Here is a 52321-nt window from a genome sequence, read left to right on the forward strand (position 1 = left end):
ACCACGGCATCAGCGGCGACGCCGGCGTGATCGCCAACAACTACATCGACTACGCGATCGCCGCTCTGGTCTGATTTTCAGATCGAAGCGCAACCGCGAGTTGCCCCGAGCCCCCCGCAACGGGGGCTTTTTTTGTTGCATCCGTGCGCCGTGGGGCCGGCGGCGATGGCAGCATCAGCAGCGCCATCGTTTTGGGCCATGGCCGCCGGCGACGCCGACCCATCGATCCCGGGCAACGGAGATCCGATCAGTGAAGAGGAGGCGCTGCGCCGCCTGCGCCTCACCGACGACCCCTCCGCGCAGTACTACGCGGCCTGGTGGCTGGGCCGGAACCGCAGCAGCCATCCCGATGCGGTGCCCCTGCTGCAGGAGGCGTTGCGCCAGCGCCGCCCCCGTGACCCCGGCGCGGGGGTGGAAGAAAACGCCGTTGCGCGCAACGCGGCCCGGGCCCTCGGCAAGCTCGGCCTCCCGGCCCAGGCGGCGATTCCCGATCTGCTGGCCACCCTCGAGGACGACGATCACGGCCTGCGCGAAGCAGCGGCCCGCGCCCTCGGTGACCTGCGCGCTCAAGCGGCGGTGGACCCCCTGCGCCGGCGTTTGGCCAGTGGCCCGGCGGTGGCCGGAGCCCAGCAACCCGGCACCCCCCGCTTGCAGGAACCCTGTGAAGCCCTCCTGGAAGCCCTCGGGGAGATCGGTGTGGCGGAGCCGCCGGTGTTGGCGGTGATCGAACCGTTTGTGGCCCATGAGCGGCCGTTGATCCGTAGCGCCGCCTGCCGGGCCCTGCTCCAGCTCACCCAGGAGCGCCGCTGGGGTGAGCAGCTGGTGCAACTCCTGCAACATCAACAGCTGCAGGTGCGGCGCGCAGCTCTGATGGATCTGGGGGCGGCTGGTTGGCGGGAGGCTCTTGAACCCATTGCTGCCACCCTGGCGGAGAACAGCCTCAAGTTGATTGCCCTGCGGGGTTTGGTGGAGCAAGGCGGTGGTTGGGCCGCTGCCGGCGGCCCATCGCCCAGGGCTGTGCCCGATGCAGCCACCGTGGCTGTACTCGATGCGATGGATGCCTTGCTGTGAGCCTGTCTGTTGTGACCCCATCGGATGTAACGGCCCTGGTGGCGGCCGTGCAGAGCGCCGACAGTGCTCTGGGCCTGCTGCAGGCCACGCAAGCCCTGGCGGCCTCAGCGCACCCGGACGGCGCCGCCTGCCTGGTGGAGGTGCTCGGCTTCAACAATCCAGGCGCCGCCGTGGCGGCCGTGGATGGCCTGATCGCCATCGGCGTGCCCGCGGTTGACACGATCCTCACCAACATCGACGGCTACAACTACGGCGCTCGTGCCTGGGCCGTGCGTGCCCTGGCTGGCATTGGTGACGTGCGGGGCCTGGAGGTGCTCGAGGATGCCCTCGGCAAGGACATCGGCCCCAGCGTGCGCCGCGCTGCTGCGCGGGGACTGGGCCAACTGCGCCTCGATGATTTGGCGCTCCCGCAGCGCCGTGCCGTGGCTGAGCGCTGCCTGCAGGCGCTGGTGGAGGGCTGCCGCGATGGCGAGTGGGTGGTGCGTTACGCCGTGGTGGTGGGGCTGGAATCGCTGGCGCCCGCCGTGCATCCCGCGCTGGCGGAGGGGCCTGCTGCCCAGCAGCGACTGCATGAGGCCCTGATCGGTTTGTGCCGCAACGCCACAGAGGAGGCGCCTGTGGTGCAGCTCAGAGCCGCGCTGGCCCTGCAGCGCCTGGGGGTGAGCCATGGCTGAGCAGCGCATCTTGTTTGTGTGCCTCGGCAACATCTGCCGTTCACCGGCCGCCGAGGGGGTGTTTCTGCACCTGATCGCCAGCGAAGGCCTGGAGGATCGCTTTGTGGTGGATAGCGCCGGCACCGGTGGCTGGCACGTGGGCAACCCCGCTGATCGGCGCATGCGCGCCGCCGCCGAGCGCCGCGGCATTCACCTGCCCAGCCGCGCTCGCCAGATCGAGCTGGCGGATTTCAGGGCGTTTGATCGCATCCTCACCATGGATGACGACAACCTGCGCAACGTGCGCTCCCTGGCCCGTGAACTCGGGGATCGGCCCGGTCTGGCGCGGATCGAGCCGATGACCAGCCACTGCCGCCAGCACCGGGCCAGCGAGGTGCCCGATCCTTACTACGGGGGCGAGCAGGGCTTCGAGCATGTGCTCGATCTGCTGGAAGATGCCTGCGGGGGCTTGCTGGAGAGCCTGTTGCGCGAGCAGCGCTAGGCCACCGGCTCCGGCCAGGCGTCGTGGGGCACCCGCTGGCGGAACAGCTGAACCAGCTGCTCGATCACCGCATCAATGCTCAGGCCATCGGTGATCAGCTCCAGTGCATCGTCGGCCTGGGTGAGCGGCGCCACCTCCCGGGTGGAATCGAGGTGGTCGCGTTCGGCGATCTGGGCTTCGAGCTCCGCCAGGGCCGGTACGGCGAAGCCGCGCTGCTCCAGATCGAGGGCGCGGCGGCGGGCTCGTTCGGCCACGGTGGCGGTGAGGAACACCTTCAGTTCGGCATCGGGGAACACGGCGGTGCCGATGTCGCGTCCTTCGGCCACCAGGCCGCCCCGCTCCCCCATGGCTTGCTGCTGGCGGGTGAGCGCTTCGCGCACGCAGCCATGGGCCGCCACCACCGACACCTGGGCAGTCACCTCCGGTGATCGGATGGCCTCGGTCACGTCGTGACCGTTCACGCTCACGCGCTGGCTGCCGGCGGCTGCGGTGCTCAACTGCAGATCGAGGCCGTCTAGCAGCGGTGCCACGGCGGCCGCATCGCTGACGTCCGCGCCGCTTTGCTGCACCAGCCAAGTCACCGCCCGGTACATGGCGCCGGTATCGAGATAGATCAGCCCAAGCCGCTCGGCAAAGGCGCGGGTCACGGTGCTTTTGCCGGCTCCGGCAGGGCCATCGATGGCAACAATCGCGGCTCGGCTCATCAGAAACACGTGGTCGATTAGGCGGCTGGGGCCGCAGTGGGCGGCGGCGGCCAGCAGGGTGAGGCCCGTGAGCGTGCTGCGGGGCTGCAGGCTGCGGGGGCACACCGCTTCTACATAGTCGAGCACCAGGCCGGCCTGCTCGAGCTGTTGCCGCACCTGCTTCAGTTTGGGGGCGAGCGCACTGCCAGGGGGCATGGCGTCGGCGGCAGCAGCCCGCAGGGCCAGGGGCAACGCGCTGGCCTGCTGGCGCTGCTCCGGGCTGAGGTAGCTGTTGCGCGAGCTCAGGGCCAGGCCGTCGGGCTCCCGCAGGGTGGGGCAGCCCACCACCTGCACCGGCAGCCCCAGATCGGCAGCCACACGCTGCAGGATCACCAGCTGTTGCCAGTCTTTCTCGCCAAGGAGCAGCTGATCCGGCCGGATCAGCCCCAAGAGGCGGCCCACCACCGTGGCGACGCCATCGAAGTGGCCGGGGCGATGGCGGCCGCACAGGCCCGCCTGCAGGGATTGCGGTGGCTGGATGCGGGTGAGCTCAGCCTCACCGGCGGGATAGAGCTCCTCCACACTCGGGGCGAACAGCGCATCGGCGCCAGCGGCTTCGGCCAGCTCGGCATCGCGCTCGAGCTGGCGGGGGTAGCGGCCGAAGTCTTCGTTGGCTCCGAACTGCAGCGGGTTGACAAACACGCTCACCAGCACCAGCGGCTGCCGGCCCGCCTGCGGGCGCCCAGCCCGGGCGATCAGGCTCTGGTGCCCTGCATGCAGGGCGCCCATGGTGGGCACGAAATGGATCGGTGCCGCACCGATGCTGCGGCGCCAGGCCTCCAGATCGGTGCAGCGGCGCAGCAGGCGCACGGGCTCTTGCGGCTGAAAGCGACCCTACCGGGCCAGCAAAAAGCCCACCGGCGTGGGGCCAGTGGGCTGAAGGAATGCCGGGGAAGCGTTCAGGGCTGGAGCACTTCCAGCTTCACGTTGGCGATGCCGCTGGAGATCAACCCCAGGCTGTTGGCGGCGCCATGGGCCAGGTCGATCACGCGGTTGCCATGGAAGGGGCCGCGGTCGTTGATGCGCACGATGGCGCTGCGGCCGTTGCCGAGGTTGGTCACCCGCACCTTCGTGCCGAACGGCAGGGTGCGGTGGGCCGCGGTGAGGGTGCCGGGGCGAAACACTTCACCATTGGCAGTGCGGTTTCCAAAGAAGCCGGGTCCATACCAGCTGGCCTGGCCCTGACTCACCGACTTCACCCGTGGCTGCTGTGGGGGTGTCGCGATCGGGAGTGTGGGTGCGGCGGGTTTGATCGGAAGCTCGTCTGAAGGCTCGGCCGACTCGAGGCTGGGCTCCACGCTGCGGATAGCCAGGTCGATGGAGGGGCTGCCAGCTTCAGCAGCAACGCGGCCGGTGGTGGCGAAGGCCGGGGGCAGACCAGTGCTGCCGGAGAGCAACAGGGCCGAACCACCAAGGAGACAGAGGCGACGCATAACAAGCGAAACTCGCCGCGATCAACGCAGCAGCCACGAAGAAGGGATGTGGCCCATCAACCTCGGAGCAATTCGGATTAGGCATCGCAGCAATTGCAAGCCTTTTCTGAACTGAAGGGATGACGGAGTTCCTATCGGCAATTAACGACGCAGCAAAGTTACTGGTCGTTCTCGGATGATTTGGTCTGCAATCGCACAGCTTGGATTGATCAGCATTTGCGATCAAATCTCGAACTAACGGCCATCGCAGGGATCTGCGGGGTTGACAAGAGGGTGGATGGATCACGGCCGCTGATTACCTCGATAAGCGGGGCTGATCGAAGTGCGTGCCAATTGGGCGGCCGGCTGCGGAATTGGCGTTCGCGGCGGCCCCTTGGCGGGGCAGGATCGAAGAACCCGTGAGTGGTTGCAGGGATGGACTACCGCACAGCCGGCGTTGATGTGGAGGCGGGGCGCGCGTTCGTCGAGCGCATTCGCTCGAGTGTTGAGTCCACGCGCCGGCCTGAGGTGTTGGGCGGCTTGGGTGGTTTCGGTGGCCTCTGTCGCCTGCCCCAGGGCATGCGCAAGCCGCTGTTGGTGTCAGGCACCGACGGTGTGGGCACCAAGTTGGAGCTGGCTCAGGCCCATGGCCGTCACCACGGTGTGGGCATTGATCTGGTGGCGATGTGCGTCAACGACGTGATCACCAGTGGAGCCCAGCCCCTGTTCTTCCTCGACTACATCGCCACTGGCAAGCTCACCCCCGAGGCGATGGCCCAGGTGGTGGAAGGCATTGCCGATGGTTGCCGCCAGAGCGGTTGTGCCCTGCTGGGGGGTGAAACCGCTGAGATGCCTGGCTTCTATGGCCCTGGTCGCTACGACCTGGCGGGCTTCTGTGTGGCTGTGGTGGAAGAAGACGAGCTGATCGACCCGGCGCGGGTGCAGGCCGGCGATCGCATCGTGGCGGTGGCCAGCAGCGGCGTGCACAGCAATGGCTTCAGCCTGGTGCGCCGCATCCTGGAGATGCGCGGGGTCACGCCCGACACCTGCCTGAGCCCCGGCGGTCCGGCTGTGCTCGATGCGCTTCTGGCGCCCACTGTGTTGTACGCCTCGCTGGTGCAGGCCCTGCTGGCGGATGGCGTGGAGCTGCACGGCATGGCCCACATCACCGGTGGCGGTCTGCCGGAAAACCTGCCGCGCTCCTTGCCTGCCGGTCTGCATGCCCGCCTTGATGCCGGTAGCTGGGAGCGTCCGGCCCTGTTCCGTTGGTTGCAGGAGAACGGGGAGGTGCCGGAGGCCGACCTCTGGAACACCTTCAATCTTGGTGTGGGCTTCTGTTTGGTGCTGCCCGAGTCGGCCGTGGAGGGGGCCCTGCAGGTTTGCCTGCGCCAGGGCCATCAGGCCTGGGTGCTGGGCCAGGTGGAGCCTGGTTCAGCTGGATCGGCGCCCCTGGCTGGATTGCCGTACTGATTCAGGGGCTCCAGCTGCCAAATTGCATCAGCCTGGCGTTTGCACCAGGTGAAGTGGCTTCAGCCCATTAGGGTCTGGGCACTACGGCGCGGTTTCGATTTTTGGCCGCGCCGGGCCTGATTGTTCGGCAACGCAGAACTCAGTGCATAGGTTTTGTTCTTCATAGGTTTGAGATGTCGTTAAACGGCTCGCTTTTAAACGCTTCAACCCGGATCACCCGCCGCCGCAGCTCTGCAGGCCCGATCCCGCCTAATCGCCCGCTCCGCCCGCGCGACGCCTACCCCAGCCGCAGCAGCGTGCGGCCCACCTTCCTCACCTTGCGCGACCACGGCAAGGTGTTCGTGGCGGATCTGCCCCGCCTCTCCGATGGCCAGCTGGCTCATGTGGGTAAGGAAGCCCGAGAAGTGCTCGAGAGCATCAGCCGCCGCCTCGAGGAGCTGGATCAGCAGCTGCAGCTCTCCCCTCAGGAGCAGGAAACCCGCATCCGCGCCGCCACCAAGCGCGACGTCACCGAGCGCTTCATTCGCGCTGTGGAAGAAGAGCAGGAGCAGCGCCGCACCAACCCCGCTCTGAAGGCGGCAGCTGGTGAATCCCTGGCCCGGGCCTTTTTGGAGATCGCCCGCCACCGCTTGCCCGGCGCCACTTTCGACTCCCTGCTACAGGAAGCGCTCACCGCCTGCGATGAGGGCCCAGCTTCGGCGGACGAGCCCGCCGCTCCGGCCCCGCTGGAAGCGCCTCGCCCCCGCTTGGTGTCGTTGAGCCGGCCGGCTGAGGCGGCGGAAGCCCCGGAGCGCGAGCGCATGCCCGTGGTGCTCACCCCGGACCCCTCGCCCCAAATGGGCCAGGCCTGATCAGGCGCTCTGGAAGGGATTGGCTGGCATCCGCGGGGCATCTGCCGCCAACGCCACTTGATCGAGGCTGCGGCGCTCCTCGCTGCTGAGCTCCCAGCTGAGCGCTGCGGCGGTGGCCTCCACCTGTGCAACGCTGCGTAGCCCTGGGATCGGCATGGCGCCGTGGGCGCGGCACCAGTTGAGGGCTACGGCGGCCAGGCCGCCGGGCCGGCCTGCGCTGATCTCCTGCAGGCGCTGCCGCAGCGGCTGCATCTGCGGCTCAAGCCGCAGGAACAGACTGCGGCGCGTACCGGTGAGTGGCCGGCTCGCGGCTGGTTCCCTGCGGCTCAGCAATCCCAGGGCCAGGGGGCTGTAGGCGATCAGCTCAATCTCGAGCTCACGGCATACCTCGGCCACGCCACCCGGCTGGATCGGTTGCGGTGCCAGCAGTGAGAGTTGCACCTGCAGACTGCGTAGGGGCACGCCCTGGTCCGCCAGGCGCCGGTGCAGCAGGCGCAGCCGCTTGGGCCCCACATTGGAGATGCCGAGGCTTTCCACGGCCCCGTTGCGCACCAGCTCGGCCAGGCCATCGAGCAAGGGCCCTTCCTGCCAGGGGGCATAGCGGGCCGTACTCCAGTGCAACTGCACCCGTTTCATTTGGCCCTGCAGCCGTTCCTGGGAGGCGGCGAAGGCGCGGCGGTAGCCCTGGCGGCCCAGGCGCCAGGGGAAGGGGGCCAGCTTGGTGGCAATGCACAGCTGGCGGCGCTGCTCGGCCGGCGCGGCCAGGGCGAAGCGCCCCAGCAGCGCTTCGCTGCGCCCGTTCAGCCGGCCTGTGCCATAGGAATCAGCCGTGTCGAAAAAGAGGAGCCCCCGCTCCAGGCAGCGTTGGAAGGTGGCGGCCAAAGCGTCGTCGTCGCGCTTGGGGTCGTAGCCCCACAGGAATTGGTTGCCCCAGGCCCAGGTTCCCACCCCAATCCCGGGTTGTCCGCTGCCGCTTGCCATGATCGAGCCAGTCGGGGCCATCTCTGCGGTGAATTCTCTGCCCAGTTCTGCCGCGGCCGCGGGCGCTGCTCAGCTCGCCACCGGTGCGGCTGATGCCCCGCAGTCCGGCGAGGTTGCGCCCCACGCGGTGGCCGATCCAGTGCTTTGCGGTCATTGCGGCCGCACCGCCAGCAATGGACTGGTGTGCATTGGCGCCTGTGTGGCCGATTCCGGCTACTGATGCGGCCAAGAGTCTTCCGCTGCACCGCCTTGGCGGTCGCCGCATTGCTGGCCAGTCCGGCGGGCCCAGCACCGGCGGCCGATGCCTTTGGGCGTTGGCGCACCCGGCCCAACAGCTGTGTGGTGGAGCACGGGGCGGCCCCCAGGCTGCGCTGCCAGGAATTGCAGTTGGATCAGCGCAGCCCTGAGGTGCTGCGCCTCAGCGTGCAAGCCGAGGCCAAGGAGCCCGGTGTACTGATCCGGTTGACGCTGGTGGGTGCGCTGGCGGAAGGCAGCGAGCCCATGGCCTGCCGCAACGGCAGTTGTTCGCTGAAACGCGGGCTCAGCATCAGCTTGGTGAGCTTCAGCCTGGCCCGTTTCGATGGGCGTGGATTGGTCCAGGGCCTGCCGCGCACCTGGTCGGCCCAGGGGAGTTGTCAGATCGACCCCAGCGAACTGCGCTGCGAAGCCCTGAATGTCGCCCTCGCGGAGGCTGGTGAGCCGCCATGGACGATCTCAGCGCAACTGCGCTGAGGTGTAACGAGAGGCGGCACCCAGATTCGAACTGGGGGTAAAGGATTTGCAATCCTCTGCCTTACCACTTGGCCATGCCGCCGGGCGGGAGCAAACTCCCAGGGCGGATCGTATCAGTCACGGGATGCCCGGCCGTTTGCTGGTGCTGAGCAACGGCCATGGGGAAGACCTCATCGCGTTGCGGGTGCTCCAGGCCCTTCACCGCCGCCGGCCGGAGCTGGAGATCGCGGTGATGCCCTTGGTGGGAGAGGGCGGCGCCTTCGCTGCCGCGGAGGCTGCCGGGGTGCTCCGCCGGGTGGGCCCGCGCCGCCACCTGCCCAGTGGCGGCTTTAGCAACCAGAGCCTGCGGGGCCTGGTGGCTGATCTCTGGGCTGGCGTGCTCGCGCTGAGCTGGCGCCAATGGCGCCTGGTGCGCCGCTGGGGGCGCCGCGGTGAACCTGTGCTGGCTGTGGGGGATCTGCTGCCGCTGCTGCTCGCCTGGGGCAGCGGGGCTCCCTACGGCTTCATCGGCACCCCTAAGAGCGACTACACCTGGGCCAGTGGTCCGGGCTCTGCGGGGCTGGCGGCCCTGTATCACCGCTGCAAGGGCAGCGAGTGGGACCCCTGGGAATGGGCGCTGATGGCGGCGCGGCGCTGCCGTCTGGTCGCGATGCGTGACGCCCTCACCGCCCGCGGCCTGCGGCGGCATGGCGTGCGGGCCCTGGCGCCCGGCAACCCGATGATGGATGGTCTGCGGGCTGAACCCCTCCCGGCAGAGCTCAGCAGCTATCGCCGCCTGCTGCTCCTGGGGGGAAGCCGCATGCCCGAGGCCCTGGGCAATCTGCGCCGGTTGCTGGAGGCCTTGGCGTTGCTTGAAAACCCCGATCCCCTGTTGGTGTTAGCCCCCTGCGGCTCCAGGCCGGCCCCAGGTGACTGGGCGCCGCTGCTGGGCGGCCTGGGCTTCGAGCCGGCGGCTGCACCACCGCAGTTGCATGCGGCAGCGGCCTGGCGGCGTGGACGTGTGCTGCTGGTGGTGGGCCCTGGGCGATTCGCGGCCTGGGCCGGCTGCGCTGAGCTGGGCTTGGCGGCGGCGGGCACGGCCACCGAGCAGCTGGTGGGCCTGGGGGTGCCGGCCCTGTCGCTGCCGGGGCCCGGCCCCCAGTTCAAGGTGGGGTTTGCCCAGCGCCAGAGCCGCCTGCTTGGGGGCTCGGTGGCGGTGTGCCGTACGCCGGAGGTGTTGGCCAGGCGCCTGGAGCTGTTGCTGCACGATCCGCAGCGGCGGGATGCCCTGGGGCGGATCGGCCGGCGCCGCATGGGAGCCGCCGGCGGTAGTGAAGCGTTGGCGCGGCTGCTGGAGCAGCGCCTGCTCGAGCCGGTTGCAGGTCAGGCGGGATGATGGCGCTACGCCTTCAGCAGCCCGCATGGCAGCGCCCCAGGACAAGGACTACGTGATTGCCTGCGGAAAGCTGGCCAGCGCTTTGAGCATCAGCATTGCCGCCGCCCGCCGCAAGGTGGATCTGGTGGCGGCCCGTGAGGATGTGCGTGACAACGCCGGGCGCCTGCTCATCGCGCAGCGGCTGCTGGTGGAGAGCGAAGGCGTAGGCCAGGAATCCAGGCAGTTGCTCGACGTGCTCCTGGAAGCGGTGAAGGAAGAGGAGAACTACCTGGGCGACGACTGAGCCCGGCTCAGCTGCGGTGCTCAAAGATGGCGCCGAAGCGGCCGCGATCGAGCTCGGCGATCACTGGGATGCACTGGAAGCTGCGCTGCGCCAGATCCAGGCGTTCTTCGCGCTCGAGCATCTGGATCAGTCGCTCGCGGGCCGGCAGCAGATAGCGCACATCGTTGGCGGCATAGGCCAGCTGCGCCTCGCTGAGTTCTTCCACCCGCCCCCAGTCGCTGCTCTGGGCACCCTTGTCGAGCTCCACGCCGCAGAGCTCATTCACCAGCTCCTTGAGGCCATGGCGGTTGGTGTAGGTGCGCGCCAGGCGGCTGGCCACCTTGGTGCAGAACAGAGGCTGCACGGCGATGCCGAGGCCTTCGCCCAGGGCTGCCACATCGAAGCGGGCGAAGTGGAACACCTTCACGATGGCCGGGTGCTCCATCAGTTGTTTGAGCAGCGGGGCTTCGCTCTGGCCCCGCAGGATGCGGATGCAGCACACGTTGTCCTGGTCGTCGCTGATCTGCACCAGGCAGAGGCGATCGCGGCCATGCACCAGGCCCATCGCTTCGGTGTCCACCGCTAGGGCGCTGGAGCGGCCCAGGAGCTCATGCCATTCCGGTGTGAGATCGCCATCGAGCACGGCGAAGCGGGCCGGGCTGGAGCCGGCGGCCGGTGCAGCGGGACCGCTGGATTGGGAGCTGGTCAAGGTGAGGGCGGGAGCTGGAGCCATCGTCGCGGACCGCCGGCCGCGCACCGGCAAAACCCAAGATCATCTTTCGCTCTTGAAAATCGAAATGAGACTGCGCTAGCAGGTGGGTGTGCCGCTGGGTTGTTGTGATGCGATCCCCCTGCTCCCCGGGGCTTTCGGGTCTTGGAGCGATTCGAGCCTTTTTTGAGCAGCCGCCCATTCAGCATCTGGGTCTCGAGCTGGCTGTCTGCTGGATTCTCGAGTGCTTGCTCGAGCACGACAGCTACCCCACCGCGCTGATGCACGACCTGTGCGATGCGCACCCGAAGCTGCGGTTGTCGGAAACGGTGCTGCAGCAGTCGATCCATTTCCTCGATCACGAGGGGGCGATCAGCACCTACAGCCAGCGCTGCCCCAGTCGAGGTCGGCCTCGGCGGATGCTGCACCTGCTGGATGAGCACCGCGCCGCCGCCCAGGAGCTGATGACGCCGTGGCGGCACTGGCTTGAGGAGAATGAAGCGCATCTGCACGGCGGCGCGCATGCCCCCAGCCCTGGGTTCCACCCTGCTGCTCACCCTGCTCCTGGCTGTCGGCCTGGTGTTCTTCCTGCGGGCCGCCAGTAAAGACCGCACCACCGTGGTGGAGGTGCGCTCGTCCCGTCCACCCCTCGAAGTGCTGCCGGTGATGGCCGACTGGCTCAAGCAGCGCGGTTGGCTCGAGCAGGAGAGCAATCCTGAGCGGCGTCTGCTGCGCTTCCGCGGCCAGGTGCAGGCCAGCGGCGGCTTGGCGGTGTTGCTGTCGCTGCTGGGTGGCGTGGGGGCCGGCTGCCTGGGGCTGGTGCTACGTCAGCTGATGCCGCCGTTGCAGTGGTGGCCGCTGCTCTTGATCGGCTTGGGGCCCCTCGCCGGGGTGCTGTATCGCCGCCGCGCCGCCCGCGCTGAAGTGGTGGAGCTGCGCCTGATCAGCCACGACCAGGCCACCGGCAGTGCCCTGCGCCTCCGTGCCCACCGCGATGAGCTGATTGCGCTGGAGCAGGAATTGGGGCCCCAGCTGGGGCTGTTCAGCGATGGGAATCTGCTGAGCTCCCCGATCTGAGCCAGAGTGATCAGCTGACATCGCCGCCGTCACGCATGGCCTGCCCGACTGGCCTTCGCCGCAGTGTGTTGTTGGCAGGGTTGCTTCTGGGCACCCTGGGCCTGGCGGCAGCGGCCGAGGCCCCCGCACCCCGCAGTGGCGGCACGGATCCGCTCACCGGCGTGCGCAGCCGCCTCCAGCGTGATTGGGTCGGGCGCCGCGCCGTCGGGCGTGAGGTGGAGATTCTGGTGATGGCCGGCCATGCGGATTCCCAGGGCATTCCCGGTGCCGGAACCTCCGGTGCTGCGGTGGATCTGGCCGGTGCCCGGCCCATGCAGCCCGGCATCCGCGACGAGCTCTATTGGAATCTCGAGGTGGCCCGGCGGGTGGTGGAGCTGGGCCGGCAGCGCGGGCTCAACATCCGCTTCTACGACCCGCAAGTGCGCACGATCCACAACGGCGACGACCCCCGCACCAATTGGAGTGTGGGCAAGGCCCATGCCGCCGCCGGGGGCTATGCCCTCGAGATTCACTTCGACGCCTACGGCCCGGATGGGGTGGGATCCGGTGTGATCCCGGCGCTGCATCGCCCCCACAGCAGCCTTGACGAAAGCCTGGCCCAGGCATTCGGCGGCTACCCACGCCAGTTCCGCGGCGGCCTCGGCGGCCCCCGCCGCGGCATCACGATCCTGGAAATCGGCAAGCTCGAGGCCCCGCTGGAGCCGGCGCTGCGCAATCCAGCCAGCCGCGAGCAGGCCCTCGCTGCGATCACTGCACGGGTGGTGAATGCCCTGGAGTTGGGGGTGGGCGGCGTGGCTGAACCCACCGCCGCCGCCGCTCCAACGCCTGCTTCAGTTCACAGCCCCGTGGGGCTGGCAACGGCCGATCAATGAGGCGTCGCCCAGCCAGTTCTGGGGCTTGGTGAACAGCTCGGTGAGCAGCGCTTCGCGGCTGCCGGCCTCGGGCTGATAGCCGTATTCCCAGCGCACCAGCGGCGGCAGCGACATCAGGATCGATTCGGTGCGGCCGTTGGTTTGCAGACCAAAGATGGTGCCGCGGTCGAACACGAGGTTGAACTCCACATAGCGGCCGCGGCGGTAGAGCTGGAACTGGCGTTCACGCTCGCCGTAGGGGGTGTGCTGCCGCTTTTCAGCGATCGGCACATAGCTCGGCAGGAAGGCGTTGCCGCAGGCGCTGGCCAGAGCGAACAGCTGCTCCCAGCTTTGGGGTTGGGCGCCCACCCGCTGGCCGGCCGCGGCGGCGGGACCGGCGGGGTTCTGGCCTTTGTAGAGCACGCCGCGGGGGTCTTGGTAGTCGTAGAAGATGCCGCCCACGCCGCGGGTTTCATCGCGGTGCTTCAGATAGAAGTATTCGTCGCACCAGGGTTTGAAAACCTCATAAAACGAGGGGTTCACGCAGTCGCAGGCGCTTTTGAGGGTGCTGTGGAAATGCTTGGCGTCGTCGAGGAAGGGGTAGTAAGGGGTGAGGTCGGCGCCGCCGCCGAACCACCACACCGGGCCCGCCTCGAAATAGCGGTAGTTGAGGTGAACGGTGGGGATGTAGGGGTTGCGCGGGTGCAGCACCATCGAGGTGCCGGTGGCGAACCAGCGATGGCCCTTGGCCTCCGGGCGCTGGTTCAGGATCGATGGGGGCAGTTCGCTGCCCTCCACCTCCGAGAAGTTCACACCGCCCTGCTCAAACACGCGGCCGCCCTTCATCACGCGCGAGCGTCCGCCGCCGCCCTCAGGCCGCACCCAGCTTTCTTCGGCAAAGCGGCCGGTGCCGTCGAGTTGCTCGAGGCCGGAGCAGATCGAATCCTGCAGGCCCATCAGCAGCGCCTTGGCCCGCTCCCGCGAATCCGCTGGCGGTGCCTCCAGCGCCGGGGCAGCCGCGGCAGGGGTGCTGCCCAGCTTGGCTTTGGCTCGCGACAGCAGGCCCTTCAACATTCAGTGCAACCCCAGCGGGGCTCCGGCAAACCGCCTCACCTTTTCAGCTCAACCAGCCGGCGCACAAGCTTTCGAGAGAGTTCGTGATCACGATGGCGGGATGCCGTTGGCCGGGCGTTGCTGGCCGCTAAGGCTTCTGGCCATCGCTTCTAGGATCCGGGTTCTTTCCTCCCGCCCGATGGCCAGCGCTGATCAGGCCTTAGCCCAGGCCCTCGCCGCCCTCGAGCCCCTCACCGATGCCGGCAGCGGTCGCAGCCTGCTGGAGCTGCAGTGGATTCAGCAGGTGCGCGTGCAGAACAACCGGGTGGTGTTCCGCTTGGCTCTGCCCGGCTATGCCAATGCCCAGCGCGAGCGCATCGCGGCTGATGCCCGCGGTGCCCTGCTGCAGGTGGGCGGTATCGAGGATGTGCAGATTGAGCTGGCACCTCCGCCGGCTCCGGCGGCCGCCCATCAGCAGGCGCCGATCGGTGCGGCCGGCCATGGCGGCGGCGGCCCTGAGAAGCAGTCGATCCCAGGCGTGAAGCAGGTGATTGCCGTGAGCAGCGGCAAAGGCGGTGTGGGCAAGAGCACCGTGGCCGTGAACCTCGCCTGTGCCCTGGCGGCCTCCGGCCTGAAGGTGGGCCTGCTCGATGCGGATATCTACGGCCCCAATGCCCCCACGATGCTCGGGGTGGCGGATCAAACGCCCGAGGTGCAGGGCAGCGGCAACACCCAGATCCTCACGCCGCTGGAGAGCTGCGGCATCGCCATGGTGTCGATGGGGCTGTTGATCGATGCCCATCAGCCGGTGATCTGGCGTGGGCCGATGCTCAACGGCATCATTCGCCAGTTCCTGTATCAGGTGGAGTGGGGTGAGCGCGACGTGCTCGTGGTGGATCTGCCCCCGGGAACCGGCGACGCCCAGCTCAGCCTCGCCCAGGCGGTGCCCATGGCGGGCGTGATCATCGTGACCACGCCGCAGATGGTGTCGCTGCAGGATGCACGCCGTGGCTTGGCGATGTTCCAGCAGCTTGGGGTGCCGGTGCTGGGGGTGGTGGAAAACATGACCGCCTTCATCCCGCCCGATGCGCCTGAGAAGCGCTACGAGCTGTTCGGCTCCGGTGGCGGCGCTCAGTTGGCTCAGGAGAGCGGGGTGCCGCTGCTGGCGCAGTTGCCGATGGAGCTGGCGGTGGTGCAGGGCGGAGATGGCGGCCGCCCGGCGGTGCTCAGTGCACCCGAATCGGCTACAGCCCAGGCTTTTCGTGATCTGGCAGCACGCCTGCTGCCACTGGCGGCCCCCGCATGACCCTGCTGGGGCTCTGGGGCCGGCGCCGCAGCGCCCTGTTCGCCGCCGGTGGCTCCCGCCGTCGCCGCTGGGTGGATCGCGTCGACAAGCTGCTGTGGTGGATTCCCCTGGCGATGATCTTCGTGTCGGGGATCCTGATCGCCAGCACCCAGCGCCAGGCGGATTACGCCGATTGGTATCAGCACTGGGTGACGGCGGCAGTGGGGTTGGTAATTGCCCTGGGCCTGGCGCGGGTGCCCGTGGAGAGCATCACCCGCTGGCCCTGGGTGATCTATGGCGTCACCGTGGCCAGCTTGGTTGCGGTGCGGGTGGTGGGGGTGAGTGCCCTCGGCGCCCAGAGCTGGATCAACATCGCCGGCTTCAATGTCCAGCCCTCGGAATTCGCCAAGATCGGCGCGATCCTGCTGCTGGCGCGCGTGCTCTCACGCCATCCGGTGGAGCGCCCGGTGGATCTGGTGCGCCCGGTGGCGATCATCAGCTTCCCCTGGCTGCTGGTGCTGGTGCAGCCCGATCTGGGCACCTCACTGGTGTTCGGTGCATTGCTGTTGGTGATGATGTTCTGGTCGGGGATGCCCGGCAGCTGGGTGGTGCTCTTTCTCTCCCCGGTGATCACCGCGATCGTGGCCGGGGTGTTCCCCTGGTTGCTGCTGGCCTGGATTCCGGCGATGGGGCTCGTGGCTTGGAAGAGTCTTCCTTGGAAGCGGGTTGGGCTTTCGCTCGTGCTGGCGGTGCAAGGGGTGTTTGCGGTGGCCACCCCCTGGCTGTGGAACAACTTCCTGCAGCCCCACCAGCGCGACCGCCTCACGCTCTTCCTCGATCCCAACAAAGACCCCCTCGGCGGCGGCTATCACCTGTTGCAAAGCACCGTGGGCATCGGATCCGGTGGTGTGTTCGGCACTGGGCTGTTGCAGGGTCATCTCACCCTGTTGCGCTTCATCCCGGAGCAGCACACCGATTTCATCTTCAGCGCCCTGGGTGAGGAGCTCGGCTTTGTGGGCTCGGTGCTGGCGGTGCTCGGGTTTGTGTTCTGGATCTGGCGCCTGCTGCAGATCGCCGGCAAAGCCCGTACGGATGTGGAGTCGCTGGTGGTGGTCGGCGTGGGGGCGATGGTGATGTTTCAGGTGGTGGTGAACATCAACATGACCATTGGCCTCGGTCCGATCACCGGCATCCCCCTGCCCTGGTTGAGCTACGGCCGCTCGGCGATGTTGGTGAACTTCATCGCCCTGGGCCTGTGTGCCTCGGCGGCTCGCCGCGGCGCCCAGAGGCTGCCCCGCTGGTGAGCGCCTCAGGGCCCGCGAGTTTGGAGCAGCTGCGGCAGCGGCTGGCGGAGGGGGTGCCGCCCGGTTGCAGCGACGACGACAGCGTGCGCCGCCAGTGGTGGGCGGCCCTCGCCACCTTGCAAGAGGATTTTTTGCTGCCCCTTGGGGCGCAGCAGGGGGTGTGGCTCGCGGCACCATTGCCGGCCTTGCACGAGCCGGATCTGTTGCAGCAGTTGCAGGGTTGGGTGTGGGCGCCGGCGGAGCTGGGTGATTTGCTGCAGGCCGGCTCTCCCCTGTTGCCGCCTGGGCTCAGCAGTGCACCGGCCCGAGCGGCGGGCGGCTTCCAGCGCCAGCCGCTCCTGGAGGCCGATGGCACGGATCCGCTGCTGCTGGTGCTCACCCCGCGCCTGCAGGTAGCCATGGCGCTCCTGGGCGAGAGCGGCCAGCGGCGGCTGGTGGTGCGCTTTGACCCGCCCACGCTCTCAGCGGCCCTGAGCCTGCTGGATGAGCGCTTGCAGCACACCGATCCCCAGCAGGGGCAGCGGCTGCGCCAGGCGATTCAGGCGCTGGGGCCGTTACAGAGCGATGAGCAGCTGGCCCAGCGCTTCTGGCCGCGGCTGGCGGAACGGCTGGCGGCCATGGCCCCAAGCCTCACCCTCCAGCCTCTCGTGCACCGCAGCAGCACCACTGATGCCAGCGCCAGCACGGGCCCGAGCAGTGAGCTGGCGCTGCTGGAGGCCCTTACCCATGAGGTGCGCACACCGCTGGCCACGATCCGCACCCTGATCCGCTCGCTGCTGCGCCGCAGCGATTTGCCGGCTCTGGTGCGCCAGCGTTTGCAGCAGATCGATGGTGAATGCAGCGAACAGATCGATCGCTTTGGCCTGATCTTTCTGGCGGCGGAGCTGCAGCGCCAGCCGGGCAGCGCTGAGCCCCCGCAAGCGCTGGCCCGCACCGATCTGGCCCGGCTGCTGGAGCAGCTGGAGCCGGTGTGGCGTCAGCAGTTGCTGCGCCGCAGCCTTGCGATCGAATTGAGCTGCAGCCCGGAGTTGCCGCCCGTGCTCAGCGATCCGGCGCGGCTTGAAACCGTGCTCGGCGGCCTGGTGGATCGCTTTAGCCGCGGGCTACCTGCCGGGGCGGTAGTGCGCCTGAGCCTGCAGCCCGCCGGCGCCCGTTTGAAGCTGCGCTTCAGCGCCAGCGAGGCGGTGCTCGTGGAGCTGGCTGAGCCGGCGGCCGCGGAGCGGGTGGGGCCGGTGTTGAGCTGGAATCCGGGCACCGGCAGCCTGCAGCTCAGCCGTCAGGCCACCCAGCGGTTGTTCCATAGCCTCGGGGGGCGGTTGGCGGAGCGGGCCGGCAACGATCTCACTGTGTTTTTCCCGGTGGCACAGGCCTGAACCCGAGCGGTTTGTTGACGGGTGTGAAGACCCCGCAGCGCCGGGCTGTTGGCCCCAAAACACGGTGCTAGCTTCCGGTCGAAACGGTCTGCGGTCCGCCGACTCCCCTCTCCGGAACAGCCATGGCATTGAGCGGTCAACTCCCGAAGTACATCGGCAGCACGGGCGGTCTGCTCAACGCCGCTGAAACCGAAGAGAAGTACGCCATCACCTGGACCAGCAGCAAGGTTCAGGCGTTCGAGCTCCCCACCGGTGGTGCCGCCCACATGAACGAGGGCGAAAACATCATGTATTTCGCTCGTAAGGAACAGTGCCTGGCCCTGGGCACCCAGCTGCGCACCAAGTTCAAGCCCCGCATCGAGGACTACAAGATCTACCGGATCTTCCCCGGCGGCGACACTGAATTCCTGCACCCCAAAGATGGTGTGTTCCCCGAGAAGGTGAACGAGGGCCGTCCGATGGTGGGTCACAACGCTCGCCGCATCGGTCAGAACGGCAACCCCGCCAGCATCAAGTTCACCGGCAAGAACACCTTCGATTCCTGAGGCTGGCTCAGCCCGCCCCAGCGTCCTGCGGCGGGGCGATCAACCTCTATAAAGGCGGGGCCAGGCGCCCCGTTTTTTTTGCCTGCACGCCCCGTGATGCCTTCTCCCGACCGCGCCACTGTTCTGGCCCAGGCTGAGGCGGGCAGCAGCTTTATTCCGATCTGGCGCACCTGGCCGGCGGATCTGGAAACACCGCTCACCACCTGGCTGAAGGTGGGTGCCGGCAGCGACCACGGCGTGCTGCTGGAGAGCGTGGAGGGCGGTGAGCGCATCGGCCGCTGGAGCTTTGTGGTGAGCGATCCGCTCTGGACCCTCACCGTGCGCGGCGATCAGGCGGAGCAGTGCTGGCGTGATGGCCGCGGCCATACCCTCCAGGGCAATCCCTTTGATCTGCTGCGCGAGGCGCTGCAGCCTTACACCCCCTCCACCATTCCCGGGCTGCCGCCGGTGGGGCAGTTGTTTGGCTTCTGGGGCTATGAGCTGATCCGCTGGATCGAGCCCAGCGTGCCCGTGCATCCCACCAACCCCGCAGGCCCTCCGGATGGTTGCTGGATGTTGGCCGACAGCCTGTTGGTGTTCGATCAGGTGAAGCGGCAGATCACGGCCGTGGCCTATGTGGATTGCAGCGCTGGCGCTGATCCGGCCGCCGCGTACGACGCGGCCATGCAACGCCTCGACGGCCTGGAGCAGCGCATGCATGCGCCCCTGCCGCCCGGTCTCACGCCCCTGGACTGGCGCGAGTCGCCCACGGCGGAGCTGCCCACCACCAGCAACCGCACCCGGGAGGATTTTGAGGCGGCGGTGCTCAGCGCCAAGGAGCACATTGCCGCTGGAGATGTGTTCCAGCTGGTGATCAGCCAGCGGCTGGAAACCGAGGTGCAGCGCGAGCCCTTCGAGCTCTATCGCAGCCTGCGGATGGTGAACCCATCTCCCTATATGGCGTTCTTCAACTTCGGCGGCTGGCACCTGATCGGCTCCAGCCCCGAGGTGATGGTGAAGGCTGAGCCCATGGCCGATGGCAGCGGCCGGGTGAAGGCTTCCCTGCGGCCGATTGCCGGCACCCGCCCCCGCGGTGTGGATGAGGCGGAAGACCAGGTCCTGGAAGCGGATCTGCTGGCCGACCCCAAGGAGCGGGCGGAGCACGTGATGCTGGTGGATCTGGGCCGCAACGACCTCGGCCGCGTCTGCCAGCCCGGCAGCGTGAGTGTGAGTGAACTGATGGTGATCGAGCGCTACTCCCATGTGATGCACATCGTGAGTGAAGTGGAAGGGCTGCTGGATCCCTCTCGCGACGTGTGGGATCTGCTGATGGCCTCCTTCCCGGCGGGCACGGTGAGCGGCGCCCCCAAGATCCGCGCCATGCAGCTGATTCATGCCCTGGAGCACGATGCGCGCGGGCCCTATTCCGGCGTCTACGGCGCCATGGATCTCAGCGGTGCCCTCAACACCGCCATCACCATCCGCACGATGGTGGTGCTGCCGGCCCAGAACGGGGGCTGGCGGGTGCAGGTGCAGGCGGGCGCCGGGCTGGTGGCGGATTCGGTGCCGGCATCGGAGTTTCAAGAAACCCTCAACAAGGCCCGCGGCATGCTCAAAGCTCTGGCCTGCCTGGCATGAGCTACCCCCTGTTGCTCAAGGGCTTCGAGGTGGAGCTCTACACCGGCCGCGCCGACGGCACGGTGGTGGGTTGCTCAGCCGAGGCGGCTGAGGCCTTGGAGGGGTTTGTGACCGAACCCGATTGCCGCAATCTCGAATACACCACACCGCCGGAGGCCGGCTACGCCGCCCAGCTGGAGCTGCTGCTGGAGCCGCGCCGGCGCCTGCGCTGCTGGTTGGCCGATCGGGAGCTCACGCTGCTGCCCGGCAGCACCCTGAGCACGGGCGATAGCCGCCGCTTCGAGCGCTCCGATCCAGCCAACCCGTATCACGCCTACATCGAGGCCACCTACGGCACCCGGGTGGTGACGGCCAGCGTGCACATCAACCTGGGCCTCACCGAGATGGAGGCCCTGTTTGCCGCCTGCCGACTGGTGCGCTGTGAGGCGGCGCTGCTGCTGGCCCTCAGTGCCAGTTCACCATTCCTCGATGGGGTCGCCACCGGCGCCCATTCCCAGCGGTGGCTGCAGTTCCCGCTCACCCCAGAGCAGGTGCCGCTGTTTGAGAGCCATCAGCACTACGTGCGCTGGGTGGAGGAGCAGCTGCAGCTGGGCACCATGCAAAACGTGCGCCATCTCTGGACGTCCGTTCGCCCCAATGGCGATAACCGGCCCCACGATCTCAACCGGCTGGAGATCCGCATCTGCGATCTGATCGCCGATCCGCTCCAGCTTCTGGCTATCACGGCCTTCGCCGAGCTGCGCATTCAGCAGTTGCTGCGTGATCCCCAGGCTCACGACCCACTGCACGCCAGCGCCCTGAGCCTCGAGCAGCTGGCTGAGCTGGCCGATGCCAATGATCGGGCTGCGGCCCGCAGCAGCCTCGATGCAGAGCTGCGGCATTGGCGCCATGGGGAACCGCTGCTGGCCCGCCAGTGGTTGGCTACGGAGCTGCAGGCGTTGGCCCCCCTGGCCCAGCAGCTGGAGCTGGAGCGCTGGCTGGCGCCCTTGCACAGCCTGCTTCAGGATGGAAACCAGGCGCAGCAGTGGCTCTCAGCTCATGCCGCTGGTGCGGCCGTGGCGCCCTTAATCGCGGCTGGCGCTGCCGCGATGGCCCAGCGGGAAGGCGAGCTCACGGCCGTGCTTGCGACAGACGGCGCAGCCGCTTTGGGATGATCATGGCCAACGTCTCTGCCTCGCACAGTTCCATGGGGCTCACCCTCACCGCCAACGAAGCCTCTGCTGTCGCGGTTGAGCCCCGGGTCACGCGTCTGCTCGATGAGCGCCTCGAGCTGGTGGAAGACCTTTGGCAGACGGTGCTGCGTAGTGAATGTCCGGCGCAGCAGGCGGAGCGGCTGCTGCGCATGAAGGAGTTGAGCTGTGAGGTGGATGGGGTGCCCGGCGACGCCTCCAGCTCAGAAGCCGCCGAGCGCTCCACCGCCGAAATCATCGAACTGATCCGCGCTATGGATCTGGCGGAGGCCATTGCCGCCGCCCGAGCGTTTTCGCTCTATTTCCAGCTGGTGAACATCCTCGAGCAACACATCGAGGAAGACAGCTACCTGGCGAGCCTGCGGGCCCACCACCCTGAGGATCTCAATGATCCCTTTGTGCCGCCCCTCGCCAGCCAGAGCGAGCCAGCCACCTTCCGCGAGTTGTTCACGCGCCTGCGGGCCCTGGGGGTTCCTCCTGCCCAGATCGAACAGCTGCTGGTGGAGCTCGACATCCGCCTGGTGTTCACAGCCCACCCCACCGAGATCGTGCGCCACACGGTGCGCCACAAGCAGCGGCGGGTGGCCACGCTGATTCAGCAGCTGCAGCAAAGCCAGCCCACCAACCTCAACGATCATCAGAATCTGCGCCTGCAGCTTGAGGAGGAAATCCGGCTGTGGTGGCGCACCGATGAGCTGCATCAGTTCAAGCCATCGGTGCTGGATGAAGTGGATTACGCCCTCCACTACTTCCAACAGGTGCTCTTCGGCGCCATGCCGCAGCTCCGGCAGCGCATCCGGAATGCCCTCACCGCCACCTACCCCGATGTGGCGCCCCCCAGCGATGCCTTCTGCACCTTCGGCTCCTGGGTGGGCTCCGATCGCGATGGAAACCCCTCGGTGACGCCTGACATCACCTGGCGCACCGCTTGCTACCAGCGCCAGCTGATGCTCGAGCGCTACGTGGCGGCTGTGGGTGATCTGCGCGATCAGCTCAGCATCTCGATGCAGTGGAGCCAGGTGAGCGCACCGCTGCTCGAATCGCTGGAGATGGACCGGCTGCGCTTCCCCGAGATTTACGAGGAGCGCGCCGCCCGCTACCGGCTCGAGCCCTACCGCCTGAAGCTCAGCTATGTGCTTGAGCGGCTGCGGCTCACCCATCAACGCAACCAGCAGCTGGCCAGCGCCGGCTGGGAAGCTCCCGGTGAAACCCGTCCGCCGCTGCCGGAATTCGGCCAGGGCGTGCTGGCGGCAGCACCGGCGCCGGAGCTCCACTACGCCACGGTGACTGAATTCCGCACCGATCTGGAGCTGATCAACGACAGCCTTCAGGGCACCGGCCTCACGTGTGAGCCCCTGGAAAACCTGATCGCCCAGGTGCATACCTTTGCTTTCTGCCTGGCCAGCCTCGATATCCGCCAGGAGAGCACCCGCCACAGCGATGCTCTTGATGAGCTCAGCCGCTACCTGCAGCTGCCGGTGCCCTACGGCGAGATGGAGGAGGCGCAGCGGGTGGAGTGGTTGCTCACCGAACTGCAGACCCGCCGGCCGCTGATCCCGCCGGCGGTGCAGTGGAGCCCGGCCACCGCCGAAACCTTCGACGTGCTGCGGGTGGTGCATCGCCTCCAGCAGGAATTCGGCAGCCGCATCTGCCGCACCTATGTGATCTCGATGAGTCACACGGTGTCGGATCTGCTGGAGGTGTTGCTGCTGGCTAAAGAGGCCGGCCTGGTGGATCCGATGGCCCAGCGCTCCGATCTGCTGGTGGTGCCGTTGTTTGAAACGGTGGAAGACCTCAAGGCTGCTCCGGCGGTGATGGAGCGGCTGTTCAGCGAACCCTTCTACCGGCAGCTGATTGCCAGCACCAGCCCCACCGGCAAGCCGCTGCAGGAGCTGATGCTCGGCTATTCCGACAGCAACAAGGATTCCGGCTTCCTCTCCAGCAACTGGGAGATCCATCAAGCCCAGATAGCGCTGCAGCAGCTGGCCACCCGCCACAGCGTGGCCTTGCGCATCTTCCACGGCCGCGGCGGCTCCGTGGGCCGGGGCGGGGGTCCGGCTTATCAGGCGATCCTGGCCCAGCCCAGCGGCACCCTCAACGGCCGTATCAAGATCACCGAGCAGGGGGAAGTGCTCGCCTCCAAATACTCCCTGCCCGAGCTGGCGCTCTACAACCTCGAAACCGTGTCGACGGCGGTGATTCAGAACAGCCTGATCACCAGCCATGTGGATGAAACCCCCGACTGGAACGAGCTGATGGCCCGGCTGGCGGCCTCCTCTCGCAGCCATTACCGCGCCCTGGTGCACGAGAACCCTGATCTGGTGGCCTTCTTCCAGCAGGTCACCCCGATCGAGGAGATCAGCAAGCTGCAGATCTCCAGCCGCCCGGCCCGCCGCAAGAGCGGCGCCAAAGACCTCTCCAGCCTGCGGGCGATCCCCTGGGTGTTTGGTTGGACCCAGAGCCGTTTCCTGCTGCCCAGTTGGTTTGGCGTGGGCGCCGCCCTGCAGGAGGAGCTCGACAGCGACCCCGGGCAGCTGGAGCTGTTCCAGCAGCTGTATCAGCGCTGGCCCTTCTTCCGGATGTTGATCTCCAAGGTGGAGATGACTCTCTCCAAGGTGGATTTGGATCTGGCCCATCACTACGTGCGCTCCCTGGGGCGGCCGGAGCTGCGGGAGGCCTTCGAGCAGATCTTTGGCGTGATCGCCAAGGAATTTGCGCTCACCCGCGATCTGGTGCTGGCGATCACCGGCCATCAGCGGTTGCTGGACGGAGACCCGGCCCTGCAGCTCTCGGTGGAGCTGCGCAACCGCACGATCATTCCCCTGGGCTATCTGCAGGTGGCGCTGCTGCGGCGCCTGCGCGATCAGAACCGCCAACCCCCCATGAGTGAAGCCGCCGCCAGCGACGACGGCCGCACCTACAGCCGCAGCGAGCTGCTGCGGGGTGCCCTGCTCACCATCAATGGCATCGCCGCCGGCATGCGCAACACCGGTTGAGGACGCGCGGTGCTCGACTCCCTGTTGATCCCCTTCCGGTCGCAGCCTCAGGCTCCGGCGCTACCACCGGGCTACAGCCTCTCCAGTGAGTTGCCGCCCCTGGCGGAGGAGCTCAATGCCCTGCTCGTGGCCTGTGGGGATCCCAGCCGCCCCCTCCCTCGCTTGGAGGCGGCGCTGCAGCGCAGCACCTGGCAGCTGAGCGTGCGTGATGCCTCCGGTGCGCTGGTGGGCTTTGTGCGCGTCACCAGCGACCTGGCCCTCAACGCCAACCTCTGGGATCTCAGTGCCCATCCCGGCGATGCTCAGCAGGAGCAGCTGATGACCGTGTTGGTGTACACCGCTCTGAGCCGGCTGCGGCGGGAGCTGCCGGGCTGCAGCATTTCGGTGGCGGCGGCGCCGATGGCCCAGGAGGCCCTCAAACGCCACGGCTTTGTGGTAGATCCCGGCGGCATCCGCGCCATGGGGCTCAGCCTCTGAGCAGGCACAAAAAAAACCCCGCCGGAGCAGGGCTGAGTGGTGAGTGGGCTACTCCGAACCTCACGAGCATGGAGGGACTCGAACCCCCGACACTCAGAACCGGAATCTGATGCTCTATCCAACTGAGCTACATGCCCTCGCGGGAGCAGCACCTCACGGGCTTTACCTTAGCCGTCAGAGCGCCCCAGACCCATTCGGCTGCATCGCCTGGAGCTGCGCCAGTTCCGCAACTACAGCGGCCTGAGCCTCGCCTTCGAGGCGCCGCGGTTGCTGGTGATCGGCCGCAATGGCGAGGGCAAATCCAACCTGCTTGAAGCGGTGGAGCTGCTCGGCAGCCTGCGCTCCCATCGCTGCAGCAGCGATCGTGATCTGATCCGTCAGGGAGAGCGCCAGGCGTTGATCAGCGCCAGCTGTGAAGGTGGTGATCTGCTGGAGCTTGAGCTGCGCCGCCAGGGGGGGCGGCAGGCGCGGCGCAACGGCAAGGTGCTCGAGCGCCAGCATGAGCTGATCGGTCCATTGCGCTGCGTGGGGTTCAGTGCCCTCGACCTGGAGCTCGTGCGGGGGGAGCCGGCCTTGCGGCGCCAGTGGCTCGATCGGGTGGTGCTGCAGCTGGAGCCGGTGTATGCCGAACTGCTCAGCCGCTATGGCCGCCTGTTGCGCCAGCGCTCGCAGCTGCTGCGCCGCGGTTTGGGGGCGGGGATGCAACCGGAGTTGCTGGAGGCCTTCGATCAGCAGATGGCCCTGATCGGCACCCGCCTGCATCGCCGCCGCCTACGGGCGCTGCGGCGGCTGCAGCCACTGGCGGCTGCCTGGCAGGAGCGCCTCAGCGGTGGCCGCGAGCAGCTGCAGCTGCGTTATCAGCCAGGCAGCCAGCTCGACGGGGAGGAGGCGGAGGGCCCGTGGCGCGATGCACTGCTGGAGCAACTGCGGCAGCAGCGGCCCGAGGAGCTGCGGCTGGGCCAGTGCAGTGTGGGGCCCCATCGCGATGAAGTGGCCCTGGAGCTGGGGGAGCAGCCGGCCCGCCGCTATGGATCAGCGGGGCAGCAGCGCACCCTGGTGCTGGCCCTGAAGCTGGCGGAGCTGGAGCTGGTGCACCAGCTCTGGGGCGAGCCGCCCCTGCTGCTGCTCGACGACGTGTTGGCGGAGCTGGATCCGGGCCGGCAGCAGCTGTTGCTGGAGGCTGTGGGAGAGGGCCATCAGTGCCTGGTGAGCGCTACGCACCTGGGGGCGTTCAGCGGCGGCTGGCACCAGCGTTCTCAAGTGGTGACCGTTGAGGCTGGGTCGCTGCAGCCTGGCCAGTAAGGTGATTTGCTGTTTTGCCTGGATCTGATGACCCAAGCGGCCTGCCTCCACCCCAACCCGGGATGGACCGGAGCTGAGACTTTCTCCGCAAGCCCCCAAGCACCCAGTGCCACCGAGATGGTGGGTAAACACTGCATTCTCGAGCTCTACAACTGCGATCCCGCCAAGCTCGACGACGAGGCTTTCCTCAGGAACGCCATCACCACCGCTGCGAAGCGTGCTGGCGCCACTCTCCTGAACCTGATCACCCACCGGTTTGACCCCCAGGGTGTGACGGGGCTGGCTCTACTGGCTGAATCCCATATCTCCATCCACACCTGGCCTGAATCGGGCTACGCGGCTGTGGACGTGTTCACCTGCGGTGACCACACCATGCCCGAACGGGCTTGCATCGTGCTCAGCGAAGAGCTCGACGCCGGCAACTACAAGCTCAAGAGCTTCCGCCGCGAAACCCCCGGTTGCGTGGCTGGTGCAGAGCGGGAACCGGCTCTGGCTGCCGCCTGAAGCCCCCACGGCCCCACCGCAGCCCCTCCCTCGGGAGGGGCTTTTGATTGGCATGGAGCGCGCCGGTTGCTCAACGCCGCAGCTCAGTGCCGCAGCTCCGTCGGCGATTTCAGCAGCCGGGTTGCAGCGGCTGGGAACACCATCACCGTGAGCATGGCGCCGGCCACCAGCAGGGTGGATTGGCTGGCCGTGAGCACCTGGCGCTGCAGCGCCAGCACAGCGATCGCGACCACCAGCGGCAGCTGCGTGCCGCAGTCGAGGGCGAGGGCCAGGCGCGCCCGCTGCGGCAGCCAGGGGCGATCCAGCCACCACATGGGGCCGCCGCGCACCAGCAGCATCAGCGCAGCCACCACCGGAATCCAGGCGATGGCCAGGGGATCGTTGCCCAGGGCGCTGAAATCGAGGAGCATCCCGGAATGGATGAAAAAGAGCGGAATCAGAAAGCCGCTCCCCAGCCCATCGAGGCGATCAGCCAGGGCTTGCTGATGGGATGGATTGGTGCCGAAGCGCAGCAGCACCCCAGTGACCAACGCCCCCAGCACCAGGTTGATCTGCACCAGGTTGCTGATCACCACCATCAACACCAGCAACCCCATCACCAGGCGGATCGGCAGCTGGGCTGAATCGTGCATGGTGCGCTCGACAAAGCCTTCCCAGCGGTGCCGGTGGCGGATCACCAGCCACAGCAGCAGGGCGCAGAGTCCGCTGAAGCCGAGGATGGCCAGCACCTGATCCGCCAGGCGATCAGCCCGGGCCACCACCAGGCTGAGCAGCAGGGTGGGCATCACCTCGCCGAAGCCTGCCGCTACCACGAGGGTTTGGCCGTAGCCATCTGGGAGCGAGCCGCGATCGCGCAGCAGGGGCTGCACCACGCCCAGGGCCGTGGTGCAGAGCGCCAAGGCCACCCACGGCCAAGCAGCACCGGGAAATGCCCCCACCGCCACCAGCCCAGCAGCGGCCACCACGGCCAAGCCCGCCGAAGCCAGCCAGCCCTTCCAGGCGAGCTTCAGGGCCCGGCCTCGCACCATCTCCGGCTCCACTTCAAAGCCGGCCCGCAGGAACAGCACGGCCATCCCCAGCGTGGAGATCATCGAGATCACCGGGCCGTTGCTGTCGAGGTTGAAGCCATGGGGGCCGATGGCGATGCCGAGCAGCAGCTCCAGCACCGGTGCTGGCAGGGCGAGCCAGGGCAGCAGGGACGGCAGCCAGGCCGCCAGCGCCACAGCCACAAACAACGTGGCGATCTGGACCTCGTGGCCTTGCATCTCAGAGCTGCGGCAGGGCTCGGTTGAGCTTGCCGCTCACCAGACCCTCCAGATCGAGGCTCACGGCGGTGAAGCCCAGCTCGAGGAAGGCCGCCACCAGCGTTGGCCGCAGCTGCGCGTCGAGCAGGGCTGGTAACTGATCGGTCGGGAGTTCGATGCGAGCAGCCTCCCCTTGGCTGCGGACCCGCAGCTCCGTAAAGCCGCGCTGGCGCAGCCAGGCTTCGGCGCGGGCCACCCGCTGCAGGCGTTCGGCGCTGATCGCTTCGCCGTAGGGAAAGCGTGAAGCCAGGCAGGGCTGCGCTGGCTTGTCCCACCAGGGGAAGCCCAGGGCCTTGGAGATGGCGCGCACCCCCGCTTTGCTGATGCCCAGCTCCGCCAGGGGGGAGATCACGCCGCGCTCCTGGGCGGCGCGGATGCCGGGCCTGTGATCGCCCAGATCGTCGTGGTTCACCCCATCGAGCACCACGGCGGCCTGGAATCCTTCAGCGGTCGCCGACTCGCGCATCTGGGCCAGCAGGGTGTGGAGCTCTCGTTTACAGGCGTAGCAACGATCGGCCGGATTGCTGCTGTAAGCCGGATCATTCAGCTCTGAGGTGGCGATCTCGCGGTGGGCGATGCCCATCCATTGCGCCTGCAGCTGGGCCTCCTGCCGCAGGTGGGGCGCCAGCGCCGGGGACACGCCTGTGATCGCCAGGGCACGAGCCCCCAATTGTTCTGCCGCGATCGCCGCCACCAGGGCGCTATCCACCCCGCCGGAATAGGCCACCAAGGCGGCCGGCTGGCGAGCGATGCTGGCGCGCAGCTCCGCCAGGGCTTGCTGCCAAGCGGGCTCGAGCCCGTCCACGGTGGGGTGCTGTGCCGGCATCAGCGCTGCAAACCGTTGGCGATGGCGCTCCAGACGCCGTCGTTAGAGTCCGACGGTAAGTGGCTTGGCCATGGCCCCGCAGGCAACTTCCGCCACCACAACCAGCCGCGGCACCGGGCGTGGCATCGGCATTCGCACCGCCGCCGGCAGCAGCGAGCGCAGCCACGGCCAGCTGCATGTGTACGACGGTGAGGGCAAGGGCAAGAGCCAGGCGGCGCTTGGCGTGGTGCTGCGCACGATCGGCCTGGGCATCTGCGAGCAGAAGCAAACCCGCGTGCTGCTGCTGCGCTTCCTCAAGGGGCCTGGCCGCGCCTACGACGAAGACGCCGCCATCGAGGCCCTGCAGCAGGGTTTCCCCCATCTGATCGATCAGGTGCGCACCGGCCGCGGCGAGTTTTTCGGGGCCGATGAGATCACCCGTATTGATCTTCAGGAGGCCGAGCGCGGCTGGACCATCGCCAAGGGCGCCATCGCCAGCGACCTCTATTCGGTGGTGGTGCTCGATGAGCTCAACCCGGTGCTCGATCTGGGGCTGCTCGATGCCGACGACGTGGTGCGCACCCTGGCGGCCAAGCCCCCGGGCATGGAAGTGATCGTGACGGGCCGCGGCGCCCCGCGTTCGCTGGTGCAGATCGCCGATCTCCACTCGGAGATGCGCGCCCATCGCCGCCAAGACACCCCGCCCGCCGACGCTGCGGCCGGCATCGATGGCATTGAGGTGTACACCGGTGAGGGCAAGGGCAAATCCACCAGTGCCCTGGGCAAGGCCCTGCAAGCGATCGGCCGCGGCATCTCCCAAGACAAAAGCCATCGGGTGTTGATCCTGCAGTGGCTCAAGGGCGGCAGCGGCTACACCGAAGACGCAGCGATTGCGGCTCTGCGCGAGAGCTATCCCCACCTGGTGGATCACCTGCGCTCTGGTCGCGACGCGATTGTGTGGCGCGGTCAGCAGCAGCCGATCGATTACGTGGAAGCGGAGCGCGCCTGGGAGATCGCCCGCGCCGCGATCTCCAGTGGCCTCTACAAAACGGTGATCCTTGATGAGATCAACCCCACGGTGGACCTCGAGCTGCTGCCGGTGGAGCCGATCGTGCAAACGCTGCTGCGCAAGCCCTCGGAAACCGAGGTGATCCTCACGGGCCGTTGCAAGCACCCGCCGGCCTATTTCGATCTGGCCTCAGTGCACTCCGAGATGGTGTGCCACAAGCATTACGCCGAGCGGGGCGTTGATCTCAAGCGCGGGGTGGATTACTGAGGGCCGTAGCCCTCAGTAGCGCGGCACGCTCGGATCCACCTCTTGGCTCCAGGCGTCGATGCCGCCGGCCACGTTGATGCCCTCGATGCCGTGGCGCTTGAGGGCGATTAGGGCCTTGGCGCTGCGGCCGCCCAGTTTGCAGTGCACGTAGAGGGTCTTGCCGGCGGCGAGTTCCTTCACGCGATCAACAGCGGTGCCGTTTTCGATCTGATCGAGCGGGATCAAGGTGGCGCCGGGGATCACGCCGATTTCGGCTTCGGGTGGGTTGCGCACGTCGATCAGCACCATCCCCGAGGTGTCGCCATCGAGCAGGGTCTTCAATTCGCTGACGCTGATGCTCTCCACCGCGCCGGCCTCTTCCTGCCCGGGGGCGGTGCCGCCCACGCCGCAGAACTCCTGATAGTCGATCAGTTTCTCGATCACCGGGCGCTCGGGGTTGGGCCGCAGCTTCAGCTCGCGGAACTTCATGCCCAGGGCATCGAACAGCAGCAGGCGGCCGCTGAGGGTGGTGCCGATGCCGGTGATGATCTTCACGGCCTCGGTGGCCTGGATCACGCCAATGATTCCGGGCAGCACGCCCACCACGCCGCCTTCAGCGCAGGAGGGCACCATGCCCGGCGGCGGCGGCTCGGGGAACAGGTCGCGGTAGTTGGGGCTTTCGGCATCCAGGTTGAACACCGTGGCCTGGCCTTCAAAGCGGAAGATCGAGCCGTACACGTTGGGCTTGCCCAGCAGCACGCAGGCGTCGTTCACCAGGTAGCGGGTGGGGAAGTTGTCCGTGCCGTCGCAGACGATGTCGTACGGGCGGATGATCTCCAGGGCGTTCTCACTGGTGAGCGCCGTTTCGTAGAGATCCACCTGGCAGTGGGGGTTGATCTCGAGGATGCGCGCTTTGGCCGATTCGATCTTGGGCTTGCCTACCCAGCTGGTGCCGTGGATCACCTGCCGCTGCAGGTTGGAGTGATCCACTACATCGAAATCCACGATGCCGATCCGGCCCACGCCGGCAGCCGCCAGATAGAGCAGCAGCGGTGAACCCAGGCCGCCGGTGCCCACGCACAGCACCGAGGAGGCCTTGAGGCGCTTCTGCCCCTCCATGCCCACTTCCGGCAGGATCAGGTGGCGCGCAAAGCGGGCCACCTCATCGGGGCTGAGCTCGATGCCGGTGGTGTCGGGGGGAAGCATGGGGCGAGCGAAACGCTGTCCAGCTCCCTACTCTCCCAAATGCTCGGCCCCTGGCGCCGCCGGTTGCGGCTCAATCGCGAGTTCCTTGGGATCTGCAAGGTGTGGGGGAGCGCCTCCCACCTCCGGCATCCACCAAGCCCGCAGGTGCGCAGGGGGCGGTTCCAGGCCGCTGCGGATCACCATCAAGGTGGGGCCGACGCAGCGTTGTCGGTCGGTGGCCGATGGCACGGCGGCACTGGTGGGATGGCTGTGGGCAGCCCCGAGCACCGTGAGGGCGCGGTTGCGGCACCAGCGCTGGGCCAGCAGCTGCTCGCGTGGGTCGAGGCTGAAGCGCTGCCGCCGTTCCTCGGCCGGCGTCCACACGTTGCGGCAAGGCCAGATCCATTGCACCCGCAGCGTTGTGTGGCTGTGGGTCCCCAGCAGCAGCGCGCAGCCCTCCTCAGGCTCTGCGGCCCGCAGCGTGCGTTCGAGAACGATCAGGCAATGCCCACCGAACTGCAGGCGCTCTGGCGTTAGTGCACGCACCCGGATACCTTATGGCGAAGTAATAATTCATGACCTGGCCGATGACCGTCGAGACCCCCGACCTCAAGGACCAGGCCAGCCCTGACGCAGAGGAGTCCGGCGCCAGCTTCACCGAGCGCTACAGCGAGGTGCTCAGCAAGGTGAACGAGACCCTCGACAAGGTGGATTGGAGCCAGATGGGCCGCATCGGCAAGGGTGTGGGCGTTCTGGTGGTGGTGATCGTTGCCCAGGTGCTGATTAAAGGCGTGATCGACACCATCAACCTTCTGCCCGTGGTGCCCGGCCTGCTGGAACTGCTGGGCCTGGTGGTGGTGGGCCAGTGGAGCTGGCAGAACCTCACCACCAGCGACAAGCGCTCGGCGGTGATCACCAAGGTGCAGACCCTCCGCAAGGAATACCTCGGCTAAGCCAGGTTCGTTCCACCCATCGTCGTCAGCTCCAGGTGCGCAGTAGTGCCTGGATGCTGGCGGCGCTTTGCTGCCAGTAGCCACCACCAAACAGGTTGGCGTGGTTGAGCATGTGATACAGGTTGTATAGCTCCACGCGCTGGAGGTGGCCTGCCGGTAGGGGCCATTCCTGGCTGTAGCCCTCAAAGAAGGCGGCCGGAAAGCCGCCGAATAGGCGTGCCATCGCCAGATCCACCTCGCGATCCGCGCGGTAGACCGCTGGATCAAACACGGCGCTGCCGCCGCCGCGGAGCAAGCCAGCATTGCCGCTCCAAAGATCGCCGTGCACCAGGCAGGCCTCCGGCTGATGGCCTGCCAGCCAGTGGGGCACCTGCTCCAGCAAGGCCTCCGCCTGGGGCAGGGCGCGGCCCGCGTTGGCCGCCAGCTGCAGCTGCACGCCTAAGCGCTGCTCGCTGAAAAAGCTTGCCCAGCTGCTGCGCCAGCTGTTGTGTTGCGGGCCAGAGCCGATGAAGTTGCTCTGATGCCAGCCGAAGCGTCCATCGCTGCTGGCCAGGCCGGCGCGGTGCAGCCGGGCGAGGCCTTGGCCCAGCTCCTGCCAGCCCTGCTGACTGCCGCCGCCCAGCTCCAGCCAGCTCAGCAGCAACACGGCCTCACCCTCCAGTTCCGCAAGGGCCAGGGGTTCAGGAATCGAGGGACCTGGCGCCGCCGTTGGCTCCAGCGCCGCGGCCGCGCTCAAGGCGGCCAGACCATCAGCCTCGGCCTCAAGCACGGGCAGAAGTGCGGCGCGGTTGGTTTTGGCAAAGCGCCGGCTGCCATCTCGGAGATCCAGCTGCCAGGCGCGATGGATGCAGCCGCCACCCACCGGCTGCATGGCCGCCAGCTCGAGCCCCTGCTGCGCCAGCCAGCGCGCCATCACCTGCTGCTGCATGGCCACTCCCGACGCGCGCGCTGCCAGCATGCCGCGATGGTGAGCCGTTGTGATGTGGCGGTGGTGGGGGGCGGCATTGCCGGTCTCACCGCCGCAGCGGTGTTGGCCGCTGAGGGGCTGCAGGTGGAGCTGCTGGAGGCCCATAGCCAGAGCGGCGGCTGCGCGGGCACGTTCCGCCGTGGCCCGTACACCTTTGATGCCGGCGCCACCCAGGTGGCGGGGTTTGAGCCGGGCGGGATCCACGAGCGCCTGTTTCGCCACTTCAACCTGCCGTTGCCAGCGGCTACTCCGCTGGATCCCGGCTGCAGCGTGCAGCTGGCTGGGGAGCACCAGCCCATCGCCCTGTGGCGCGATCCCCAGCGCTGGCAGCAGGAGCGGCAGCGCGAGTTCCCCGGCAGTGAGCGTTTCTGGCAGCTCTGTGGCTGGTTGCACCGCAGCAACTGGGCGTTTGCGGGCCGGGATCCGGTGCTTCCTCCCCGCAGCCTCTGGGATCTGCGCCAGCTGCTGGGTGCTGTTGGCCCCGGCAGCCTCGCCAGTGGGGTGCTGGTGGGCGCCACGGTGGCCGATCTGCTGGTGCTTTGCGGTTGCGGCCGCGATCAGCGCTTGCGGCGCTTCCTCGATCTGCAGCTGAAGCTCTATTCCCAGGAGCCCGCCGATCGCACCGCTGCCCTCTACGGGGCCACTGTGTTGGCCATGGCCCAGGCACCGCTGGGCCTTTGGCATCTGCAGGGCTCGATGCAGGCGCTCAGCAGCGCCCTCGAGCAGGCCCTGGCCCAGGCGGGTGGCCGCCTGCGGCTTCGCCACCGCGTGCAGCGCCTAACGCCCGTGGCCGCTGGCTGGCAGCTGGAGGGGCAGGCGGCTGCGCAGCGGCCCTTTGCCCTGCAGGCCGATCAGGTGGTGAATACCTTGCCGCCCCAGCTGCTGCCGGAGCTGTTGGGCCCGGCTCTGCCCGAGGCCTATCGCCAGCGGATTGCGGCCTTTCCCGATCCCTCCGGTGCGCTGGTGCTCTACGGCGCCGTGCCGAGGGATTGCCTGCCCCAGGATCTGGGTTTGCATGCCCAGCTGGAGTGGGCTGAGCCCGGCAACCTGTTCGTATCGATCAGTGCTGAGGGCGATGGCCGCGCCCCCGCCGGCCAGGCCACCGTGATCGCCAGCGTGTTCACCCCCGCCAAGCCCTGGTTTGGCTTGGCCGAGGCCGACTATCAAGCGCGCAAACAGCAGGCCCTGACGGGCATTCAGGCTGGCTTGCAGCAGTTGCTCGGCCTGCGGCCCGAGACCTACCTGCATGCGGAGCTGGCCACGCCCCGGGGCTTTGCCGGTTGGACGGGCCGGCCCTTTGGTTTTGTGGGGGGGCTTGGGCAGCACCCGAGCCGCTTTGGCCCGTTTGGGCTGGCCAGTCGCACGCCGCTGCCGGGGCTTTGGCTCTGCGGTGATGCGATCTATCCGGGTGAGGGCACGGCCGGGGTGAGCCTTTCGGCCTTCACCGCCTGCCGGCAGCTGTTGGAGGCCCGTGGCCGAGAGCTGCAGCTGGCGCCTTAGAGGAATTCGGGGCGCAAGGCCTGGCAGTGCTCCAGCCGTTGCTGCAAGGCCGGCCAGGCGTTCCGCTCCACCAGTGCTTCCAGCTCGCCCAGCTGCTGGCGGTACTGCCGGATGGCTTCCAGTACGGCGCCTTGATTGCAGCGGGCCATCAGGGTGCCCAGTTCTGGGTTGCCCCCACCGATGCGGCTGGTGTCGGCGAAGCCACTGGAGGCCAGTTGCCGCACCAAGGCCCCGGCGCCAGCCGCCTGGCCGCCCTGGTCTGCTGCCTCCAGCAGCGCTGCGCTCACCAGCACCGGCATGTGCGAAATCAGAGCCACGGCCTGGTCGTGGGCCGCGGCAGCGCAGCAGAGCCACTGCGCCCGCACGGCCTGAGCGAGCTCCTGCACCAGGGCCAGAGCGGCAGGGGCGGTGCTGGCGGTGGGGGTTGCAACCCAGGGGCGGCTCGCGAACAGGCCCCGCAGGCCCGCCTCCACGCCCGCTTCAGCGGTGCCGGCCATCGGATGGCTGGCCACGAAGCGCGGATGCAGCGGCTCCCAGCGTTCAAGCACCGGCCGTTTCACCGAGCCCACATCGGTGATCACCGCCTCCCTGGGCAGGGCAGCCAGGAGTTCTGTCGGCGGATCCAGGAGGCGATCGAGGGGCAGGGCCAGCACGATCAGCCCGCAGCCCTGCAGCACCGCTGGATCGGTGTCGATCCGATTGGCCAGCTGGCGCTCCCGGGCCCGCTCGGCGGTGCGTTCGCGATGCACCAGGGCCCGCACCTCCAGGCCGGCGGCCTGCAGATCCAGTCCCAGCGACCCACCGATCAGCCCCAGCCCCACCAGGCCCACGGGCCGTTCGTGCAGGGCGCCCGTGCCCTGGGCGGGCTCCCCTTGGCTGGATGTCATCTCTGAACAGTGGCTTTGGGCCAGCTTCCTACGCTTTCACGATGCTGGAAGCGCGGGCCCACCATCAACTCAAGGCGCTGCTCCGCCAGGCCGGTGAACCGCGCTGGCCCCACCACCTCACCTTGAGCCGCCTGGTGGCCCGCAGCCTGCGCCGCGGCGACCAGACCCTGATCCGCCTGGCTCCAGGCAGTGATCCCAGCTGGCTGCTGGGGTTGCTGGTGCCCCTGGCGCTGCACCCCCAGAGCGTGGCGATGGTGGTGAGCCCGGCCCTGCGGCAGCGCCTGCTGAAGGTGGAGTTGCCGCGGCTGGAGGCCGTGGGCCTCCATCTGGCCTGCTGGGAAGGGTCCCAGCCCCCACCAGCCGGCCGCTTGTGGTTGCTCCAGCACGAGCAACTCGCCCAGGCCTGGGCCAGCGGGGCCCTGGTGGATCAGCAGTTGGTGGTGCCGGAAGGGGAATGGCTCGAGCCGCTCCTGCGGGACGCCTTGGCCGTGGTGATCGACACCGACCACTGGGAGCAGCTGCGCCGCAGCCTGCCTTCAGCGGCGGCGAGCCTGCTGCAGTTGCATGAACGGCTCAGCCGACGCTTGCTGGCCCGGCCTTGTGGCCCCCATCAGCAGGTGGCGATCGCGCCGGAGGAGGAAGCGCCCCTGCGGCAGCTGTTAGCAGTTTTGGGCCCCCTGCCCGAGCCCTGGCCGCGCTGGCTGGAGAGCGCTGGCGAGGGCTGGACCAGCTGGGCCCGGGTGAATCCCACCGTGTTGCAGTGGCAATGGCATCGCCAGCCGCTCCAGCCCCTGGCGGAATTGCCTGGGTTGCTGCACGGCCGCGGCGTGGTGCTGGTGGGTCCCTGGCCGGAAGCCCAGGGCCCGGTGCTCGGTTTCACCCCCCAGGTGGAGCTGAGCCTGGCGGACCCGCCACTGCTGGATCCCCTGCCGCTGTTTGCGCCCCAGGGGCAGCCCCTGCCCAATGCCCCCCACTACGACACCCATCTGCTCGATCAGTGCCGGCGACTGGTGCTGGGGCAGAGCGGTCTCACGGTGGTGCTGGTGGATGACGAAGGCCAGCGCCTGCGGCTCACCAGTGCCCTTGCGGCTGAATTCGGCACCCGGGTGGGGCATCAGCTCACGGCCCCGGAGAGCAACGGGGTGGTTTGTTGTGGCTGGAGTTGGTGGCTCGAGCACCAGGCGCGCCTGCCCTTGCCGGCGCAGCTGGTGGCGGCCACCTTGCCGATCGCCAGCCTGGAGGATCCCCTCACGGCGGCCCGGGTCGCGGCGCTGCGCCAGCGAGGTCGGGATTGGTTCCGGGAGCTGCTGCTGCCGGAGGCACTGCAGCGGCTGCAGTTGGCTGTGGCCGGCGTGCGCCGCAACAGCGGTCTGCTGGCGGTGCTGGATGGGCGCCTGCGACGCCGGGGCTGGGGGCGCACGGTGCTGGAAGCTCTGGAACCCTGGGTGGCGTTGACGCGGTTGCGACCCGATTGAGCCCCTTACCCTGGGGCGCTGATGCGAACCGGCTCGATGGGAGAGGCCAAGCGCCGCGCTGATCAGGGATTGCCCCCGCGGCCCAAGCCAGCGAAGACCAAGCCTGTCGATACCTCACCGCGCCTGGCCCCCTGGTTGCCCCTCACCCAGCGCCAGGGCGAGCAATTTGTGCAGATCACCACCCGCGGTGCCTGGGTGGGGATCGCGGCGTTGGTGCTGTTTTGGGTGATTGTGCGCTTCGTTGGACCAGCTGCGGGCTGGTGGACCCTGGCGGACGGCTGATCCCGATGCGTCGGCAAACGGTGACAGAGCAGCCGCGCTGAGTATTCCTACCCACGCAATCCTGAAGAAAAGCTTAGGATCGGAGCATTCACTGCTCTGCGCTCATGTTCGCGCGTCTTGCTGAGCACTACCGATCGGTTGTTGAAGACCTGGTGATGAGCCTTCGTGCTCTCGCCGATGGCTTGCAGCAACAAGGATTTGCTGCCACTTGCTATGTCTGCGGCGATGACCGTGACGGTCACGGTGCCTCGTTTGTGGCCGATCTGGGCGATGGCCACATGGTGCGTTTTCTCGTGTCGGATTACGGGATCAGCTGGGTGGAATCCCGCAATGGCCACGAGCTGGTGAAATTTGAAGGTGCCGAGGCCATTCAGGAGCTCGAGCGCGTTGCCGCTGCTCTTCACTGCCAACCGGCCCCCATTGCCTCGGCTGTGGGCGCCTGAAGCGCTTCACCGTTGTTGCAGGCTGTTGAAGGCAAGCCTGAGGAAAAGCCCCCGCCGTAGAGCGGGGGCTTTTTATTGCGCTGGTCTGCGACCACTCCCCGCTGGCTTCAGCTGGCGGCCGGCACTGCCTCCTCGCTCGTGCTGGCAGCGCCGCCGCTGGCGGCCAGGCGAGCAGCGGCGGCGGCCACAGGTTTGAGGGAGTCGCTGGTTTCGCTCAGCTTCTCGCGCACCTGGCGCTCGATCTTCTCCTTGGGCTCGGGGTTCTGCTCGAGCCAGGTGATCGTGTTGTCGCGGCCCTGGCCGATGTTGTCGCCTTCGTAGCTGTACCAGGCGCCCTTGCGCACCACCACGCCGTTTTCTTCGGCAAGATCCAGCAGGCAGCCCACGGTGCTGATGCCGCGGCCGAACAGGATGTCGAACTCAGCGATCCGGAACGGCGGCGCCACCTTGTTTTTGGCCACCTTCACCTTGGCGCGGATGCCGTATTCCTCCGTGCCGCGCTTGAGGGTCTGGATGCGGCGGATGTCGAGGCGCACCGACGCGTAGAACTTCAGGGCATTACCGCCGGTGGTGGTTTCGGGGTTGCCGTAGGTCACGCCGATCTTCTGGCGCAGCTGGTTGAGGAAGATCACGGTGCAGCCGGATTTGCCGATGTTGCCGGTGATCTTGCGCATGGCCTGGCTCATCAGGCGGGCCTGGCTACCGACCGCCAGATCGCCCATTTCGCCTTCGATTTCAGCGCGGGGGGTGAGGGCGGCCACCGAGTCGACCACCACGATGTCAACGGCGGCGGAGCGCACCAGCTGATCGACGATCTCCAGCGCCATCTCGCCGGTGTCGGGCTGGGACACCAGCAGATTTTCGATATCCACGCCCAGGGCGGCGGCGTAGACCGGATCCAGGGCGTGTTCAGCGTCGACGAAGGCTGCAACGCCACCGCGGCGTTGCACCTCGGCGATGGCGTGCAGGGTGAGGGTGGTTTTACCGGAACTTTCCGGGCCGTAGATCTCCACCACCCGGCCCTTGGGGTAACCCCCGCCCAGGGCGAGGTCGAGGGTGAGGGCGCCGGTGGGGCTGGTCTCGATCCGCATGCGCGAGGCATCCCCCAGGCGCATGATCGAGCCCTTGCCGAAGTTGCGTTCGATCTGGTTGAGCACCAGGCCCAGGGCCTTGTCGCGCTCGGGATTGGTGTTGGAGGCGCCAGCGGCGGTGCTGCTGGTTTTGGTGTCGGCTGGCATGTCTGCGATTCAGCGATGGGGGCAGGCCGCGGTGCAGGGAGCCGGCGGAACCGGGCTCATCCTGGGCGACCTCATCTACAGAAGTGCCACCGCAGGCGCCAGATGTTTCACCGCTGCCGGCTCCACCTGGCTGTAGTACAGGCGTACGCTAGCGGATCAGGGCCAGCTCGCCAGGGGTGCGGCGAACTGCTCCGGGTCCAATGGGCTGATGCCGGCCGGCAGATTCGCCAGGTCGCCGGGGGAGAGGTAGCCCCAGGTGACCAGGTAGCAGCGCACCGCTTCCAGCCCAGCGGTGCTGCGCACGCGCTCGAGGGTGGGTCGGCGATCTTCCACAAACCAGATCGGGCGCGATTGCTGGCGGCTCAGCTGCAGCAGCACCTCGGGCTTGCTGCCCTGTTCATGGCCATCCACCGCTTCGGGCTGCAGACCGTAGGCCTGCAGCAGCTCCTGGGCGAAGGCCCCCCCCTTGGTGGTGAGCACCCGCCAGGGGGTGCCTCCTTGGCTCAGGGCCTGCAGCCGTGTGATCACGCCGGGGTAGGGCTGGTGCAGGGCCAACCAGGCCTCGGGGTGGCTGGCGATCGCTTGTTGGCGCAGCTCCTCGAGGCTGCGTTGCAGGGTGTGGGGCTCGAGCTGCCAGCGCACCAGCGCAGCCTGGAGATGGCGCTCGTAATGCTGGAGGTAATCGGCCAGGTTGAGCTCGGGCCTGGAGAGCTCCAGGGCGGCCAGCACCATTTCCCAGCCCTTGTGGATCAGCGGCCTCAGCTGGCTGAACGCGGGGGGTGCCTGCTCGGGCAGCGTGCGCTCGGGGCAGAGCGCCAGGGCTGCGCGGCGAGCGCTCCACCAGTACTCGGCCATGCCGTCCACCAGCACGCCATCAAAATCGAACACCAGCAGTGGCGCATCAGCCATGGCTGGAAGCTCGGAAAACTGGGCCGCTAGGATTCGAACCTAGGAATGGCGGGACCAAAACCCGCTGCCTTACCACTTGGCGACGGCCCAACGAGTCGCTCAGGTCAGGCGCCGAAGCGCTGCTGTGCGAGCACTCAGATAGTTACCCACAGCGGGTCGACCTTCGTCAATCTCGGCGGCCAATCTCGGGCCTCCTCCTGCCTCCGCCATCAGCGCGGAAAGATGCGCAGCCGCTGCTGGCGGCCGCTGCCGAAGTCGGCCGAGGTCAGCTGATAGCGGGCAGCCAGCTCCGCCTGCAGGCGACGCACCCGCTCGCTGCGGGGCAGCAATTCCACCGGTTGCCCCTTGGCCAGCACGAGCTGCTCCACGGCCAGGCGGCACTCCTCCAGGGCGGCCAGATCGTCGTCGGCGCCGCTGCGGCCCGGCTCGGCCTGGGGGGGCTCCGCCGGCTCCCGGCGCTGCAGCAGCCGCTCGAGGCCCCGTTGCACCTGCGGAAGGGTGTCGGCCTTGATCACCAGGATCGGCACGCCGGCCTGTTGGGCCCGGCGCCGCAGCTCCGGTTGCTGGCCCAGGTGCTGCCGTAGGGCCAGCACCACATCGGCCTCTTCCACGGCATCCACGCACTGCACCGGCAGGCGGCGGCTGCGGATCGCCTGCTCCAGCAACAGCGCACTCACGCCCACCCTGTAGAGCAGCAGTGGCGCCTGGGGGGCGGCGGCCTTGGCTTCATCCACTGCCTCGGCGGGCGCGGGAGCGGCCACTGGATCCGGCAGGGGCACCGGAGCCAGTTCGCGAGGGCGGCGCGGCAGCGGCGGCCGTCCGCCCTGGGCCGGTTCTGGGCGGATCAGGGCCTGGGGCGGGCTCGGTTCCTGGAGGTGCAGGCGGCCATCGCCATCGAGTTCGCGCACCTGCGGCCGCGGCAGCTGGCCGCGCAGCAGCAGATCCACGGTGCGGGCCACATCGCGATGCACCAGCCAGCGGTGGCGGCTGTGCATCTCCACCGCCAGGGGGAAGGTGGGCTCGGCGGCGCGCTCCAGCACGGTTTTCTGGGTGCGCCGTCGCCGGGCTTCCTCATCACCGAGGGTCACCGATTCGATGCCCCCCACCAGATCGCTGAGGGTGGGGTTCTTCACCAGGTTGGCGAGCTCGTTGCCGTGGGCTGTGGCCACGAGCATCACGCCCCGCTCGGCGATGGTGCGCGCCGCCTGCGCTTCGAGCTCCGTGCCGATTTCATCGATCACGATGACTTCCGGCATGTGGTTTTCCACCGCCTCGATCATCACCTGGTGCTGCAGTTCGGGACGGGCCACCTGCATGCGCCGGGCCCGGCCGATGGCGGGGTGGGGAATGTCGCCATCGCCGGCGATCTCGTTGCTGGTGTCGATCACCACCACCCGCTTGCCCAGGTCATCGGCCAGCACCCGGGCGATCTCGCGCAGGGCGGTGGTTTTGCCCACGCCGGGGCGGCCCATCAGCAGCAGCGATTGGCCCGAATCCATCAGATCCCGCACCATCGCCACCGTGCCGAACACGGCCCTCCCCACCCGGCAGGTGAGTCCCACGATCGTGCCGGTGCGGTTGCGGATGGCGCTGATGCGGTGCAGGGTGCGCTCGATGCCGGCGCGGTTGTCGCCGCCGAAGGCCCCCAGTTGCTCCACCACGGCGGCCAGATCGGCCCGCTCCACCACCGCCTCGCCGAGGCTCACGGCCCGGCCGGGGTAGCGGGCCTCCGGCACCCGGCCCAGATCGAGCACCACTTCCAACAGCTGCTCGCGCGCCTCCACGGGTGCCAGCGCCTGCCGCACGGCCTCGGGCAACACCTCCAGCAGGCGGTCGAGATCGTCGGTGATGCGCTGGGGGGTGATTGGAGCGGAAACCATCACAGAGGGCGGAACCGGCGGACGCGCCGGCATTCCTGGACTGGCGTTCTAGCCATCAGCGGCGCTGCCAGGGCGCCAGGAGGGCCTGGGCCAGGTTCAGGGCCTGCTCGAACAGCTCCGGGCAGTCCCGCAGCAACCCGCCGTGCGCTTCGGCCTCTAGCAGCAACGGTTGCAGCAGGCTGCGGGCCATGCCGCCGAAGGCCACACCCGCCGCACCCGCCCCGGCGGAGAGCAGCTCAGCGGTGTGGGCGTTGGTGCCGCCAGCCAGCTGCAGGGGGCCTGGCGGGGCCCAGGGGCGGATCGCCTCCAACAGCTTCACGGCGGAGCGGGCCGTGCCGGCACCCACATCACCGCTCATCGGCCGGCCATCGAGTTGCCAGAGCGGCCGGAACCCTGCCGCGCGCAGCAGGGCAAAGCGCTGCCATAGCTCCGCCGCCAGTTCGCGCGCGCTGAGGGGGCTGGTTTGGGCGCCGGCGGCCCCGGAGCCGCCCTGGGCCCCGCGCTCGAGGCCGCAGCTCACCGCCAGGCGCTGGAGGCGTATCCCGCTGGCCTGCACCTGCTGCAGCCGTTGGGCAAAGGCCTCCTGGCGGCCCGCCTGGGTGTGCAACTCCACCGCATCGGGTTGCACGCTGGCCAGCAGCTGCGGCACCACCTCGGGGCTGAGCAGCACCTGCTGCTCATCGATCAGGCCCAGGGGGCAGGCGGGCAGGCAGCGGCCGCAGCCGTAACAGCGCTCTGCCAACACACCGCCGCTGGGGCCGATGGCCAGGGCTGGACAAACCCGTTGGCAGGGCCTGAGGCAGTCGCTTGGGCAGCGCTGGGGATCAAAGCTCGCCTTGCGGAAATGGGGATCGGCCCCGTCGCTGAGGCTGAGCATCAGCCAGGGTCTGGCGGCGCCGCGTGCCTCAGCCCAGGCCATGCCGCGCCGCGCTGCGGCGGCCACGGCGGCATTGGCGGCTACATCAATGCAGTGCACGCCGGCGAGGCTGTACACGGCGCATAGATCTTCGATCGCGGCCAGGTCTTGATTGCCGGCGCCGCAGATCAGTTTCACGAAGCGGCCGGCCGCCAGGGCGGCTTCGGCAGCCGCCAGCGTGCTCAAGCGGCCTGGGCGAGCACCGAAGCCAGCGGCTGCCAGCGCAGGGACCGGGCACCACCCAGCTCCACCACGATCTTCAGGCGCGGTTCACGGCGGGTGAGCTCAAGCAGGGCGGCCAGTTCGGCCTGGGAGAGCACCTGGCCTTCCAGCAGCCAAAGCAGCACCGGCGCGTTGCCATCAAAGAGGTGGCCGAGCTGGGGGGCGGCCATCTGCACCTCACCCACCGCTGCGCCACGACCCACACTTTGGTGGCCGAGGTGGGGCGGGCGCACACCGTGTTGCTGCAGCAGGAAGGCTTCTGGATCCCCCAGCCCCCGAGCTGAGGTGATCTGGGCTCGGTAGCCCGCGGCGCGCATACGGCGCAGCAGGCGCGTTTCGGCTCCACCTTCTAAAGGTGCGTAGAGGGCGAGAGCGCCAGCCCGCTCCAGCTCCTGGCGGAATCCGCGGCCGGTGAGCAGCAGGGGCATGGGCTGAGCGGGATGTTGGGGGCGAGTCTGGCAGGACACCGCCGGGCCATGGGGTGTCGGTCGGTGAGATACCATGTTCGCTTGTGCAATTGCAACTGTGCCCGTCCGCTAGCCGGGCCTCCAGCGCACTGCACAAAGGTCGCCAGTGGTGGCGGCCTTCCCGGGCCTGTGTGGCTCTCTTGAGTCACCGGGAAACTGCTGAATCTGATGACCGGCTCCTTCACGGGTTCCGCTCGTCCCAGCAAGTCCCAGCCCCCGCTGTTTCGACGCTGCTAGCCCAACCGAATCTGCGTGCTGCTCCCCGGATCACTCCGGAAGCGGCCCATCCGATACGGCCCCACGGCGCAACCCGATTCAGCCACGCCACTCCAGAGGAGTGGTGGTCCTGCTGGCGTTTCTCCCTCCATATGTCCATCGGCATTCTTGGGAAGAAACTGGGCATGTCCCAGTTCTTCGACGACGAAGGCAGATCCATCCCGGTCACCGTGATCGAGGCGGGTCCCTGCCGGATTACCCAACTCAAAACCGACAGCACCGACGGCTACACCGCCGTTCAGCTGGGCTTCGGTGACATCCGCGAGAAGCTCGTCAACAAGCCGGCCAAGGGTCACCTGGCCAAGTCCGGCAGCGAGCCTCTGCGCCACCTGAAGGAATACCGCGTCGATTCCGTCGACGGTCTGGAGCTCGGTAGCGCAATCACCGTGGCCGCCTTTGAGGCGGGCCAGAAGGTCGATGTGAGCGGCGACACCATTGGTCGTGGTTTCGCTGGTTATCAGAAGCGTCACGGCTTCAGCCGCGGCCCCATGACCCACGGTTCGAAGAACCACCGCGAACCGGGTTCCACCGGCGCCGGCACCACCCCGGGCCGCGTCTACCCCGGTAAGCGCATGGCTGGTCGCTACGGCGGCAAGCAAATCACCACCCGCGGCCTCGTGATCCTGAAAGTGGATGCCGAGCGCAACCTGCTCGTGGTGAAGGGCTCGGTGCCCGGTAAGCCCGGCGCCCTGCTGAACATCCTCCCCGCCAAGCGGGTGGGCGCTAAAGCCGCGAACTGAGGAGGACAGAGATGGCTAACTGTGTTGTTCGCGATTGGCAGGGCAAGGAGGCCGGCAAGGCCAGCCTTGAGCTGAAGGTCGCCAAGGAAACGTCCGCCAAGGATCTGGTACACCGCGCTGTGGTGCGTCAGCTGGCCCACGCCCGTCAGGGCACGGCCAGCACCCTCACCCGCGCTGAGGTGGCCGGCGGTGGTCGCAAGCCCTACAAGCAGAAGGGCACCGGTCGCGCCCGTCAGGGTTCGATCCGCACCCCCCTGCGTCCCGGTGGTGGCGTGGTGTTCGGGCCCAAGCCCCGCACCTACAACCTGGCGATGAATCGTAAGGAGCGTCGCCTCGCCCTGCGCACCGCCCTGATGAGCCGCGCTGCGGACATCACCGTGGTGAAGGGTTTCGCCGCTGGTCTGGACACCCCCAAGACCAAGGAGATCACCGCAGCCCTGAGCCGCTTCGGCATCGCCGATGGCGCCAAGGTGCTGCTGGTGCTGGATGCCCCCAGCGAGGTGGTGCGCCGCTCGGTGCGCAACCTTGAAAAGGTGAAGCTGATCGCCGCTGATCAGCTCAACGTGTTCGATCTGCTCCACGCCAACGCCCTGGTGGTGAGCGAGGAAGCGCTCGCGAAGATTCAGGAGGTCTACGGCGATGACTGAACGCTTTAAAGGTCGTCTGGCGGATGTGATCCGCCGGCCGCTGATCACCGAGAAGGCCACCCGGGCCATCGAGCAGAACCAGTACACCTTCGAGGTGGACCATCGGGCGGCCAAGCCCGACATCAAGGCCGCCGTCGAGCAGCTGTTCGACGTCAAGGTCGTCGGCGTCAGCACCATGAATCCCCCGCGCCGCACCCGTCGCGTGGGCCGTTTCGCCGGCAAGCGTGCCCAGGTGAAGAAGGCCGTGGTGCGCCTGGCCGATGGCAACGCCATCCAGCTCTTCCCTGAAGCCTGAGGGGTTTAACGAATCATGGGAATCCGTAAGTACCGCCCCATCACCCCCGGCACCCGCACCCGTGTCGCCAGCGACTTCGCTGAAGTCACCGGCCGCGGGCGCGAGCGGGGCCTGGTGGTGGCCAAGCACCAGCGCAAGGGCCGCAACAACCGCGGCGTGATCACCTGCCGCCACCGTGGCGGTGGCCACAAGCGCCTTTATCGCGTCGTTGATTTCCGTCGCGACAAGCACGGCGTGGTCGCCAAGGTGGCCGCGATCCACTACGACCCGCACCGCAACGCCCGCCTGGCGCTGCTCTTCTACGCCGATGGCGAGAAGCGCTACATCCTGGCTCCGGCCGGTGTAGCGGTGGGCTCCACCGTGGTGTCGGGCCCTGAGGCTCCGATCGAGAACGGCAACGCGCTGCCTCTCTCCGCCATCCCCCTCGGCTCCAGCGTTCACTGCGTTGAGCTGTACGCCGGTCGCGGCGGCCAGATGGTGCGCACCGCCGGTGCCAGTGCCCAGGTGATGGCCAAGGAAGGCGATTACGTCGCCCTCAAGCTGCCCTCCACCGAGGTGCGCCTGGTGCGCCGTGAGTGCTACGCCACCCTCGGCGAAGTGGGTAACTCCGAAGTGCGCAACACCAGCCTGGGTAAGGCCGGTCGTCGTCGCTGGCTCGGTCGTCGCCCTCAGGTGCGAGGCAGCGTGATGAACCCCTGCGATCACCCCCACGGTGGTGGCGAGGGCCGCGCTCCGATCGGCCGCTCCGGCCCTGTCACCCCCTGGGGCAAACCGGCCCTGGGTCTCAAGACCCGCAAGCGGAACAAACCCAGCAATCGGTTTGTGCTCCGGAAACGTCGTCGCACCTCCAAGCGGAGCCGCGGCGGACGCGATTCGTGATCCAACTCACCGCTTTGCTGTTCGTTTAAACCGCTATGGGACGCTCTCTCAAAAAAGGTCCGTTTATTGCCGACAGCCTTCTGCGGAAGGTTGAAAAGCAGAACGCGGCCGGTGACAAGTCCGTGATCAAGACCTGGTCGCGCGCTTCCACCATCCTGCCGATGATGATCGGCCACACGATTGCCGTTCACAACGGCAAGGCTCACGTGCCCGTCTACGTGACGGAGCAGATGGTGGGCCACAAGCTCGGGGAATTTGCGCCGACGCGCAACTTCCGCGGCCACATCAAGGACAAGAAAGGAGGCCGCTGAGGACATGGCAAACACCTCATCCACCACTGCCCAGGCCCACGGCCGTTTCATTCGGGGCTCTGCCTCGAAGGTGCGCCGGGTGCTCGATCAGATCCGTGGTCGCAGCTATCGCGACGCGCTGATCATGCTCGAGTTCATGCCCTACCGCTCCACCGGCCCGATCACCAAGGTGCTGCGCAGTGCGGTGGCCAATGCCGAGCACAACCTGGGTCTCGATCCTTCTTCACTCGTGATCGCTTCCGCCACGGCGGACATGGGTCCGGTGATGAAGCGCTATCGCCCCCGCGCCCAGGGTCGCGCCTACGCGATCCAGAAAAAGACCTGCCACATCAGCATTGCTGTGGCTCCTGCCGCCTGACCCCCGAGGACACCGACCGATGGGACACAAGATCCATCCAACCGGACTGCGCCTGGGGATCACCCAGGAGCACCGGTCCCGCTGGTATGCCCCCAGCAAGACCTATCCGACCCTTCTTCAAGAAGACGATCGGATCCGCAAGTTCATCCACAAGAAGTACGGCGCCGCTGGCATCAGCGACGTGGTGATCGCCCGCAAGGCTGATCAGCTCGAAGTGGAACTCAAAACCGCCCGCCCCGGCGTGCTCGTTGGCCGTCAGGGCAGCGGCATCGAGGAGCTGCGCAGCGGCATCCAGAAAACCATTGGTGATTCCGCCCGTCAGGTGCGGATCAACGTGGTGGAAGTGGAGCGCGTCGACGCCGACGCCTACCTGCTGGCTGAGTACATCGCCCAGCAACTGGAGAAGCGCGTGGCCTTCCGCCGCGTGATGCGCATGGCCATCCAGCGCGCCCAGCGCGCTGGCGTGCTCGGCCTCAAGATCCAGGTGAGCGGCCGCCTCAACGGCGCCGAGATCGCTCGGACCGAGTGGACCCGCGAAGGCCGCGTGCCCCTGCACACCCTCCGCGCCGACATCGATTACGCCACCAAGGTGGCCACCACCACCTACGGGGTGCTGGGAATCAAGGTGTGGGTGTTCAAGGGCGAAGTGCTGCCCGGCAACAAGGACAAGGTGCCCGTGGGTGCAGCGCCGAAGCGCCGCGCCAGCCGCCGGCCCCAACAGTTCGAAGACCGTTCGAACGAAGAGTGATCAGGAGGCCTGAACCATGCTGAGTCCAAGACGCGTCAAATTCCGTAAGCAGCAGCGCGGCCGCATGCGCGGTGTCGCCACCCGTGGCAACACCATCGCCTTCGGTGAGTTCGCTCTGCAGGCCCAGGAGTGCGGGTGGATCACCTCCCGTCAGATTGAGGCCAGCCGCCGTGCCATGACCCGCTACGTGAAGCGGGGCGGAAAGATCTGGATCCGGATCTTCCCCGACAAGCCGGTGACCATGCGCCCCGCTGAAACCCGTATGGGTTCCGGTAAGGGCAACCCCGAGTTCTGGGTGGCCGTGATCAAGCCCGGTCGCATCCTGTTCGAGATGGGCGGTGCCGACATCACCCCCGAGATCGCCAAGGAAGCCATGCGCCTGGCGCAGTACAAGCTGCCCGTGAAGACCAAGTTCCTGACCCTCGCGGATCAGGACGCTGCCCAGGCTGCCGAAGCGGCCACCACCGTGGAGTCCTGACCATGGCCCGTCCCGACATCGCCGAGGTGCGCAAGCTTTCCGACGGCGACATCACCACCCAGATCGACGACACCCGTCGCGAGCTGTTCACCCTTCGCTTTGAGCAGGCCACCCGCCGTCTCGAGCAACCGCACCGCTTCAAGGCCGCCCGCATCAAGCTGGCCCAGCTGCTGACGGTGCAAACGGAGCGCCAGCGCTCCGCCGCTTCCTGATCCCCTACGTAACCGTTATGGCAACCAAGGAAAGGGTCGGCACCGTCGTCAGCGACAAGATGGACAAGACCGTGGTGGTGGCGGTGGAAAACCGCTTCCCTCACCCCATCTATCAAAAGACGGTGAGCCGCACCAAGCGCTACAAGGCGCACGACGAGGAGAACACCTGCAAGGTGGGTGACCGCGTCCGCATCACCGAGACCCGTCCCCTCAGCCGCACCAAGCGCTGGGCCGTGGCCGAGGTGCTGAACAAAAGCAGCGCCAGCTGAGGAGATCTCCCGATGATTCAACAGGAAACATTCCTCAACGTCGCTGATAACAGCGGCGCCAAGCGCATCCAGTGCATCCGTGTGCTGGGCACCAACCGTCGCTACGCCCACGTGGGCGATGTGATCGTGGCCGCCGTCAAAGACGCCATGCCCAACATGGGCGTGAAGAAGTCGGATGTGGTGAAGGCCGTGGTGGTCCGCACCAAGGCCACCCTGCGTCGCGTCAACGGCAACTCGATCCGCTTTGACGACAACGCTGCCGTGATCCTCGGCACTGACAACAACCCCAAGGGCACCCGCGTCTTCGGTCCTGTGGCACGCGAACTGCGCGACCGCAACTTCACCAAGATCGTGTCCCTCGCTCCGGAGGTGATCTGAGATGGCGACTGCCACCCCTAAAGCCAAGGCTCAGGTGCGCACCAAGATGCGCATCAAAAAGGGCGACACCGTGCAGGTGATCAGCGGTAAGGACAAGGGCAAGACCGGTGAGGTCCTGCGCACCCTTCCCTACGAGAACCGCGTGGTGGTGCAGGGTGTGAACCTGCGCACCCGCCACGTCAAGCCCACCCAGGAGGGCGAGACCGGCCGCATCGTCACCGAGGAAGCGTCCCTGCACGCGTCCAACGTGATGCTCTATTCCACCGACAAAAAGGTGGCCAGCCGCGTGGAAATCGTGGTGGAGAAAGACGGCACCAAGAAGCGCCGCCTCAAGAAAACCGGCGAGATCCTCGACTGATCTTCCTCTCTATCAACCTTGTCCGCCTTCTGACCAAGCCCAGAAGCGCAACCCCTGTCCCCCGTCATGTCCCTTAAACAGAACTATCGGGAGAAGATCCAGCCCAAGCTGCTCAAGGATCTCAACCTCTCGAACATTCACGAAGTCCCCAAGCTGGTCAAAGTGACCGTCAACCGGGGCCTCGGTGAAGCCGCCCAGAATGCCAAGGCCCTCGAGGCCTCCATCGAGGAGCTGGCCACGATCACCGGTCAAAAGGTGAATGTGACCCGCGCCAAGAAAGCCATCGCCGGCTTCAAGATCCGTCAGGGCATGCCGATCGGTGTGGCCGTCACCCTGCGTGGCGACCGCATGTATGCGTTCCTCGAGCGTCTGATCCATCTGGCTCTGCCGCGCATCCGCGATTTCCGCGGTGTGAGCGACAAGAGCTTTGACGGTCGGGGCAACTACACCCTTGGGGTGAAGGAGCAAATCATTTTCCCTGAGATCTCCTTCGACAAGATCGATGCCATCCGGGGCATGGACATCACCATCGTGACCACTGCCCGTAACGACGAAGAGGGCCGGGCCCTCCTCCGCGAGATGGGAATGCCGTTCCGCAGTAACTGAGCCCTCTTCGGACCCGACCATGGCTAATCACGACCCGATTTCCGACATGCTCACCCGCATCCGCAATGCGAGTGAGAAACGTCACCAATCCACCAAGGTGCCTGCATCGCGCATGGCACGCAGCATCGCCAAGGTGCTGCAGCAGGAGGGTTTCATCGCCGAGATCTCTGAAGAGGGTGAAGGCGTTGAGAAGCACCTCGTGCTCGAACTCAAGTACAGCGGCAAGCACCGTCAGCCGCTGATCCGCACCGTGCAGCGCGTCAGCAAGCCCGGTCTGCGCATCTACAAGAACACCCGCCAGCTCCCCAAGGTGCTGGGCGGTCTCGGCGTGGCCATCATCTCCACCTCCAAAGGTGTGATGAGCGACCGCGATGCCCGCAAGCAGGGTGTCGGCGGCGAAGTGCTCGCTTACGTCTACTGATCAGGGAGGTTGATCCATGTCTCGTATTGGTAAAGCGCCGATTCCCGTTCCGGGCGGCGTCACCGTCACCCTCAGCGGTCTCGACGTCAAAGTCAAAGGCCCCAAAGGTGAACTGAGCCGCACCCTCCCCGACGGTGTGACCATTGCCCAGGACGGCAGCACCCTCGTGGTGGCTCCCGCCAGCGACAACCGTCGCTCCCGTGAGCGCCATGGCCTCTGCCGCACCCTCGTCGCCAACATGGTGGAAGGGGTGAGCAAGGGCTACACCCGCAAGCTCGAGATCGTTGGTGTGGGCTACCGCGCCGCCGTTCAAGGCAAGAAGCTGGTGGTGAGCGCTGGCTATAGCCACCAGGTGGAGATGGTGCCTCCCGACGGCGTGACCTTCGCCGTGGATGGCAACACCACCGTGCTCGTCTCCGGTGCCGACAAGGAACTGGTGGGCAACGAAGCAGCCAAGGTTCGCGCCATTCGTCCGCCTGAGCCCTACAAGGGCAAGGGCATCAAGTACGAGGGTGAACGCATCCTGCGTAAGGCCGGTAAGACCGGTAAGAAATGAGGTCTGCCTGAGCGTCGTTACCCTGTACTGCCATGTCCACACTGTCCCGCAAGCAGCAGACGCAGAAACGCCACCGGCGTCTGCGTCGCAATCTCTCCGGCACCGCCGCGCGTCCGCGCCTGGCCGTGTTCCGCTCCAACAACCACATCTACGCGCAGCTCATCGACGACGATGCGCAGAGCACCCTCTGCTCTGCCTCCACCGTCGATAAGGAGCTGCGCTCCAACGTCTCGGCTGCTGCCACCTGCGATGCTTCCGTCGCCGTTGGTCAACTGGTGGCCAAGCGTGCCCTGGCTAAGGGCATCCAACAGGTGGTCTTCGATCGAGGCGGCAACCTGTACCACGGCCGTGTCAAGGCCTTGGCTGACGCCGCCCGGGAAGCGGGCCTTCAGTTCTGATCCCTGCTCTCACCATGACCGAAACCAACGACCAGATCCAGTCCAACGACATCCCGGGCGCGGCTGATGTTCCTGCAGCGGCCGAAGGCCAGCAGGAGCGCCGTGGTGGCCGGGGCGAGGGCCGGGGTGACCGCCGCGGCCGTGGCCGTGACAACCGCCGTGGCCAGGAGCGTGACTCCGAGTGGCAAGAGCGCGTGGTGCAAATCCGCCGCGTCTCCAAGACCGTGAAAGGCGGTAAGAAGATGAGCTTCCGGGCCATCGTTGTTGTCGGCAACGAGAAGGGCCAGGTGGGCGTGGGCGTCGGCAAGGCCGGCGATGTGATCGGCGCTGTCCGTAAGGGCGTGGCCGATGGCAAGAAGCACCTGGTGAAGGTGCCCCTCACCCGTCATTCCTCGATCCCCACCCTTGGCAATGGTCGCGACGGCGCCGCCAGCGTGCTGATTCGCCCCGCTGCCCCGGGTACCGGTGTGATCGCGGGCGGTTCGATCCGCACGGTGCTGGAGCTCGCCGGCATCAAGAATGTGCTGGCCAAGCGCCTCGGCTCGAAGACCCCCCTCAACAACGCCCGCGCCGCCATGGATGCCCTGGCCGGCCTGCGCACCCACAAGGAGACCGCCAAGGAGCGTGGCATCTCCCTCGAGCAGATCTACTCCTGAGGATTGCCATGACGTCGCTCAATCTCCAATCCCTCGCCCCCCAAAAGGGCGCCCGTCGCCGCAAGCTCCGTAAGGGTCGTGGCATCGCCGCCGGCCAAGGTGCCAGCTGCGGTTTCGGGATGCGCGGTCAGAAGTCCCGCTCGGGTCGTCCCACCCGTCCGGGCTTCGAAGGTGGTCAGATGCCTCTGTACCGCCGGGTGCCGAAGCTCAAGCACTTCACCGTGATCAACCCCAAGAACTTCACGGTGATCAACGTGGGCAAGCTGGCTGAGCTCAAGGCCGGCAGCACCGTCAACATCGACAGCCTCGTGAAAGACGGCATCGTCACCAGCCCCAAGCACCCCCTGAAGGTGCTCGGCACCGGCGACCTCAAGGTGAAGCTCACCGTTCAGGCTGCTGCCTTCACCGCCAGCGCCCGCGAGAAGATCGAGGCTGCAGGTGGCTCCTGCGAAGTGATCTGAGCTTCGGCTTGGTTCTGACCCCGACCCATTAGCGTCGGTGCCGCCTGGCGGAGCCTCCCGGCTTCTCCAGGCGGTTTTTTGTTCTCCGTTCTCCGCCCGCCCGTCATGCTCGTCAGCCGGGGTCGCAACCCCAGTGCCGGTGAAATCATCACCCAGCTGATTCAGGCCAAGGATCTGCGCAACCGCGTGCTGATCACCCTTGGCTTGCTCCTGTTGGTGCGTCTGGGGATTTACATCCCCGTTCCCGGCAT

General features: G+C 67.5%; 63 protein-coding genes and 3 tRNA genes (1 of these 66 cut by a window edge). 47 read left to right on the forward strand and 19 right to left on the reverse strand.

Annotated elements, in window-relative coordinates:
* Positions 1-198: 198 nt before the first annotated feature.
* Genes KUL97_RS06150 through KUL97_RS06160 form a run of 3 tightly spaced genes read left to right on the forward strand, consistent with a single transcriptional unit; the run spans position 199 to position 2226 of the window.
* A complete protein-coding gene (locus KUL97_RS06150; RefSeq protein WP_217796118.1) occupies positions 199-1071 on the forward strand; it encodes a HEAT repeat domain-containing protein in 873 nt (290 codons plus the stop codon).
* The gene (locus KUL97_RS06155) at positions 1068-1745 is read left to right on the forward strand and encodes a HEAT repeat domain-containing protein (RefSeq protein WP_368656109.1); all 678 of its coding nucleotides are present in this window, start codon (positions 1068-1070) and stop codon (positions 1743-1745) included. Before KUL97_RS06150 ends, KUL97_RS06155 begins: the two co-directional genes overlap by 4 nt.
* Positions 1738-2226, forward strand: coding sequence for a low molecular weight protein-tyrosine-phosphatase (locus tag KUL97_RS06160; RefSeq protein WP_217796119.1), 489 nt, complete (start codon positions 1738-1740; stop codon positions 2224-2226). Before KUL97_RS06155 ends, KUL97_RS06160 begins: the two co-directional genes overlap by 8 nt.
* Here KUL97_RS06160 and KUL97_RS06165 read toward each other — a convergent pair.
* Together KUL97_RS06165 and KUL97_RS06170 are read right to left on the reverse strand one after the other, a co-directional pair.
* Complete coding sequence (locus KUL97_RS06165) at positions 2223-3779, reverse strand: bifunctional pantoate--beta-alanine ligase/(d)CMP kinase (RefSeq protein WP_217796120.1); 1557 nt, start codon at positions 3777-3779, stop codon at positions 2223-2225. The two genes, KUL97_RS06160 and KUL97_RS06165, sit on opposite strands and share 4 nt — an antisense overlap.
* Positions 3780-3868: 89 nt before the next feature.
* On the reverse strand, positions 3869-4402 hold the full coding sequence (locus KUL97_RS06170) for a septal ring lytic transglycosylase RlpA family protein (protein WP_217796121.1): 534 nt from the start codon (positions 4400-4402) through the stop codon (positions 3869-3871).
* Positions 4403-4816: 414 nt separating this feature from the next.
* On the opposite strand from KUL97_RS06170, the gene purM reads away from it, so the two are divergent.
* Positions 4817-5851 (forward strand): phosphoribosylformylglycinamidine cyclo-ligase, encoded by a 1035-nt coding sequence (purM, locus tag KUL97_RS06175; protein WP_217796122.1) that lies wholly within the window; start codon positions 4817-4819, stop codon positions 5849-5851.
* Positions 5852-6024: 173 nt separating this feature from the next.
* Positions 6025-6702, forward strand: coding sequence for a hypothetical protein (locus KUL97_RS06180; RefSeq protein ID WP_217796123.1), 678 nt, complete (start codon positions 6025-6027; stop codon positions 6700-6702).
* Here the strand turns inward: KUL97_RS06180 and KUL97_RS06185 are convergent, their stop codons facing one another.
* Entirely contained in the window at positions 6703-7683 is a 981-nt protein-coding gene (locus tag KUL97_RS06185) for an aldo/keto reductase (RefSeq protein ID WP_217796124.1), read from the reverse strand.
* A gap of 28 nt (positions 7684-7711) precedes the next feature.
* Between KUL97_RS06185 and KUL97_RS06190 the strand changes: the two genes are divergently transcribed.
* Both KUL97_RS06190 and KUL97_RS06195 read left to right on the forward strand, forming a co-directional pair.
* Positions 7712-7903 carry a hypothetical protein gene (locus KUL97_RS06190; protein ID WP_368656110.1) on the forward strand — a complete coding sequence of 64 codons (192 nt, stop codon included), beginning with the start codon at positions 7712-7714 and terminating at the stop codon, positions 7901-7903.
* A gap of 29 nt (positions 7904-7932) precedes the next feature.
* Positions 7933-8415: a hypothetical protein gene (locus KUL97_RS06195; RefSeq protein ID WP_217796126.1), complete on the forward strand. Its 483-nt coding sequence runs from the start codon at positions 7933-7935 to the stop codon at positions 8413-8415.
* A gap of 11 nt (positions 8416-8426) precedes the next feature.
* Here the strand turns inward: KUL97_RS06195 and KUL97_RS06200 are convergent.
* Positions 8427-8497 (reverse strand) — tRNA-Cys (locus KUL97_RS06200).
* Between the two features lie 42 nt (positions 8498-8539).
* Here KUL97_RS06200 and KUL97_RS06205 point away from each other — a divergent pair.
* A complete protein-coding gene (locus KUL97_RS06205; RefSeq protein ID WP_217796127.1) occupies positions 8540-9790 on the forward strand; it encodes a lipid-A-disaccharide synthase-related protein in 1251 nt (416 codons plus the stop codon).
* A 25-nt stretch (positions 9791-9815) separates the two neighbouring features.
* Complete coding sequence (locus tag KUL97_RS06210; RefSeq protein WP_217796128.1) at positions 9816-10073, forward strand: hypothetical protein; 258 nt, start codon at positions 9816-9818, stop codon at positions 10071-10073.
* A 7-nt stretch (positions 10074-10080) separates the two neighbouring features.
* Here the strand turns inward: KUL97_RS06210 and KUL97_RS06215 are convergent, their stop codons facing one another.
* Entirely contained in the window at positions 10081-10785 is a 705-nt protein-coding gene (locus KUL97_RS06215) for a ribonuclease D (protein WP_254896273.1), read from the reverse strand.
* A gap of 107 nt (positions 10786-10892) precedes the next feature.
* Here KUL97_RS06215 and KUL97_RS06220 point away from each other — a divergent pair, with 107 nt between their 5' ends.
* The 3 genes from KUL97_RS06220 to KUL97_RS06230 are packed head-to-tail and all read left to right on the forward strand — an operon-like array spanning position 10893 to position 12710.
* A complete protein-coding gene (locus KUL97_RS06220) occupies positions 10893-11366 on the forward strand; it encodes a helix-turn-helix transcriptional regulator (RefSeq protein ID WP_217796130.1) in 474 nt (157 codons plus the stop codon).
* Positions 11284-11838: a cofactor assembly of complex C subunit B gene (locus KUL97_RS06225; protein ID WP_217796131.1), complete on the forward strand. Its 555-nt coding sequence runs from the start codon at positions 11284-11286 to the stop codon at positions 11836-11838. Before KUL97_RS06220 ends, KUL97_RS06225 begins: the two co-directional genes overlap by 83 nt.
* Positions 11839-11873: 35 nt before the next feature.
* Entirely contained in the window at positions 11874-12710 is an 837-nt protein-coding gene (locus KUL97_RS06230) for a dehydrogenase (RefSeq protein WP_217796132.1), read from the forward strand.
* Here KUL97_RS06230 and hemF read toward each other — a convergent pair.
* On the reverse strand, positions 12669-13763 hold the full coding sequence (hemF, locus tag KUL97_RS06235; protein WP_217796133.1) for an oxygen-dependent coproporphyrinogen oxidase: 1095 nt from the start codon (positions 13761-13763) through the stop codon (positions 12669-12671). The genes KUL97_RS06230 and hemF overlap by 42 nt on opposite strands.
* Positions 13764-13941: 178 nt before the next feature.
* Here hemF and KUL97_RS06240 point away from each other — a divergent pair, with 178 nt between their 5' ends.
* The 8 genes from KUL97_RS06240 (at position 13942) to KUL97_RS06275 (ending at position 24529) form a co-directional block, all read left to right on the forward strand.
* Positions 13942-15048, forward strand: a complete 1107-nt coding sequence (locus tag KUL97_RS06240) for an Mrp/NBP35 family ATP-binding protein (RefSeq protein WP_217796134.1) — start codon at positions 13942-13944, stop codon at positions 15046-15048.
* Positions 15045-16331, forward strand: a complete 1287-nt coding sequence (gene rodA / locus KUL97_RS06245) for a rod shape-determining protein RodA (protein WP_217796135.1) — start codon at positions 15045-15047, stop codon at positions 16329-16331. Before KUL97_RS06240 ends, rodA begins: the two co-directional genes overlap by 4 nt.
* Positions 16328-17704 (forward strand): sensor histidine kinase, encoded by a 1377-nt coding sequence (locus KUL97_RS06250; protein ID WP_217796136.1) that lies wholly within the window; start codon positions 16328-16330, stop codon positions 17702-17704. The genes rodA and KUL97_RS06250 overlap by 4 nt, the downstream gene beginning before the upstream one ends.
* Before the next feature lie 122 nt (positions 17705-17826).
* Entirely contained in the window at positions 17827-18249 is a 423-nt protein-coding gene (locus KUL97_RS06255) for a photosystem I reaction center subunit II PsaD (protein ID WP_217796137.1), read from the forward strand.
* A gap of 96 nt (positions 18250-18345) precedes the next feature.
* On the forward strand, positions 18346-19866 hold the full coding sequence (locus KUL97_RS06260; protein ID WP_217796138.1) for an anthranilate synthase component I family protein: 1521 nt from the start codon (positions 18346-18348) through the stop codon (positions 19864-19866).
* On the forward strand, positions 19863-21020 hold the full coding sequence (gene gshA / locus KUL97_RS06265) for a glutamate--cysteine ligase (RefSeq protein WP_217796139.1): 1158 nt from the start codon (positions 19863-19865) through the stop codon (positions 21018-21020). The genes KUL97_RS06260 and gshA overlap by 4 nt, the downstream gene beginning before the upstream one ends.
* A complete protein-coding gene (gene ppc, locus KUL97_RS06270; protein ID WP_217796140.1) occupies positions 21017-24052 on the forward strand; it encodes a phosphoenolpyruvate carboxylase in 3036 nt (1011 codons plus the stop codon). The genes gshA and ppc overlap by 4 nt, the downstream gene beginning before the upstream one ends.
* Positions 24053-24061: 9 nt before the next feature.
* A complete protein-coding gene (locus tag KUL97_RS06275) occupies positions 24062-24529 on the forward strand; it encodes an N-acetyltransferase (RefSeq protein WP_217796141.1) in 468 nt (155 codons plus the stop codon).
* A 63-nt stretch (positions 24530-24592) separates the two neighbouring features.
* On the opposite strand, the gene KUL97_RS06280 is transcribed toward KUL97_RS06275, so the two are convergent.
* Positions 24593-24666, reverse strand: a tRNA-Arg gene (locus tag KUL97_RS06280).
* A 55-nt stretch (positions 24667-24721) separates the two neighbouring features.
* Here KUL97_RS06280 and recF point away from each other — a divergent pair.
* Both recF and speD read left to right on the forward strand, forming a co-directional pair.
* Positions 24722-25831: a DNA replication/repair protein RecF gene (gene recF / locus KUL97_RS06285; RefSeq protein ID WP_217796201.1), complete on the forward strand. Its 1110-nt coding sequence runs from the start codon at positions 24722-24724 to the stop codon at positions 25829-25831.
* Positions 25832-25858: 27 nt separating this feature from the next.
* A complete protein-coding gene (gene speD / locus KUL97_RS06290; protein ID WP_217796142.1) occupies positions 25859-26335 on the forward strand; it encodes an adenosylmethionine decarboxylase in 477 nt (158 codons plus the stop codon).
* Positions 26336-26418: 83 nt separating this feature from the next.
* Here the strand turns inward: speD and KUL97_RS06295 are convergent, their stop codons facing one another.
* Positions 26419-27600, reverse strand: coding sequence for a cation:proton antiporter (locus tag KUL97_RS06295; RefSeq protein ID WP_217796143.1), 1182 nt, complete (start codon positions 27598-27600; stop codon positions 26419-26421).
* Between the two features lies 1 nt (position 27601).
* Positions 27602-28465 (reverse strand): ATP-dependent sacrificial sulfur transferase LarE, encoded by an 864-nt coding sequence (gene larE / locus KUL97_RS06300; protein WP_217796144.1) that lies wholly within the window; start codon positions 28463-28465, stop codon positions 27602-27604.
* A 70-nt stretch (positions 28466-28535) separates the two neighbouring features.
* Here larE and KUL97_RS06305 point away from each other — a divergent pair, with 70 nt between their 5' ends.
* A complete protein-coding gene (locus KUL97_RS06305) occupies positions 28536-29720 on the forward strand; it encodes a cob(I)yrinic acid a,c-diamide adenosyltransferase (RefSeq protein WP_217796145.1) in 1185 nt (394 codons plus the stop codon).
* A gap of 12 nt (positions 29721-29732) precedes the next feature.
* On the opposite strand, the gene moeB is transcribed toward KUL97_RS06305, so the two are convergent.
* Together moeB and KUL97_RS06315 are read right to left on the reverse strand one after the other, a co-directional pair.
* On the reverse strand, positions 29733-30905 hold the full coding sequence (moeB, locus tag KUL97_RS06310) for a molybdopterin-synthase adenylyltransferase MoeB (RefSeq protein WP_217796146.1): 1173 nt from the start codon (positions 30903-30905) through the stop codon (positions 29733-29735).
* A gap of 27 nt (positions 30906-30932) precedes the next feature.
* The gene (locus tag KUL97_RS06315) at positions 30933-31430 is read right to left on the reverse strand and encodes a M67 family metallopeptidase (RefSeq protein ID WP_217796147.1); all 498 of its coding nucleotides are present in this window, start codon (positions 31428-31430) and stop codon (positions 30933-30935) included.
* Between the two features lie 41 nt (positions 31431-31471).
* Here KUL97_RS06315 and KUL97_RS06320 point away from each other — a divergent pair, with 41 nt between their 5' ends.
* Entirely contained in the window at positions 31472-31837 is a 366-nt protein-coding gene (locus KUL97_RS06320; protein ID WP_217796148.1) for a CAAD domain-containing protein, read from the forward strand.
* A 25-nt stretch (positions 31838-31862) separates the two neighbouring features.
* On the opposite strand, the gene KUL97_RS06325 is transcribed toward KUL97_RS06320, so the two are convergent.
* The gene (locus tag KUL97_RS06325; RefSeq protein ID WP_254896274.1) at positions 31863-32795 is read right to left on the reverse strand and encodes a fructosamine kinase family protein; all 933 of its coding nucleotides are present in this window, start codon (positions 32793-32795) and stop codon (positions 31863-31865) included.
* A 6-nt stretch (positions 32796-32801) separates the two neighbouring features.
* Between KUL97_RS06325 and crtD the strand changes: the two genes are divergently transcribed.
* Entirely contained in the window at positions 32802-34304 is a 1503-nt protein-coding gene (gene crtD / locus KUL97_RS06330) for a C-3',4' desaturase CrtD (protein ID WP_217796149.1), read from the forward strand.
* Here crtD and KUL97_RS06335 read toward each other — a convergent pair.
* Positions 34301-35191, reverse strand: coding sequence for a prephenate/arogenate dehydrogenase (locus KUL97_RS06335; protein ID WP_217796150.1), 891 nt, complete (start codon positions 35189-35191; stop codon positions 34301-34303). The genes crtD and KUL97_RS06335 overlap by 4 nt on opposite strands.
* A gap of 41 nt (positions 35192-35232) precedes the next feature.
* Here KUL97_RS06335 and KUL97_RS06340 point away from each other — a divergent pair, with 41 nt between their 5' ends.
* The 3 genes from KUL97_RS06340 to KUL97_RS06350 all read left to right on the forward strand — a co-directional run bounded on the left by KUL97_RS06340 (position 35233) and on the right by KUL97_RS06350 (position 37391).
* Entirely contained in the window at positions 35233-36666 is a 1434-nt protein-coding gene (locus tag KUL97_RS06340; protein ID WP_217796151.1) for a helicase, read from the forward strand.
* A 36-nt stretch (positions 36667-36702) separates the two neighbouring features.
* Positions 36703-36948 carry a DUF2839 domain-containing protein gene (locus KUL97_RS06345; protein ID WP_217796152.1) on the forward strand — a complete coding sequence of 82 codons (246 nt, stop codon included), beginning with the start codon at positions 36703-36705 and terminating at the stop codon, positions 36946-36948.
* 104 nt (positions 36949-37052) lie between these two features.
* On the forward strand, positions 37053-37391 hold the full coding sequence (locus KUL97_RS06350) for a DUF1815 family protein (RefSeq protein ID WP_217796153.1): 339 nt from the start codon (positions 37053-37055) through the stop codon (positions 37389-37391).
* 107 nt (positions 37392-37498) lie between these two features.
* Here the strand turns inward: KUL97_RS06350 and recA are convergent, their stop codons facing one another.
* The 6 genes from recA to ndhN all read right to left on the reverse strand — a co-directional run bounded on the left by recA (position 37499) and on the right by ndhN (position 42984).
* On the reverse strand, positions 37499-38629 hold the full coding sequence (recA, locus tag KUL97_RS06355) for a recombinase RecA (protein ID WP_217796154.1): 1131 nt from the start codon (positions 38627-38629) through the stop codon (positions 37499-37501).
* 156 nt (positions 38630-38785) lie between these two features.
* Positions 38786-39538, reverse strand: coding sequence for an HAD family hydrolase (locus KUL97_RS06360; RefSeq protein ID WP_217796155.1), 753 nt, complete (start codon positions 39536-39538; stop codon positions 38786-38788).
* Between the two features lie 18 nt (positions 39539-39556).
* Positions 39557-39628: transfer RNA gene (locus KUL97_RS06365), tRNA-Gln, on the reverse strand.
* Positions 39629-39747: 119 nt separating this feature from the next.
* A complete protein-coding gene (locus KUL97_RS06370; RefSeq protein ID WP_254896275.1) occupies positions 39748-41418 on the reverse strand; it encodes an AAA family ATPase in 1671 nt (556 codons plus the stop codon).
* 55 nt (positions 41419-41473) lie between these two features.
* Positions 41474-42520: an LdpA C-terminal domain-containing domain gene (locus KUL97_RS06375; protein WP_217796156.1), complete on the reverse strand. Its 1047-nt coding sequence runs from the start codon at positions 42518-42520 to the stop codon at positions 41474-41476.
* The gene (ndhN, locus tag KUL97_RS06380; protein ID WP_217796157.1) at positions 42517-42984 is read right to left on the reverse strand and encodes an NAD(P)H-quinone oxidoreductase subunit N; all 468 of its coding nucleotides are present in this window, start codon (positions 42982-42984) and stop codon (positions 42517-42519) included. Before ndhN ends, KUL97_RS06375 begins: the two co-directional genes overlap by 4 nt.
* A 407-nt stretch (positions 42985-43391) precedes the next feature.
* On the opposite strand from ndhN, the gene rplC reads away from it, so the two are divergent.
* The 19 genes from rplC to secY all read left to right on the forward strand — a co-directional run.
* On the forward strand, positions 43392-44039 hold the full coding sequence (gene rplC, locus KUL97_RS06385) for a 50S ribosomal protein L3 (protein ID WP_217796158.1): 648 nt from the start codon (positions 43392-43394) through the stop codon (positions 44037-44039).
* 11 nt (positions 44040-44050) lie between these two features.
* Positions 44051-44686 (forward strand): 50S ribosomal protein L4, encoded by a 636-nt coding sequence (rplD, locus tag KUL97_RS06390; RefSeq protein ID WP_217796159.1) that lies wholly within the window; start codon positions 44051-44053, stop codon positions 44684-44686.
* Complete coding sequence (locus KUL97_RS06395; RefSeq protein WP_217796160.1) at positions 44679-44981, forward strand: 50S ribosomal protein L23; 303 nt, start codon at positions 44679-44681, stop codon at positions 44979-44981. Before rplD ends, KUL97_RS06395 begins: the two co-directional genes overlap by 8 nt.
* A 15-nt stretch (positions 44982-44996) precedes the next feature.
* The gene (rplB, locus tag KUL97_RS06400; RefSeq protein ID WP_217796161.1) at positions 44997-45860 is read left to right on the forward strand and encodes a 50S ribosomal protein L2; all 864 of its coding nucleotides are present in this window, start codon (positions 44997-44999) and stop codon (positions 45858-45860) included.
* A 35-nt stretch (positions 45861-45895) separates the two neighbouring features.
* Positions 45896-46171: a 30S ribosomal protein S19 gene (gene rpsS, locus KUL97_RS06405; RefSeq protein ID WP_217796162.1), complete on the forward strand. Its 276-nt coding sequence runs from the start codon at positions 45896-45898 to the stop codon at positions 46169-46171.
* A 4-nt stretch (positions 46172-46175) separates the two neighbouring features.
* Positions 46176-46529, forward strand: coding sequence for a 50S ribosomal protein L22 (gene rplV / locus KUL97_RS06410; RefSeq protein ID WP_217796163.1), 354 nt, complete (start codon positions 46176-46178; stop codon positions 46527-46529).
* A 19-nt stretch (positions 46530-46548) separates the two neighbouring features.
* Entirely contained in the window at positions 46549-47277 is a 729-nt protein-coding gene (gene rpsC, locus KUL97_RS06415) for a 30S ribosomal protein S3 (RefSeq protein WP_217796164.1), read from the forward strand.
* A 16-nt stretch (positions 47278-47293) separates the two neighbouring features.
* Positions 47294-47755 carry a 50S ribosomal protein L16 gene (rplP, locus tag KUL97_RS06420; RefSeq protein ID WP_217796165.1) on the forward strand — a complete coding sequence of 154 codons (462 nt, stop codon included), beginning with the start codon at positions 47294-47296 and terminating at the stop codon, positions 47753-47755.
* Positions 47756-47757: 2 nt separating this feature from the next.
* Entirely contained in the window at positions 47758-47967 is a 210-nt protein-coding gene (gene rpmC / locus KUL97_RS06425) for a 50S ribosomal protein L29 (RefSeq protein ID WP_010311657.1), read from the forward strand.
* Positions 47968-47984: 17 nt separating this feature from the next.
* Complete coding sequence (gene rpsQ, locus KUL97_RS06430; RefSeq protein ID WP_217796166.1) at positions 47985-48236, forward strand: 30S ribosomal protein S17; 252 nt, start codon at positions 47985-47987, stop codon at positions 48234-48236.
* Between the two features lie 12 nt (positions 48237-48248).
* A complete protein-coding gene (gene rplN, locus KUL97_RS06435; protein WP_010311654.1) occupies positions 48249-48614 on the forward strand; it encodes a 50S ribosomal protein L14 in 366 nt (121 codons plus the stop codon).
* 1 nt (position 48615) lies between these two features.
* On the forward strand, positions 48616-48972 hold the full coding sequence (gene rplX, locus KUL97_RS06440; protein ID WP_010311652.1) for a 50S ribosomal protein L24: 357 nt from the start codon (positions 48616-48618) through the stop codon (positions 48970-48972).
* A gap of 66 nt (positions 48973-49038) precedes the next feature.
* Positions 49039-49578: a 50S ribosomal protein L5 gene (rplE, locus tag KUL97_RS06445; protein ID WP_217796167.1), complete on the forward strand. Its 540-nt coding sequence runs from the start codon at positions 49039-49041 to the stop codon at positions 49576-49578.
* 19 nt (positions 49579-49597) lie between these two features.
* A complete protein-coding gene (rpsH, locus tag KUL97_RS06450; RefSeq protein ID WP_010311648.1) occupies positions 49598-49999 on the forward strand; it encodes a 30S ribosomal protein S8 in 402 nt (133 codons plus the stop codon).
* Positions 50000-50015: 16 nt separating this feature from the next.
* The gene (gene rplF / locus KUL97_RS06455; RefSeq protein WP_217796168.1) at positions 50016-50555 is read left to right on the forward strand and encodes a 50S ribosomal protein L6; all 540 of its coding nucleotides are present in this window, start codon (positions 50016-50018) and stop codon (positions 50553-50555) included.
* A gap of 32 nt (positions 50556-50587) precedes the next feature.
* Complete coding sequence (gene rplR, locus KUL97_RS06460) at positions 50588-50953, forward strand: 50S ribosomal protein L18 (protein WP_217796169.1); 366 nt, start codon at positions 50588-50590, stop codon at positions 50951-50953.
* A 14-nt stretch (positions 50954-50967) separates the two neighbouring features.
* Positions 50968-51609: a 30S ribosomal protein S5 gene (gene rpsE, locus KUL97_RS06465; RefSeq protein ID WP_217796170.1), complete on the forward strand. Its 642-nt coding sequence runs from the start codon at positions 50968-50970 to the stop codon at positions 51607-51609.
* A gap of 8 nt (positions 51610-51617) precedes the next feature.
* Positions 51618-52070 carry a 50S ribosomal protein L15 gene (gene rplO / locus KUL97_RS06470; protein ID WP_217796171.1) on the forward strand — a complete coding sequence of 151 codons (453 nt, stop codon included), beginning with the start codon at positions 51618-51620 and terminating at the stop codon, positions 52068-52070.
* A 105-nt stretch (positions 52071-52175) separates the two neighbouring features.
* Positions 52176-52321 carry the start of a preprotein translocase subunit SecY gene (gene secY, locus KUL97_RS06475; protein ID WP_217796172.1) on the forward strand. It continues 1171 nt past the right edge of the window, so 146 of the gene's 1317 nt are visible here — the first part of the coding sequence; the start codon lies at positions 52176-52178; the stop codon falls past the right edge of the window.

The sequence above is a fragment of the Synechococcus sp. HK05 genome (assembly GCF_019104765.1).
Lineage (GTDB): Bacteria > Cyanobacteriota > Cyanobacteriia > PCC-6307 > Cyanobiaceae > Vulcanococcus.

What these genes read in the sequence shown, in the direction of transcription:
- KUL97_RS06180 (WP_217796123.1), top strand. Translation starts at nt 6,025, where the DNA reads ATGTCGTTAAACGGCTCGCTTTTAAACGCTTCAACCCGGATCACCCGC.
- KUL97_RS06335 (WP_217796150.1), bottom strand. Translation starts at nt 35,191, where the DNA reads ATGACATCCAGCCAAGGGGAGCCCGCCCAGGGCACGGGCGCCCTGCAC.
- rodA (WP_217796135.1), top strand. Translation starts at nt 15,045, where the DNA reads ATGACCCTGCTGGGGCTCTGGGGCCGGCGCCGCAGCGCCCTGTTCGCC.
- rplP (WP_217796165.1), top strand. Translation starts at nt 47,294, where the DNA reads ATGCTGAGTCCAAGACGCGTCAAATTCCGTAAGCAGCAGCGCGGCCGC.
- KUL97_RS06225 (WP_217796131.1), top strand. Translation starts at nt 11,284, where the DNA reads ATGCCCCCAGCCCTGGGTTCCACCCTGCTGCTCACCCTGCTCCTGGCT.
- speD (WP_217796142.1), top strand. Translation starts at nt 25,859, where the DNA reads ATGACCCAAGCGGCCTGCCTCCACCCCAACCCGGGATGGACCGGAGCT.
- KUL97_RS06230 (WP_217796132.1), top strand. Translation starts at nt 11,874, where the DNA reads ATGGCCTGCCCGACTGGCCTTCGCCGCAGTGTGTTGTTGGCAGGGTTG.
- rpsS (WP_217796162.1), top strand. Translation starts at nt 45,896, where the DNA reads ATGGGACGCTCTCTCAAAAAAGGTCCGTTTATTGCCGACAGCCTTCTG.
- rplD (WP_217796159.1), top strand. Translation starts at nt 44,051, where the DNA reads ATGGCTAACTGTGTTGTTCGCGATTGGCAGGGCAAGGAGGCCGGCAAG.
- ndhN (WP_217796157.1), bottom strand. Translation starts at nt 42,984, where the DNA reads ATGCCCCTGCTGCTCACCGGCCGCGGATTCCGCCAGGAGCTGGAGCGG.
- larE (WP_217796144.1), bottom strand. Translation starts at nt 28,465, where the DNA reads ATGCCGGCACAGCACCCCACCGTGGACGGGCTCGAGCCCGCTTGGCAG.
- KUL97_RS06370 (WP_254896275.1), bottom strand. Translation starts at nt 41,418, where the DNA reads ATGGTTTCCGCTCCAATCACCCCCCAGCGCATCACCGACGATCTCGAC.
- hemF (WP_217796133.1), bottom strand. Translation starts at nt 13,763, where the DNA reads ATGTTGAAGGGCCTGCTGTCGCGAGCCAAAGCCAAGCTGGGCAGCACC.
- rplV (WP_217796163.1), top strand. Translation starts at nt 46,176, where the DNA reads ATGGCAAACACCTCATCCACCACTGCCCAGGCCCACGGCCGTTTCATT.
- moeB (WP_217796146.1), bottom strand. Translation starts at nt 30,905, where the DNA reads ATGCTTCCCCCCGACACCACCGGCATCGAGCTCAGCCCCGATGAGGTG.
- ppc (WP_217796140.1), top strand. Translation starts at nt 21,017, where the DNA reads ATGATCATGGCCAACGTCTCTGCCTCGCACAGTTCCATGGGGCTCACC.
- KUL97_RS06220 (WP_217796130.1), top strand. Translation starts at nt 10,893, where the DNA reads ATGCGATCCCCCTGCTCCCCGGGGCTTTCGGGTCTTGGAGCGATTCGA.
- rpsH (WP_010311648.1), top strand. Translation starts at nt 49,598, where the DNA reads ATGGCTAATCACGACCCGATTTCCGACATGCTCACCCGCATCCGCAAT.
- KUL97_RS06325 (WP_254896274.1), bottom strand. Translation starts at nt 32,795, where the DNA reads ATGCTGGCAGCGCGCGCGTCGGGAGTGGCCATGCAGCAGCAGGTGATG.
- KUL97_RS06170 (WP_217796121.1), bottom strand. Translation starts at nt 4,402, where the DNA reads ATGCGTCGCCTCTGTCTCCTTGGTGGTTCGGCCCTGTTGCTCTCCGGC.
- rplN (WP_010311654.1), top strand. Translation starts at nt 48,249, where the DNA reads ATGATTCAACAGGAAACATTCCTCAACGTCGCTGATAACAGCGGCGCC.
- rplR (WP_217796169.1), top strand. Translation starts at nt 50,588, where the DNA reads ATGTCCACACTGTCCCGCAAGCAGCAGACGCAGAAACGCCACCGGCGT.
- recA (WP_217796154.1), bottom strand. Translation starts at nt 38,629, where the DNA reads ATGCCAGCCGACACCAAAACCAGCAGCACCGCCGCTGGCGCCTCCAAC.
- KUL97_RS06210 (WP_217796128.1), top strand. Translation starts at nt 9,816, where the DNA reads ATGGCAGCGCCCCAGGACAAGGACTACGTGATTGCCTGCGGAAAGCTG.
- rpmC (WP_010311657.1), top strand. Translation starts at nt 47,758, where the DNA reads ATGGCCCGTCCCGACATCGCCGAGGTGCGCAAGCTTTCCGACGGCGAC.
- rplX (WP_010311652.1), top strand. Translation starts at nt 48,616, where the DNA reads ATGGCGACTGCCACCCCTAAAGCCAAGGCTCAGGTGCGCACCAAGATG.
- KUL97_RS06215 (WP_254896273.1), bottom strand. Translation starts at nt 10,785, where the DNA reads ATGGCTCCAGCTCCCGCCCTCACCTTGACCAGCTCCCAATCCAGCGGT.
- KUL97_RS06260 (WP_217796138.1), top strand. Translation starts at nt 18,346, where the DNA reads ATGCCTTCTCCCGACCGCGCCACTGTTCTGGCCCAGGCTGAGGCGGGC.
- rplB (WP_217796161.1), top strand. Translation starts at nt 44,997, where the DNA reads ATGGGAATCCGTAAGTACCGCCCCATCACCCCCGGCACCCGCACCCGT.
- rplO (WP_217796171.1), top strand. Translation starts at nt 51,618, where the DNA reads ATGACGTCGCTCAATCTCCAATCCCTCGCCCCCCAAAAGGGCGCCCGT.
- KUL97_RS06240 (WP_217796134.1), top strand. Translation starts at nt 13,942, where the DNA reads ATGGCCAGCGCTGATCAGGCCTTAGCCCAGGCCCTCGCCGCCCTCGAG.
- KUL97_RS06360 (WP_217796155.1), bottom strand. Translation starts at nt 39,538, where the DNA reads ATGGCTGATGCGCCACTGCTGGTGTTCGATTTTGATGGCGTGCTGGTG.
- KUL97_RS06320 (WP_217796148.1), top strand. Translation starts at nt 31,472, where the DNA reads ATGACCGTCGAGACCCCCGACCTCAAGGACCAGGCCAGCCCTGACGCA.
- KUL97_RS06340 (WP_217796151.1), top strand. Translation starts at nt 35,233, where the DNA reads ATGCTGGAAGCGCGGGCCCACCATCAACTCAAGGCGCTGCTCCGCCAG.
- KUL97_RS06185 (WP_217796124.1), bottom strand. Translation starts at nt 7,683, where the DNA reads ATGGCAAGCGGCAGCGGACAACCCGGGATTGGGGTGGGAACCTGGGCC.
- KUL97_RS06350 (WP_217796153.1), top strand. Translation starts at nt 37,053, where the DNA reads ATGTTCGCGCGTCTTGCTGAGCACTACCGATCGGTTGTTGAAGACCTG.
- KUL97_RS06345 (WP_217796152.1), top strand. Translation starts at nt 36,703, where the DNA reads ATGGGAGAGGCCAAGCGCCGCGCTGATCAGGGATTGCCCCCGCGGCCC.
- KUL97_RS06205 (WP_217796127.1), top strand. Translation starts at nt 8,540, where the DNA reads ATGCCCGGCCGTTTGCTGGTGCTGAGCAACGGCCATGGGGAAGACCTC.
- crtD (WP_217796149.1), top strand. Translation starts at nt 32,802, where the DNA reads ATGGTGAGCCGTTGTGATGTGGCGGTGGTGGGGGGCGGCATTGCCGGT.
- KUL97_RS06305 (WP_217796145.1), top strand. Translation starts at nt 28,536, where the DNA reads ATGGCCCCGCAGGCAACTTCCGCCACCACAACCAGCCGCGGCACCGGG.
- KUL97_RS06160 (WP_217796119.1), top strand. Translation starts at nt 1,738, where the DNA reads ATGGCTGAGCAGCGCATCTTGTTTGTGTGCCTCGGCAACATCTGCCGT.
- KUL97_RS06395 (WP_217796160.1), top strand. Translation starts at nt 44,679, where the DNA reads ATGACTGAACGCTTTAAAGGTCGTCTGGCGGATGTGATCCGCCGGCCG.
- rpsC (WP_217796164.1), top strand. Translation starts at nt 46,549, where the DNA reads ATGGGACACAAGATCCATCCAACCGGACTGCGCCTGGGGATCACCCAG.
- purM (WP_217796122.1), top strand. Translation starts at nt 4,817, where the DNA reads ATGGACTACCGCACAGCCGGCGTTGATGTGGAGGCGGGGCGCGCGTTC.
- rplF (WP_217796168.1), top strand. Translation starts at nt 50,016, where the DNA reads ATGTCTCGTATTGGTAAAGCGCCGATTCCCGTTCCGGGCGGCGTCACC.
- gshA (WP_217796139.1), top strand. Translation starts at nt 19,863, where the DNA reads ATGAGCTACCCCCTGTTGCTCAAGGGCTTCGAGGTGGAGCTCTACACC.
- KUL97_RS06295 (WP_217796143.1), bottom strand. Translation starts at nt 27,600, where the DNA reads ATGCAAGGCCACGAGGTCCAGATCGCCACGTTGTTTGTGGCTGTGGCG.
- KUL97_RS06150 (WP_217796118.1), top strand. Translation starts at nt 199, where the DNA reads ATGGCCGCCGGCGACGCCGACCCATCGATCCCGGGCAACGGAGATCCG.
- rpsQ (WP_217796166.1), top strand. Translation starts at nt 47,985, where the DNA reads ATGGCAACCAAGGAAAGGGTCGGCACCGTCGTCAGCGACAAGATGGAC.
- rpsE (WP_217796170.1), top strand. Translation starts at nt 50,968, where the DNA reads ATGACCGAAACCAACGACCAGATCCAGTCCAACGACATCCCGGGCGCG.
- rplC (WP_217796158.1), top strand. Translation starts at nt 43,392, where the DNA reads ATGTCCATCGGCATTCTTGGGAAGAAACTGGGCATGTCCCAGTTCTTC.
- KUL97_RS06255 (WP_217796137.1), top strand. Translation starts at nt 17,827, where the DNA reads ATGGCATTGAGCGGTCAACTCCCGAAGTACATCGGCAGCACGGGCGGT.
- rplE (WP_217796167.1), top strand. Translation starts at nt 49,039, where the DNA reads ATGTCCCTTAAACAGAACTATCGGGAGAAGATCCAGCCCAAGCTGCTC.